The organism is Geotalea uraniireducens, from assembly GCF_027943965.1.
Taxonomy (GTDB): Bacteria; Desulfobacterota; Desulfuromonadia; order Geobacterales; family Geobacteraceae; genus Geobacter; species Geobacter uraniireducens.
On the sequence record NZ_AP027151.1, the window covers coordinates 3407471 to 3465141 of the forward strand.

Annotated in this window: 59 protein-coding genes (1 of these 59 cut by a window edge); 9 read left to right on the plus strand and 50 right to left on the minus strand. The window is 55.9% G+C overall.

The window, feature by feature from the left end:
* Window positions 1–774, minus strand: the 5' portion of a protein-coding gene (locus QMN23_RS15965; protein ID WP_282000324.1) for an NAD-binding protein. 699 nt of this gene lie to the left of the window's left edge; 774 of the gene's 1473 nt are visible here — the first part of the coding sequence; the start codon lies at window positions 772–774; its stop codon lies off the left edge, out of view.
* Window positions 775–1041: 267 nt separating this feature from the next.
* Here QMN23_RS15965 and QMN23_RS15970 point away from each other — a divergent pair, with 267 nt between their 5' ends.
* From QMN23_RS15970 to QMN23_RS15980, 3 genes are all read left to right on the plus strand, one after another.
* Window positions 1042–2508: a cytochrome c family protein gene (locus QMN23_RS15970; RefSeq protein ID WP_282000325.1), complete on the plus strand. Its 1467-nt coding sequence runs from the start codon at window positions 1042–1044 to the stop codon at window positions 2506–2508.
* 285 nt (window positions 2509–2793) lie between these two features.
* A complete protein-coding gene (locus tag QMN23_RS15975; RefSeq protein WP_282000326.1) occupies window positions 2794–7497 on the plus strand; it encodes a PAS domain S-box protein in 4704 nt (1567 codons plus the stop codon).
* A 14-nt stretch (window positions 7498–7511) separates the two neighbouring features.
* Window positions 7512–8417: a diguanylate cyclase domain-containing protein gene (locus tag QMN23_RS15980; protein WP_282000327.1), complete on the plus strand. Its 906-nt coding sequence runs from the start codon at window positions 7512–7514 to the stop codon at window positions 8415–8417.
* 14 nt (window positions 8418–8431) lie between these two features.
* On the opposite strand, the gene QMN23_RS15985 is transcribed toward QMN23_RS15980, so the two are convergent.
* From QMN23_RS15985 to QMN23_RS16005, 5 genes are all read right to left on the minus strand, one after another.
* Window positions 8432–9226 carry an NAD(+)--dinitrogen-reductase ADP-D-ribosyltransferase gene (locus tag QMN23_RS15985; protein ID WP_282000328.1) on the minus strand — a complete coding sequence of 265 codons (795 nt, stop codon included), beginning with the start codon at window positions 9224–9226 and terminating at the stop codon, window positions 8432–8434.
* 63 nt (window positions 9227–9289) lie between these two features.
* Window positions 9290–9619 (minus strand): NifB/NifX family molybdenum-iron cluster-binding protein, encoded by a 330-nt coding sequence (locus QMN23_RS15990; RefSeq protein ID WP_282000329.1) that lies wholly within the window; start codon window positions 9617–9619, stop codon window positions 9290–9292.
* Window positions 9620–9703: 84 nt separating this feature from the next.
* Window positions 9704–9967: a ferredoxin III, nif-specific gene (fdxB, locus tag QMN23_RS15995; RefSeq protein WP_282000330.1), complete on the minus strand. Its 264-nt coding sequence runs from the start codon at window positions 9965–9967 to the stop codon at window positions 9704–9706.
* Between the two features lie 60 nt (window positions 9968–10027).
* A complete protein-coding gene (gene nifX, locus QMN23_RS16000) occupies window positions 10028–10414 on the minus strand; it encodes a nitrogen fixation protein NifX (protein ID WP_282000331.1) in 387 nt (128 codons plus the stop codon).
* A gap of 149 nt (window positions 10415–10563) precedes the next feature.
* A complete protein-coding gene (locus QMN23_RS16005) occupies window positions 10564–13323 on the minus strand; it encodes a bifunctional nitrogenase iron-molybdenum cofactor biosynthesis protein NifEN (RefSeq protein WP_282000332.1) in 2760 nt (919 codons plus the stop codon).
* 350 nt (window positions 13324–13673) lie between these two features.
* Here QMN23_RS16005 and QMN23_RS16010 point away from each other — a divergent pair, with 350 nt between their 5' ends.
* Window positions 13674–15899 carry a PAS domain-containing sensor histidine kinase gene (locus tag QMN23_RS16010; RefSeq protein WP_282000333.1) on the plus strand — a complete coding sequence of 742 codons (2226 nt, stop codon included), beginning with the start codon at window positions 13674–13676 and terminating at the stop codon, window positions 15897–15899.
* 35 nt (window positions 15900–15934) lie between these two features.
* On the opposite strand, the gene QMN23_RS16015 is transcribed toward QMN23_RS16010, so the two are convergent.
* The 5 genes from QMN23_RS16015 to QMN23_RS16035 form a co-directional block, all read right to left on the minus strand.
* Window positions 15935–16852 carry a rhomboid family intramembrane serine protease gene (locus QMN23_RS16015; protein ID WP_282000334.1) on the minus strand — a complete coding sequence of 306 codons (918 nt, stop codon included), beginning with the start codon at window positions 16850–16852 and terminating at the stop codon, window positions 15935–15937.
* 156 nt (window positions 16853–17008) lie between these two features.
* Complete coding sequence (gene nifK, locus QMN23_RS16020) at window positions 17009–18478, minus strand: nitrogenase molybdenum-iron protein subunit beta (RefSeq protein WP_282000335.1); 1470 nt, start codon at window positions 18476–18478, stop codon at window positions 17009–17011.
* Window positions 18479–18556: 78 nt separating this feature from the next.
* Window positions 18557–20002, minus strand: coding sequence for a nitrogenase molybdenum-iron protein alpha chain (nifD, locus tag QMN23_RS16025; RefSeq protein ID WP_282000336.1), 1446 nt, complete (start codon window positions 20000–20002; stop codon window positions 18557–18559).
* A 315-nt stretch (window positions 20003–20317) separates the two neighbouring features.
* On the minus strand, window positions 20318–21187 hold the full coding sequence (gene nifH, locus QMN23_RS16030; protein WP_282000337.1) for a nitrogenase iron protein: 870 nt from the start codon (window positions 21185–21187) through the stop codon (window positions 20318–20320).
* 339 nt (window positions 21188–21526) lie between these two features.
* Window positions 21527–22129 (minus strand): ANTAR domain-containing response regulator, encoded by a 603-nt coding sequence (locus QMN23_RS16035; RefSeq protein WP_282000338.1) that lies wholly within the window; start codon window positions 22127–22129, stop codon window positions 21527–21529.
* Window positions 22130–22314: 185 nt separating this feature from the next.
* On the opposite strand from QMN23_RS16035, the gene QMN23_RS16040 reads away from it, so the two are divergent.
* The 5 genes from QMN23_RS16040 to QMN23_RS16060 are packed head-to-tail and all read left to right on the plus strand — an operon-like array spanning window position 22315 to window position 27528.
* Window positions 22315–23304: an efflux RND transporter periplasmic adaptor subunit gene (locus QMN23_RS16040; protein ID WP_282000339.1), complete on the plus strand. Its 990-nt coding sequence runs from the start codon at window positions 22315–22317 to the stop codon at window positions 23302–23304.
* Between the two features lie 45 nt (window positions 23305–23349).
* The gene (locus tag QMN23_RS16045; RefSeq protein WP_282000340.1) at window positions 23350–24279 is read left to right on the plus strand and encodes an ABC transporter ATP-binding protein; all 930 of its coding nucleotides are present in this window, start codon (window positions 23350–23352) and stop codon (window positions 24277–24279) included.
* Complete coding sequence (locus tag QMN23_RS16050) at window positions 24276–25253, plus strand: ABC transporter ATP-binding protein (protein ID WP_282000341.1); 978 nt, start codon at window positions 24276–24278, stop codon at window positions 25251–25253. Before QMN23_RS16045 ends, QMN23_RS16050 begins: the two co-directional genes overlap by 4 nt.
* Before the next feature lie 2 nt (window positions 25254–25255).
* Window positions 25256–26389: an ABC transporter permease gene (locus QMN23_RS16055; RefSeq protein ID WP_282000342.1), complete on the plus strand. Its 1134-nt coding sequence runs from the start codon at window positions 25256–25258 to the stop codon at window positions 26387–26389.
* An 8-nt stretch (window positions 26390–26397) separates the two neighbouring features.
* A complete protein-coding gene (locus tag QMN23_RS16060; RefSeq protein ID WP_282000343.1) occupies window positions 26398–27528 on the plus strand; it encodes an ABC transporter permease in 1131 nt (376 codons plus the stop codon).
* Window positions 27529–27611: 83 nt separating this feature from the next.
* Here QMN23_RS16060 and QMN23_RS16065 read toward each other — a convergent pair whose 3' ends face one another.
* The 39 genes from QMN23_RS16065 to rpoB form a co-directional block, all read right to left on the minus strand.
* Window positions 27612–27944, minus strand: coding sequence for a ferritin family protein (locus QMN23_RS16065; protein WP_282000344.1), 333 nt, complete (start codon window positions 27942–27944; stop codon window positions 27612–27614).
* A gap of 117 nt (window positions 27945–28061) precedes the next feature.
* A complete protein-coding gene (locus tag QMN23_RS16070; RefSeq protein WP_282000345.1) occupies window positions 28062–29003 on the minus strand; it encodes a GGDEF domain-containing protein in 942 nt (313 codons plus the stop codon).
* A 248-nt stretch (window positions 29004–29251) separates the two neighbouring features.
* Complete coding sequence (locus QMN23_RS16075) at window positions 29252–29755, minus strand: hypothetical protein (RefSeq protein ID WP_282000346.1); 504 nt, start codon at window positions 29753–29755, stop codon at window positions 29252–29254.
* A 212-nt stretch (window positions 29756–29967) separates the two neighbouring features.
* Window positions 29968–30477, minus strand: a complete 510-nt coding sequence (gene rplQ, locus QMN23_RS16080) for a 50S ribosomal protein L17 (protein WP_282000347.1) — start codon at window positions 30475–30477, stop codon at window positions 29968–29970.
* Window positions 30478–30509: 32 nt separating this feature from the next.
* Window positions 30510–31532 (minus strand): DNA-directed RNA polymerase subunit alpha, encoded by a 1023-nt coding sequence (locus QMN23_RS16085; RefSeq protein WP_282000348.1) that lies wholly within the window; start codon window positions 31530–31532, stop codon window positions 30510–30512.
* A gap of 32 nt (window positions 31533–31564) precedes the next feature.
* A complete protein-coding gene (rpsD, locus tag QMN23_RS16090) occupies window positions 31565–32191 on the minus strand; it encodes a 30S ribosomal protein S4 (protein ID WP_282000349.1) in 627 nt (208 codons plus the stop codon).
* Between the two features lie 32 nt (window positions 32192–32223).
* A complete protein-coding gene (rpsK, locus tag QMN23_RS16095; RefSeq protein WP_282000350.1) occupies window positions 32224–32619 on the minus strand; it encodes a 30S ribosomal protein S11 in 396 nt (131 codons plus the stop codon).
* Window positions 32620–32637: 18 nt separating this feature from the next.
* On the minus strand, window positions 32638–33006 hold the full coding sequence (rpsM, locus tag QMN23_RS16100) for a 30S ribosomal protein S13 (protein ID WP_282000351.1): 369 nt from the start codon (window positions 33004–33006) through the stop codon (window positions 32638–32640).
* A 24-nt stretch (window positions 33007–33030) separates the two neighbouring features.
* Window positions 33031–33144: a 50S ribosomal protein L36 gene (gene rpmJ, locus QMN23_RS16105; RefSeq protein ID WP_282000352.1), complete on the minus strand. Its 114-nt coding sequence runs from the start codon at window positions 33142–33144 to the stop codon at window positions 33031–33033.
* A 35-nt stretch (window positions 33145–33179) separates the two neighbouring features.
* Window positions 33180–33926, minus strand: a complete 747-nt coding sequence (gene map / locus QMN23_RS16110; RefSeq protein ID WP_282000353.1) for a type I methionyl aminopeptidase — start codon at window positions 33924–33926, stop codon at window positions 33180–33182.
* 2 nt (window positions 33927–33928) lie between these two features.
* A complete protein-coding gene (locus QMN23_RS16115) occupies window positions 33929–34576 on the minus strand; it encodes an adenylate kinase (protein ID WP_282003930.1) in 648 nt (215 codons plus the stop codon).
* A gap of 19 nt (window positions 34577–34595) precedes the next feature.
* Window positions 34596–35903: a preprotein translocase subunit SecY gene (gene secY / locus QMN23_RS16120; protein WP_282000354.1), complete on the minus strand. Its 1308-nt coding sequence runs from the start codon at window positions 35901–35903 to the stop codon at window positions 34596–34598.
* Window positions 35900–36346: a 50S ribosomal protein L15 gene (gene rplO, locus QMN23_RS16125; protein WP_282000355.1), complete on the minus strand. Its 447-nt coding sequence runs from the start codon at window positions 36344–36346 to the stop codon at window positions 35900–35902. Before rplO ends, secY begins: the two co-directional genes overlap by 4 nt.
* Window positions 36347–36364: 18 nt before the next feature.
* A complete protein-coding gene (rpmD, locus tag QMN23_RS16130) occupies window positions 36365–36544 on the minus strand; it encodes a 50S ribosomal protein L30 (RefSeq protein WP_282000356.1) in 180 nt (59 codons plus the stop codon).
* Between the two features lie 12 nt (window positions 36545–36556).
* Window positions 36557–37045: a 30S ribosomal protein S5 gene (rpsE, locus tag QMN23_RS16135; protein WP_282000357.1), complete on the minus strand. Its 489-nt coding sequence runs from the start codon at window positions 37043–37045 to the stop codon at window positions 36557–36559.
* A 23-nt stretch (window positions 37046–37068) separates the two neighbouring features.
* Window positions 37069–37437 carry a 50S ribosomal protein L18 gene (gene rplR, locus QMN23_RS16140; protein ID WP_282000358.1) on the minus strand — a complete coding sequence of 123 codons (369 nt, stop codon included), beginning with the start codon at window positions 37435–37437 and terminating at the stop codon, window positions 37069–37071.
* An 18-nt stretch (window positions 37438–37455) separates the two neighbouring features.
* Window positions 37456–37995: a 50S ribosomal protein L6 gene (gene rplF, locus QMN23_RS16145; protein ID WP_282000359.1), complete on the minus strand. Its 540-nt coding sequence runs from the start codon at window positions 37993–37995 to the stop codon at window positions 37456–37458.
* A gap of 28 nt (window positions 37996–38023) precedes the next feature.
* Window positions 38024–38422: a 30S ribosomal protein S8 gene (rpsH, locus tag QMN23_RS16150; RefSeq protein WP_282000360.1), complete on the minus strand. Its 399-nt coding sequence runs from the start codon at window positions 38420–38422 to the stop codon at window positions 38024–38026.
* Between the two features lie 36 nt (window positions 38423–38458).
* Window positions 38459–38644 carry a type Z 30S ribosomal protein S14 gene (locus tag QMN23_RS16155; protein WP_282000361.1) on the minus strand — a complete coding sequence of 62 codons (186 nt, stop codon included), beginning with the start codon at window positions 38642–38644 and terminating at the stop codon, window positions 38459–38461.
* Between the two features lie 17 nt (window positions 38645–38661).
* On the minus strand, window positions 38662–39201 hold the full coding sequence (rplE, locus tag QMN23_RS16160) for a 50S ribosomal protein L5 (protein WP_282000362.1): 540 nt from the start codon (window positions 39199–39201) through the stop codon (window positions 38662–38664).
* A 14-nt stretch (window positions 39202–39215) separates the two neighbouring features.
* Complete coding sequence (gene rplX / locus QMN23_RS16165; RefSeq protein WP_282000363.1) at window positions 39216–39542, minus strand: 50S ribosomal protein L24; 327 nt, start codon at window positions 39540–39542, stop codon at window positions 39216–39218.
* A gap of 22 nt (window positions 39543–39564) precedes the next feature.
* Window positions 39565–39933, minus strand: coding sequence for a 50S ribosomal protein L14 (rplN, locus tag QMN23_RS16170; RefSeq protein WP_282000364.1), 369 nt, complete (start codon window positions 39931–39933; stop codon window positions 39565–39567).
* A 13-nt stretch (window positions 39934–39946) separates the two neighbouring features.
* Window positions 39947–40204, minus strand: coding sequence for a 30S ribosomal protein S17 (gene rpsQ, locus QMN23_RS16175; RefSeq protein WP_282000365.1), 258 nt, complete (start codon window positions 40202–40204; stop codon window positions 39947–39949).
* A 10-nt stretch (window positions 40205–40214) separates the two neighbouring features.
* A complete protein-coding gene (rpmC, locus tag QMN23_RS16180) occupies window positions 40215–40403 on the minus strand; it encodes a 50S ribosomal protein L29 (RefSeq protein WP_282000366.1) in 189 nt (62 codons plus the stop codon).
* Window positions 40393–40815, minus strand: a complete 423-nt coding sequence (gene rplP, locus QMN23_RS16185; protein WP_282000367.1) for a 50S ribosomal protein L16 — start codon at window positions 40813–40815, stop codon at window positions 40393–40395. The genes rpmC and rplP overlap by 11 nt, the downstream gene beginning before the upstream one ends.
* An 18-nt stretch (window positions 40816–40833) precedes the next feature.
* The gene (gene rpsC / locus QMN23_RS16190; protein WP_282000368.1) at window positions 40834–41469 is read right to left on the minus strand and encodes a 30S ribosomal protein S3; all 636 of its coding nucleotides are present in this window, start codon (window positions 41467–41469) and stop codon (window positions 40834–40836) included.
* Between the two features lie 18 nt (window positions 41470–41487).
* Window positions 41488–41820: a 50S ribosomal protein L22 gene (gene rplV, locus QMN23_RS16195; RefSeq protein ID WP_282000369.1), complete on the minus strand. Its 333-nt coding sequence runs from the start codon at window positions 41818–41820 to the stop codon at window positions 41488–41490.
* A gap of 22 nt (window positions 41821–41842) precedes the next feature.
* Window positions 41843–42124 (minus strand): 30S ribosomal protein S19, encoded by a 282-nt coding sequence (gene rpsS, locus QMN23_RS16200; RefSeq protein WP_282000370.1) that lies wholly within the window; start codon window positions 42122–42124, stop codon window positions 41843–41845.
* 26 nt (window positions 42125–42150) lie between these two features.
* On the minus strand, window positions 42151–42975 hold the full coding sequence (rplB, locus tag QMN23_RS16205; RefSeq protein WP_282000371.1) for a 50S ribosomal protein L2: 825 nt from the start codon (window positions 42973–42975) through the stop codon (window positions 42151–42153).
* Between the two features lie 25 nt (window positions 42976–43000).
* Complete coding sequence (locus QMN23_RS16210; protein ID WP_282000372.1) at window positions 43001–43285, minus strand: 50S ribosomal protein L23; 285 nt, start codon at window positions 43283–43285, stop codon at window positions 43001–43003.
* Complete coding sequence (gene rplD, locus QMN23_RS16215; RefSeq protein ID WP_282000373.1) at window positions 43282–43905, minus strand: 50S ribosomal protein L4; 624 nt, start codon at window positions 43903–43905, stop codon at window positions 43282–43284. Before rplD ends, QMN23_RS16210 begins: the two co-directional genes overlap by 4 nt.
* A gap of 26 nt (window positions 43906–43931) precedes the next feature.
* Window positions 43932–44561: a 50S ribosomal protein L3 gene (rplC, locus tag QMN23_RS16220; protein ID WP_282000374.1), complete on the minus strand. Its 630-nt coding sequence runs from the start codon at window positions 44559–44561 to the stop codon at window positions 43932–43934.
* A gap of 27 nt (window positions 44562–44588) precedes the next feature.
* The gene (gene rpsJ, locus QMN23_RS16225) at window positions 44589–44897 is read right to left on the minus strand and encodes a 30S ribosomal protein S10 (protein WP_004514236.1); all 309 of its coding nucleotides are present in this window, start codon (window positions 44895–44897) and stop codon (window positions 44589–44591) included.
* Window positions 44898–44915: 18 nt separating this feature from the next.
* Entirely contained in the window at window positions 44916–46106 is a 1191-nt protein-coding gene (gene tuf, locus QMN23_RS16230; protein WP_282000375.1) for an elongation factor Tu, read from the minus strand.
* Window positions 46107–46134: 28 nt separating this feature from the next.
* Window positions 46135–48213 carry an elongation factor G gene (fusA, locus tag QMN23_RS16235; RefSeq protein ID WP_282000376.1) on the minus strand — a complete coding sequence of 693 codons (2079 nt, stop codon included), beginning with the start codon at window positions 48211–48213 and terminating at the stop codon, window positions 46135–46137.
* Window positions 48214–48247: 34 nt separating this feature from the next.
* The gene (gene rpsG, locus QMN23_RS16240) at window positions 48248–48718 is read right to left on the minus strand and encodes a 30S ribosomal protein S7 (protein ID WP_282000377.1); all 471 of its coding nucleotides are present in this window, start codon (window positions 48716–48718) and stop codon (window positions 48248–48250) included.
* A gap of 23 nt (window positions 48719–48741) precedes the next feature.
* Window positions 48742–49113, minus strand: coding sequence for a 30S ribosomal protein S12 (rpsL, locus tag QMN23_RS16245; RefSeq protein WP_282000378.1), 372 nt, complete (start codon window positions 49111–49113; stop codon window positions 48742–48744).
* 131 nt (window positions 49114–49244) lie between these two features.
* Entirely contained in the window at window positions 49245–53396 is a 4152-nt protein-coding gene (gene rpoC / locus QMN23_RS16250) for a DNA-directed RNA polymerase subunit beta' (RefSeq protein WP_282000379.1), read from the minus strand.
* An 84-nt stretch (window positions 53397–53480) separates the two neighbouring features.
* Complete coding sequence (gene rpoB / locus QMN23_RS16255; RefSeq protein ID WP_282000380.1) at window positions 53481–57593, minus strand: DNA-directed RNA polymerase subunit beta; 4113 nt, start codon at window positions 57591–57593, stop codon at window positions 53481–53483.
* Window positions 57594–57671: the final 78 nt, after the last annotated feature.

The following is a 57671-nucleotide window of genomic DNA, read 5'->3' on the forward strand; positions in this document are numbered from 1 at the left end:
GCGGGCCAGGGGGAAGGCCTTCAGCAGATAGGCGGCCTCGTCGAGATAGGCCTGGTTTTCCCTCCCCTGGAGGAAGACGAAGAAGGTGTCGCCGTACTCCAGCGGGAACGCCTCGAAACGGAACGAGAGGATCTCGGCGATGGTCACCAGGGCCTGGGGGTCGCCGAGGATGATCACCCGGTCCCGGGGCTTGAGGGTCGTCTCGCCGGTGGGGACGATGATGTTTCCTTCGCGATAGATCAGCCCGACCCGCCAGCGGCGCGGCCGGAGATAGGCCAGGGGCTTGTTGGTCAGCCGCGAATAGGGATGGACCTCGACTTCGAGAATCTCGTTCTTGCCGACGCCGATCCCGTGAACCGTCTTGGTCTTGAGTTCGAGCCGGTTGCGCAGCCCGGTGGCGCTGACGGCGAAGATGCTCTCCACCTCGGCACCGTATTTTTCCAGCTCGGCGATCCCCTTCTGGGTGATGCCGAGGGCGATGACCCGCTGCACCCGGAAGTGGGCGGCAATCAGCCGGGCGACCTCGACATTGACCCGCTCGACGGTGGTCGAGATGACCACCGTATCGGCTTCGCCGATGGCCGCTTCCTCCAGGACGAGCCGGCTGGTGGCGTCGCCCCGGATCGTCACCGCACTACTCCCCCGCTGCTGCCGGACCAGCGCCAGGTTCTCCTCGTTCTGGTCGATGCAGACCAACAGGACATCCCGCGACAGCATCGACACCAGCGGCAACCCGACGTTCCCCACCCCGACCAGGACAAATCTCGGCTGCATCGTTTCCCCATTCGTCGCAACCAGGCTTCGGCCGCGGCACCTTGAATCCGTTCCCTGGCAATCATAGCAGGTTTGGGCCGAGGGGGAAACCCGCTTGACCGGTAAACGCCCTGCGCCGTTGCCGGCTTCGCCGCCGGCGCCGCGCCCGGACGGAGAAATTACCCGATTCTTTCCCTTGACTTCCGCCCCTCGCCTGCTAGTTTAGTAGCTATTAATCTTTCCCCCAAATGCATCCGCAACAGCCTGGATTCTGCCAAGGAGGTCACCATGAAACCAACGTTCCGCCTCTCCGCCGCCCTGCTGGCGGCCCTGCTTCTCGTCCTCGCCGGCGCGGCAATGGCGGCATCGCCCGTCTTCGACGTCGATCGCACTTTCTACCCCTACTACCCATCGCTCATCAAATGGGACAAATCGACCATCCCCTTCAACGCCCCGGAGGTCTGCGGCTCCTGCCACCCCCAGCAGTTCAAGGAATGGAACGGCTCGGTGCACAGCCTCGCCTTCAAGGACCCGGTCTACCAGGGCGAGCTGAACAAAGGGGTCAAGGCGGTCGGTCATGATATCGCCCGGCAGTGCGAAGGGTGCCACTCGCCGATCGGCGTGGTCACCGGGGCGGTCAAGGGACCGGGGCTCGCCAACCTGCCCGCCACCGCGCTGAACGGCGTCTCCTGCGACGTCTGCCACTCGGTCAGCGGCGTCACCCACTGGCAGACGCCGTCCCACGAACCGGAAAACGGCTCCTTCATCCTCTCCCCAGGCGTCGAAGACCCGAATAACGGCCAGACCCTGATCAAGCGCGGACCGTTCAAACCCTCGGAGGAGTGCGGCGGCGGCTTCCATGAATGCCGGGAATCGTCGCTCCACCTCCGGGCCGACCTCTGCGCCTCCTGCCACCAGGTTTACCACTACGAGGCCCACTTCCCGCTCGAAGCGACCTACCTCGAATGGAAACACGGCCCCTACGCCCAGCAGGCGATCCTCTGCCAGGACTGCCACATGGTCGACATCGCCACCTTCAAACGCTCTGCCGACACCTTCCGGAAACCGGAGCGGCAGGAGTACCGGCACGTCTTCAACGGGGCCAACTACCTGCTCTCCTACCTGGCCGCCGGCGCGGCGAAGAAAAACGGCGAGGAGGAACTGGCTGCCAACCTGATGAAACAGTACGAGATGGAGGTGGAACGGCTCAAAGCGGCGGCGGCGCTGGAACTGAGCCCGGTCTACCGGGGCGGCCGGCTGGTCGAGCTCAAGGTGCGGGTAAAGAACATCCGGGCCGGGCACAACCTCCCCACCTCGCTGACCAACGTGCGGCAGATGTGGCTCGAACTGACCGCCAAAGACGAAACCGGCACGGTGATCATGAGCAGCGGTACCATCAACCCCGACGGTTCGCTGCCGGAAAACAGCCGGCTGTTCAACTCCGACGGCATGGGTAACGATTTCCATTTTTCGGTGGACCCGTGGGTGATTACCGCCTTCTCCCGGCACGACACCATCCCGCCCCGCGGTTACAAGGACGTTTATTTCGGCGTCGCCGCCCCGGCGGCAGCAAAGAAGATTGTCGTTACCGCCAAGCTCCGTTTCCGCCAGGCCGAGCAGCACGTTGCCGAAGAACTGCTCAAGGCGGTGCCGAAAGATATCGATCTGGAGCAGCTTTACGGATTGCGAGCCGTGCCGCCGCTGCCGGTCGTCGATATGGCGGTCCAGGAGACGACGATTGCCACCTCCCTCTGATCTCCCGCGCAACAACGGGTGCCTCCGGCCGCTGGCAGCGGCGGGGCACCCGTCCCCCCACCATGATGAAAAATTATTTATTATTTGCCAATTTCGGCCGACATATTGCTATGATCCACGGTGATGTGGGCAACGGCGGCAATTTGTCAATTTCACGACATGACCCTTTGCCGACAACTGGCGACAAATAAAGGATTTCACTTTAATTTGCCAATTCCAATCCACCGCCGCACCGCCCACACCATGTCGAGATTATGACACTCCATATCGACCGGAGATCGTGACATGTTTCCATCGCACCCCTCCTGCCCCGGCCCCGAACAGCCGGCAGCCGCGGTAAATCCCCTCGACCGGCCCGCCGCCATCGCCCCGGCACAGCTCCACGAGACCCTGTTCGACGTTGCTCACGTAATACTGGTGGTCATTGGCGCCGACCAGCGGGTCGTCACGATCAACCGCACAGGCTGCACGGTCCTCGGCCGCCCGGCAACGGAGGTCATCGGCCGCAACTGGTTTGAAACGTTCATCCCCGCCGCCAGCCGCGAGACGGAACGTGAAGCATTCACGACCCTTGTGACAAGCGGGCACGGACATTATCCGGACCGCGAATATCCGGTCATCGTCGCCGACGGGACGGAACGGCACATTGCCTGGCGCCAGCAGCCCTTCCGCGGGCCAGCCGGGACCATCGAAGCCCTCTGCCTTTCCGGGGAAGACCTTACCGAGCGGCGCCGGGGCGCAGCGGCGCTGCAGCTGGCGGAAACGAAATACCGGATCATCGCCGACAACACCACCGACTGGGAATTCTGGCTCGCGCCGGATGGCCGTGTTATCTACAATTCGCCGTCCTGCCTGCAGCATACCGGCTATCCGGCAGCCGCCTTTGAAGAAGACCCCCAGCTTTTTGCAACCATCATCCACCCCGCCGACCGCCAACGATTTGCCGAACACCGTCATCACGCCGGCCAGGCCCTACCCGCCGAGGGGGTCGAATTCCGGATCGTCAGGGCCGACGGAGAACTTCGCTGGCTCAACCATTCCTGCCGGCCAGTGCACGACGACAGCGGCACCTTCCTCGGCAGCTGCGGCAGCAACCGCGATATCACCCACAGCAAGGAGGCAGAGGAAAGACTGCGACAACGGGCCGAGATGATGAACTCGCTGATGAACGCCATCACCGAATCGGTATTCCTCATTACCCCGGGCGGCACGATCCTGGAACTGAACGAGGCGGCGGCGAGCCGATTGCGGGGGACGCGGGAATCGCTGCGCGGCAAGATCATCTACGACCAGTTCCCGGCAACGCTGGCGGAAAGCCGCAAAGCGAAAATCGACCAGATCGTTGCCACCGGCAAGCCGCTCCGTTTCGAAGATGTCCGCAGGGGAAGAGGTTTCGACATCTCCGGTTTTCCGGTCTGCGACGAGCAGGGAACGGTGGTGGCAGTGGCCGTCTGCGCCTTCGACATCACCGAGCGCACCGAGGCGGCCAGTGCGGTCCGCGAGGCGGAGGAGCGGTACCGGACGCTGTTCGAGCAGTCGCCGGACGGCGTGCTGATCATTGATCCGGAAACGACCCTGCCGCTGGTTTTCAATGAAACCGCCCACCGGCAGCTCGGTTACTGTCGGACGGAGTTTGCCCGGCTGTCCATCGCCGACTACGATGTCTCCGCCGTCCCGGGCGACGGCCGGGAACGGCTCGACGCCATCACCCGTCACGGCCGCAACGACTACGAAACCCTGCATCGCACCAAAGAAGGAGAGCTGCGCAACGTCCTGGCCACCGCCCAACCGATCGAAATCGGCGGCGAAACCTATTTCCACTGCATCTTCCGCGACATCACCGAACTGCGCCGGGCACAGGAAGACATCTCGCTCAAGGCACGGCTCCTCGACGCGGTCAACGATTCGCTCTTCCTGGTCGACCAGCAGGGAAAGATTCTCTACGCCAACGAGGTCGCCTGCAAATCGCGCGGCTACCGCCGGGAAGAGCTGCTTGCCCTTCCCTTCGACCGGCTCGACACCCCCGAATACGCCTCCCGGGTTGCGGAGACGATCGCCCGGCTGCCTGATAGCAAACGGGCAATCTTCGAGAGCATCCATCTCAGCAAGGACCGCTCGGCCATCCCGGTCGAAGTCCATGCCAGCATCATCGAGATCGGCGGCCGGTCGCTGATTCTCAGCCTGGTACGCGACATCACCGAACGGAAGCGGACCGAAGACGCGCTCCTGGCCGCTCTGCAACTGAACCAGGACATGGGACGTTTCAGCCGTGACGAATTGACCGGCATCGCCTTGGAAGAGGGGATCCGACTCACCGGCAGCGCCATCGGCTTCCTCCATTTCATCGATCCGGGACAACAGACAATTTCCCTGCACGCCTGGTCCCGGGAGACCTCGGCGACCTGTACGGTCAGCGACGTGCAAGGCCACTGCCTGATCGAAGAGGCCGGCATCTGGGTCGACTGCATCCGCAAACGCCGGCCGGTAATGCACAACAGTTTTGCCAAACCGCTCCGGCTGCCCGAAGGGCACGTTCCGCTACGCCGCGACCTGGCGGTACCGGTCTTCGACGACCAGGAGCGGATCGTCGCAGTGATGGGGGTCGGCAACAAGGCTGAGCCCTACACCGAATTCGACATGACCCAGCTGTCACTGCTCGCCGAAACGATGTGGAACGTAATCAAGCTGAAGGACCTCTTGGAAGAGCTCAAGGTGGCCGAGGAAGAAGCCGTCTCCGCCAGCCGGGCCAAGAGCGACTTCCTGGCGAACGTCAGCCACGAGATCCGCACGCCGATGAACGCCATTATCGGCATGACCCACCTGGCGCTGCAGACCAAGCTGACCGACCGGCAGCGCGACTACCTGGAAAAGATTCACCTTTCCGCCGGCTCGCTGCTCGGCATCATCAACGACATCCTCGACATCTCCAAGATCGAGGCGGGCAAGATGGAGATGGAAGCGATCAGCTTCAACATCGAGGACGTGCTCGACAACCTGGCGACGATCATCGGCGTCAAGGCATACGAAAAGGGGATCGAACTTCTTTTCGCCACCGACGCCGACCTCCCGCTCACCATGGTCGGCGACCCCCTGCGGCTGGGCCAGGTGCTGATCAACCTGGCAAACAACGCCGTCAAGTTTACCGAACGGGGCGAAGTCGTCATCTCCTCGGAACTGGTGGCGCAGGATCAGCGGCGGAACGAGGTAACGGTCCGCTTCAGCGTCAAGGATACCGGGATCGGCATGACGCCGGAACAGATCGGCAAGCTGTTCCAGGCCTTCAGCCAGGCCGACAGCTCGTCGACCCGCAAATATGGCGGGACCGGCCTCGGTTTGAGCATCAGCCGCCAACTGGTGGAATTGATGGGCGGAGAAATCCTGGTGGAGAGCACCCCCGGCCAGGGGAGCACCTTCTCCTTCACCGTCCGCCTCGGCTGCCGCCGTGAGCCGGCCGGCCGGGCACCCCGGACACCGCTCAAGGGGTTGCGGGTGCTGGTGGTCGACGACAATGCCACTTCCCGCGACATTCTCCGGGCCAACCTGGAATCGTTCTCTTTCGGGGTCACCACCGTCGGCAGCGGCGTGGCGGCGCTGGGGGAACTGGAACGGGCTGCTGCCGCCGACGCCCCTCCTTACGACCTGGTGCTGGTCGACTGGAAGATGCCCGGTCTCGACGGCATCGAAACGGCCCGCCGGATCAAGGAGAACCGGCGGCTCACCAATATCCCGACGGTGATCATGGTGACCGCCTACGGCCGCGACGAAGTGCTCCGCAATGCCCGGGAAGCGGGGCTCGATGCCGCGCTGACCAAGCCGGTCAAGGCATCGGTGCTGCTCGACACCATTGCCAACCTTTACGAACGGGAGATGATCGGCGCGGCGCAGGCATTCCCCGCCAGCCGGCCAAACCGGCATGCCGGGCTGCGGCTGGCCGGCATCCGGGTGCTCTTGGCCGAGGACAATGCCATCAACCAGGAGGTCGCCCGGGAAATCCTCAAACAGGCCGGGGCGATCGTCGATATCGCCGCCAACGGCGTTGAGGCGGCCCAGATGGCGTTACAGGCATCGCCCCGTCACCATGCGGTGCTGATGGACCTGCAGATGCCGCTGATGGACGGTTACGAGGTAACGCGGCAAATCCGCGACACCTACAGCGCCACGGAGCTGCCGATCATCGCCCTGACCGCTCACGCCATGGCCGAAGAGCGGGAACGCTGCCTAGCGGCGGGGATGAATGACCATCTGTCGAAACCGATCGATCCGACACAGCTTCTCTCGACCTTGGAACGGTGGACACCGCAGGCGTCGCGCAAGAACGTCCGTCGCCTGCCCCCGGACAAGGGGGGAGCGACCGGCGGCAAAATTCCCCGCGATCTGCCGGGGCTCGGCATCGAGGCCGCGCTGGGTAAACTGGGCGGCAACGAGAAGCTGCTCCGCAAGCTGCTGCTCGATTTCCGAGATACTTACCAGGGGGTCGTCCACGAAATCAGGGGGGCACTGGCCAAACGGGACAGCGCCCTGGCGAGCCGGCTAACCCACACTGTGAAAGGGGTTGCGGGCAACATCTGCGCCACCGGCATCTACGAAGCGACCCAGAAACTGGAGCGGGCCATTGCCGGCGGCGATGAAGCCGCGTTTACCCGGCTGCTCGGCGAACTGGAGCAGGCACTGTTGCCGGTGCTGGTGTCGATCGGCCGACTCAAGAAAGAGCAGCGTAACGAACAGCTCCGCGGAGATACGGCGCCGGATGGCGGCGAGCAGGCCGACCCCGCCGGGCTGCGCCCCCTCTGCGTCACTTTCCGGCAGCTGCTCAGCAAGAACAACCTGAAGGCGCGGAAACAACTCGAACTGATCGTTGCCCATCCCGCAGCCGGGACATTCCGGGCGGAACTCAACGCCATCGAGGAGTGTCTGGGAAAACTGGACTTCAAGGGGGCGCTCCAGTCGTACGGCACCATCGCCCGGGTGCTGGACATACCGCTGGATTAACGGGAGAGAACACCATGGAACGGGGAAAGCAGACCATTCTGATTGTCGACGATACGCCGCAGAATATCGAGATCCTCAACGAAGTTCTCGGCGACGACTATGAAATACTCTGTGCGACCGATGGCAGGGAAGGACTGGAACTGGCGCAGGCGGAACAACCGGATTTGATCCTGCTCGACGTAATGATGCCGGAAATGGACGGTTACGAACTCTGCCGGCAGTTGAAGGAAGAGCCGCGAACCCGGGCCATTCCGGTGATCTTCATCACCGCCATGAGCCAGGAGGACGACGAGGCGAAGGGACTGGAAATCGGCGCCATCGACTATCTCACCAAACCGATCAGCCCGCCGATCGTCCGGGCCCGGATCAGGAACCATCTGGAGCTGAAACGCCACCGGGACATCCTGGAGAGTATCTCCCACATCGACGGCCTGACCGGGATCGCCAACCGGCGACAGTTCGACAAGATCCTCGACCAGGAATGGCGTCGGGCGGTCCGGACCCGAACGCCGATTTCGCTGGTGATGATGGATATCGACTGTTTCAAGGAGTTCAACGACTGCTACGGCCACCTGGCCGGCGATGACTGCCTGAAGAGTATTGCCGGCGCCTTCGGGACGGTCCTCAACCGGCCGGGCGACCTGGTCGCCCGCTATGGCGGCGAGGAGTTCGCCTGCATCCTCCCCGAAACCGATGCCTTCGGCGCCAGGCAGGTGGCCGAACGGCTCCAGGCGGCAGTCCTAGGCCTCTGCACTCCCCACCGCCGTTCGGCCGTGGCGGACCAGGTAACGATCAGCATCGGCGTCGCCACGATGATCCCGGCCGCCGCCAGCCAGCCCGACCAGTTGATCGCCGAGGCGGACCGCCATCTCTATCTGGCCAAGAAGGGGGGGCGGAACCGGATCTGCAGCCTCGCCTGAGGCCCGGAAGGAAACTAGATGGTGCACATCACCCGGCGGACGAGATACTCGCCGCCGATCACCAGGTACTCCCCCTCCCCCTTGAGGATACTGTTGGGGAGCAGGTCGTTGAAGAAGAAGATTTTGACCAGCGGCGCCCGAATCTCCCAGACAGTGGAGCCGAACTCCCAGGCCCGTTCCTCGACGGAAGTGAACGATACCAGATTGTTGAAGCGGATGATCTTCTCCCGCTTGCCGACAACCTCGACGACGGCATAATCGTCGGCATCGCAGGTGCCGCGATAGAGGGTCACCCACCGTTCGCCCGGGAAGCGGCGATCCAACTCGTACTGGCAGTATTCGTAGAGCAGGTCGAGCTGGGAGTTGATGGCATTAGTCCGCTCGCTCCCCTTCATCCGGTCGACCGCATAGCCAAAGTAGGCTTCCGACTGGACATCGCCGATCGGCGCCTTGTGGAAGGTCGGATGGATGCCGATCCGGCTTTCGACCCACCCCTTGAGTACTGCCCCCTCTACCGAGTTGGCATCCATCATCCAGCCGCGGAGAAAACGGAGATAGCTGTTTTTCAGGCTCTTGCGCGCCTTGTCGGTATGCTGGTCCTGCCAGTGGTGGAGCTGGAACTTGACGGACATGTAGTCGTTGAAGACGCACCCCCGCTCGTCCGCCGAATCGATAGTGTCGAGTTTGGCGAAGAGGAAGCGGTTGGCGCTGCGCACCCCCTGTAGTTCCAGCGGTTGGGGATTGTCGTTGAAATGGCGCGAGGCGATGATCCAGGGGGGGACATTGCAGTGATTGAAGGAACTCTGCATCGGCACATCACCTCGTTGTGAAGGGATCCTCCGGGCAGCGGGCGCCCGTGGTCGGCAGCGGGGCTAAAGGATTTTCGCCAGCTCCGCCAGCGTCGTCTTGATCGGGCCACCGGCAACAAAGGCATCGAGGCCGTGCCGTTCCAGTTCCTGCTGCGGCGTCTGGCCAATCTGGGCACAGACCACCGCCCGGCAGCCGGCCAGGGCGTCAATGATCGCCCGCAGCACATGGCTGCGGGTTGGATGATCCGGATCGTAGGAGCAGTAACGCTCCACCGTCTTTTCATCCACCAGTTTCACTTCGCCGGCATCGAGTTCGTAAATCAGAAACCGTTCCGCATGCCCGAAGTGCTGATTGATCTCTTTTCCATCCTTGGAAGCTACGGCGATGAGCATGGGTACCTCCTGACAGGGCACATCCTGGTGCCCGGAGAGGGGGCGGGCAGATGCCCCGCCCCCGTGCGGCCAACTACCACGCTGTTACAGCTCCACCGGGGCGAAGCTGAAGCATTTCTTCGAGCAGGTCCGGCCGCAGGCCTGACAGCCGATGCAATTGCCGGGATTGGCGACCTTCATGAACATCTTTGCCGAATCGTCCTCGTCCAGTTCCTCATAGGCGAGCACGTCATGAACGCAGACCTTGTAGCAACGGCCGCAACCGATGCAGGTCTCCTCGTCGATGGAAACGATGAACTGGGGGGTATACTCCGTCTTGTTTCTTCTTAGTCCGGTGATGTAAGCCATCTTTCTCTCCTCCGTCGTGTTGTTGGGCTGTCGGGACGGGCCGTCCCGACAAGCGGAATGCTATTCTTCGTCAAAAGGGGTTGCCGTCCCCTTGTTCATCGCCTTGCGGAGCCACGGCGGCGGATTCCCCTTCAGGACTTCCTGGAGCCGTTCCACCGTCTCCTTAAGGCTGACCTCGGTAGTGGTTTTCATCGGGTGAATCTTGTGAGCGACCAGTTTGGCCGCCGCCGGACCGCCGATCTGCATGGTATAGACGATGGCGCAGTCGGACAGGGCTTTGGCGCGGGCGGAGATCTTGTCTTCCTCGTCGAGGCCATGTTCGCCGACCTCCAGCGTTTCGAGGAAATGGGCCTCCTCGGGCCCCACTTCCCAGACCTGGAAACTTTTCGCCATCCCGAAATGCTGATCAATCATTTCGCCGGTCGAGCTGGTAAACGCTATCTTCATCTGAGCACTCCTTCTCGTTTTGTCTTTCCCGGGAGCGACGATTTTTCGTCCTGTCAGGGCTGTCGGGGAAATACGCGGCGGCAGAGCAGCGCTCCGGCACACACGCAATCCCGAAGACTTGCGCCGACAGGGCAGAAAAGCGGGCTCACCTAGTTATGCGCCAGTTTCTGCGCCTCCTTGGCATTCGCCTGGAAGATATTCGCCGTTTCGAACAGCAGGTTCATCGTTCCCCGGTAGCCAACCCACATCTTCTGATGGGAGCCGAGCCGGTCGAAAACCGGCAAGCCGGCCCGGAGGTGGGCGAGCCCCCCCAGTTTCGCCGCCGCCTGGCGACCGTTGGAATTGGCGACCAGCAGGTCGGAACCGACCGCCGCCGTCTCCAGGTCCTCCAGGTCGCCGACGAAGACTTCGTCCGCCGGCAGGGCGTCGAGCCCCCGCACCCGGGTCGCGGCGATCGCCGCCTGGATCCGACACCCCATCCCGGCGAGGAAATTGGTCAGCACCTTCAGGTTGTCCGCCTCCAGGGCAAGCGTGACCCGCTTGGTGCCGAACTGGTAATGGGAATCGACCATCGCATCCATCAACCGGCTCCGCCAGCGGCGGAATTTGTCGGGGACCGGCCGGCCGGCGATGGCAGCGAGGGTCTCCATGAACTGGTCAACTTCGGCCAGGCCGGTGATCGAGGTAAAGCCGTAACAGGGGATGCCGAACCGCTCGGTCAACGCCTGCCCCGCCTTGGCCAGCGAATCGCCCAGATAGAGGACCGCCTGGCTTCGCCCCGCCTGGCGGATGCGCGCCAGCGAGACCCCGCCGGTGGAGAGCGGCGATACCGTGTCGTCGATATGGCCGTCGAGGGCGTTGGCGATGTCGGGGACAATGATCGGGTCGAGGCCGAAGGCTTCGCAGATTTCCCGCACCTCTTCCACGTCGGCCGGCGTCAGGTGCGCACCGGGAAGAATCGCCACCTGGCCGGGGATCGTCTCCCCCCCCTCGGGGATCGTCCGGACGATCGCCTCCACCGCCGCCGCATACCCTTCCTGCATCGAACCGCAATAGTCGGGGGTCGAGGCCCAGATCACCGGCACCTGGCCGTACTCGGGATTTTCCAGGCGGAAGTGGACGATGGCGCTCCGCACATCATCGCCCATGGTTTCGGTCAGTCCGGAAGTCATCACCCCGACCACCTCGGGAGTGAACTTCTCGATCACCCGTTTGATCCCTTTTTTCAGGTTCTCCCACCCGCCGAAGATCGCCGTGTCCTCGCTCATGCTCGTCGAATTGAGGGCGATTGGCTCCTTGAAGTGGCGGGAGAGCTGCAGCCGGATGAAGGTCGAGCACCCCTGGGCACCGTGGAGGAGGCCGAGCATCTGGTCGATCCCCAGGTAAGCCAGGGTGGCGCCAAGCGCCGGCGAGTTTTTCTGCGGGTTGACCGTGGCATTCTTCGTCGGCACCTTGACCCGCGAATCCTTCAGCTCGGCAGTCAGGTACGTTTCGGCATGACGGGCCGCCCGGGCGACCGCATCGGCCAGTTCATCCTCACCCTTCTCCCACGGCGCCTTGCCGTTCAACACCGGCCAGATCGGGTTGTTCACCGTCAGGTCGAGCTGCTTGGCGAAGGTGACCATCCCCTCGTAACCGGCATAGGGATGGGATCGCCCGTGATTGATATCGAGGAATGGCGTCTTGGTCTTCAGGGCAAGGAACTTGGTCTTGCCGCCGGCGACGATCAGGTCGGGCATCTTCTCGTACATGATCTGCAGCAGACCGGCGCTGGAGGTATCCTCGATGATCCGGGCATCCTGATGCATCAGCGCCTTCATCCGGTAAAAATCTTCCAGGGTCGAATTCTGGGTGCCGGCGGCGAGGATTTCCACCCCCAGCTCCCGCAAGGCATTGACCATCGACCAGGTCTTCACCCCGCCGGTAAAGAGCACCGACCGCTTCCCTTCCAGCCGCGCCCGATAGGGCGCGATCCGTTCCCGGCACTTCGCCTCTTCCTCTTCGAGGAGCCTCTCCACCCGCTCCTGCATCGTCCGCTTCTCCAGGCCGCCCACCGCGTTATCCAGCTCCCGGGCGATATCGCGCAGCGCTTTGGCAGTATCGGTCATCCCGTAGAACGACTCCTCCAGGTAGGGCATCCCGTAGAGCTTCTGCATCTTTTTGGCGAGGTTGGTCAGACTCTTGGAACAGATGATGATGTTGAGCTTGGCCCGATGGGCATAGCGAAGCTCCTCGAATTTGGCGTCGCCGCTGAAACAGGAGAGGATCTGGATGCCCAGCCGTTTGAAGAGCGGCAGCATCCCCCACAGGTCGCCGGCAATGTTGTACTCGCCGATCAGATTGATCGGGTACTCGCCCAGTTCGGGCGGCTCGGCGGTACCGATGACCTGCTGCAGCAGCACTTCGCCGGCCAACCGGTTGCCGATATTCTTGTCGCCGATGAAGCCGGGGGTATTCACCGGGATCAGCGGGATCGCCACTTTCTCCTGGGCAGCCTTGCAGACCGCTTCTACGTCATCGCCGGTCATGGCGGTAACGCAGGTAGCGTAGACGAACATCGCCTTCGCCTGGCCCTTGTACCGCTCGGCCAGCTCGAGGATCGCCCGGTAGAGCTTTTTCTCGCCGCCGAAGACTACGTCGTTTTCCAGCATCTCGGTGGTGAAACCGCGACGATAGAGCTGGGAGCCGCTCGAACGGGCGCCGCGGTTGTCCCAGGAATTGCCGGCGCAGGCGATGGGGCCGTGCACCAGATGGATCACGTCGGTGATCGGCATCAACACCACCCGGGCGCCGTCGTAAGCGCAAGAACGCTCGGTCCCCTCCCCCGGTTCCGACTTCTTGCAGAATTTCGGCGCTCCCTTGTCGTGGGTTTCGCAATCGGTTGTATCGTACCAATCGGGCTTGGCCATGGCTGCCTCACCTTTCTCTGCGTAAATCATGCGCAGTGGCAAACAAAAAGGCGCCCCATTCCGTGAATGGTTGGCGCCTTTGCCAGAATCAGGAAATTTCTGCTATCTGGCCGACATTTTTGCACGGGACGTGCCAAGCTATAACATATTTATTTTTCAGGCATTTACACCGACAACGATGCATAACTTATGACCAACACAGCGCAACTGCCCACAAATTACGCATTTTCCTTATTGCACTGACAACCCGCCGACTGGCTGCCAAATAATTTAGGCACGAAATGTGCTGGAATTAATGCTATTATTACCCTGTCTCGCGCTGACCATTTCCAACACGACGAGTGCCGTTCATGGATAAACCCGCCACGGATAACGGTGACCACCGGCCGGACCAGCTTGTCGAACTCCTCGACAAGATACCCGCCGCCGCAATCGGTATTGCCGGTAATCGGCTCGTCCTCAACCGGCGAGCCGAACAGTTGACCGGGTATACCGATGGCGAGCTCTCCTCCATTGACGACCTGCTCGCGACACTCTTCGGCGACGCCGCCGGAGCAATCCGCCAGGTCTGCGAAAATTCCCGCTACGCCACGTCTCCCGTCGCCGGAGAATTTCCGATGACCACCAAGGCCGGCCAGCTCCGCTTCGTTGAATTATCGGCCGCCGGCACCGATCCGGTAATCTGCATCCTTCACGACGTCAGCCAACGGCGACAGGCCGAGGAACAGCTCAGGCAAAAGGTTGAACAATACCGGTGCCTCACCGACACCACGACGGATTGCTTCTGGGTGGTTGATCACCAGGGGAAGATCATCGAGGCCAACGACGAATGCGTCCGGATGTTGGGTTACCCGCGGGAGCAGCTGCTGACCATGTCCATCCAGGAGCTGGAGGCTATCGAAGACAAGCGGGTCGTTGACGACCATATCGCCCGGATCATTGCCAACGGCTACGACCGGTTCGAAACCCGACACCGCTGCAATGACGGGCGGAGCATCGCCGTCGAGGTCAGCACCTCCTTCATGCCGACGGCAGGGAGATTCCTCGCCTTCGTCCGCGATATCTCCGAACGGCGGCGCGACGACGAGACGCTACGGGAGAGCGAAGAGCGCTACCGCCGCTTCTCCGCCCTGACCACCGATTACGTCTATGCGTGCAACCGCCGGGGGACCGCACCGTTCCGGGTCCAGTGGATGGGGGGCGCAGTCGAGAAGATCACTGGCTATACCGAGGAGGAAATCTTTGCCAAAGGGTGCTGGCTGACGATCGTCCACCCGGCCGACCGGGAGCGGGTCGGCACCCAGCTCCTCCGTCTCGTCCCCGGCGATACCAATACCGAAGAATTCAGGATCTTCGCCAAAGACGGGACAATCCGCTGGATTCGCGAAGTCTGCCGCTGCGAAGCGGGCGCGCTCCCCGATGAACTACGCCTGTTCGGCACCGCCCAGAATATCACCGCCCGGAAGGAAGCGGAGGATTCCCTTCGGGAAATCGAGACGATCTTCAACCTGTTCATGGAACACAGTCCCATCTATGTCTTTTTCAAGGATCAAGATATCCGGACCGTCAGGCTGAGCAGGAACTTCGAACGGATGCTCGGCCGGCCGCTGCAGGAGCTGATCGGCACGACCATGGCCGAGCTGTTCCCGCCAGAGCTGGCCGCCAGCATGGAGGCTGACGACCAACGGATCCTCCGCGAAGAAAAGGTCTTCGAGATCGAGGAAGAGTATGGCGGCCACACCTACTACACCCTGAAGTTCCCGATCATCCAGGAGCACCGGCCGCCGATGCTGGCCGGCTTCACCATGGACATCACCGAGCGGAAGAAGACGGAAGAGACGCTGCGCCGGCTCAACGAAGAGCTCGATCAGCGGGTCGCCGAGCGGACAGCCCAGCTGGAAGAGGCGATCAGGGAAGCTGAGTCCTTCAGTTATTCGGTCTCCCACGATCTTCGGGCGCCGTTGCGCCACATCAACAGTTACTGCTCGATTATTCTCGAAGATTACCGGCAGGACCTCCCGCCCGAGGTCTGCGACTACCTCGGCCGGGTCCGCAAGGCAAGCAGCCGGCTGGGAGAACTGACCGACGACCTGCTGGAACTGTCGCGAGTCAGCCGGGCAGAGATACAGGTCGACGAGGTTAACCTGAGCACCCTGGCGACGACAATCGTCAGCCTGTTGCACGAAGCGGAGCCGAACCGGCAGGTGGAGTTTGTCATCGAGCAGGGGCTGGTCGCCCGGGGAGACCGGCTGTTACTCCGGCTGGTGATGGAGAACCTGCTGGGAAATGCCTGGGAATATACCGCCAGGACCGCGGCAGCGCGGATCGAGCTGGCGACGACGGCTATCGGCAGTGAGAAGGTTTTCCTGGTCAGGGACAACGGCGCCGGTTTCGACATGGCTTACCAGGACAAGCTCTTCCGGCCTTTCCAGCGGCTCCACGGCGATGAATTCCCCGGCACCGGCATCGGGCTGGCCACGGTCAAGCGGATCATCAACCGCCATGGCGGCCGGGTCTGGGCGGAAGCGACGACCGGTCGGGGAGCGACCTTTTATTTCACCCTGCCAGGGATCTGAACCAGGGTAGCTGCCTTCCCGGCCCCCAGCCCCGATTACCCGAAACGGAGCGCCGCCCACCAGGCACCGACCACCACCGCGGCACTCGCCAGCGCCAAAAGCGCGTTCAACAGGCGACTTGGCCGGCCGAACCGGTCAAGCAGATACTCCGTTCCCAGCCCCAGCGCCAGGCCGACGGCAAATCCGAACAGATGGGCAGCCAGATCGGTATTCTTCCCTTCCGTCCCCAAGAGCGCCAACAGCGCCAGGGCGGCGGCAACCGGCAGCAGCCAGCGCCGGCGCACCTGCTGCCGATAACGGACCACGGTCAGGGCGGCAAGGATACCGACCGCGCCGAATACCGCCGTCGAGGCGCCGAGCGAGCGGTGCGCCGGCGACTGGACCCAGGCATTGAGCAGATTGCCGATCGCTCCGGCACCGAGCAAAAGGCTCCAGGCAAGCCCCGAGCCGAGTTCGCCACAGAGCAGCACAATGAAGACCCCGCCGATTGCCAGATTGCTGCAGAGATGCAACAGGTCCGCGTGCAGGGTGAGGGCCGTGACCAGCCGCCACCATTCGCCGCTCATGATCCGGCCGGCGTCGGCATTGCCGAGTTCGGTCCAGGGAACGGGATGGTGGCCGGCCAGCGAAATATCCAGCAGGGTCAGGTTGTAGAAGGTGGCAAGGAGGATCAGCACCGACAGGGTCGGCAGGGTGTTTTCCACCAACGGTCGCGACGGTGGCTCCGCCGGCGGCCAGCCGCGGTTTTCCTCCTCGAACCGCCGCAATTCTTCCCCCGCCGTGTCCCATTGGCGGGGCGCCACCATCAATCGCCAGCCGCGCTCCGCCGGTTCGAAACGGCATGGGATTCCCCGGGCGGTCAGCACCAGCCCCAGGAGTTGCACCTGTTCCAACGACAACGGCTCACTCGCCGGTACGCCCGCCAACAGCCGCCATTCCTCATCGTCCGGCACTCTGCCCCCTCTTTCGCTCGCCATCCATCCACTATAACCATTGCGCCCCGGCGGCGCCAGGGAAACGACAAAAAAAGGGCACCCCCGATTCCGGGAGGTGCCCCTCTGTGTTGCCTTACTTCATGCCGACGCACCCTCCGCGCCGGCGCGCACGGCTTAGCGCATCATCTCGAACTGCCGCTCGTCGCAAGTTTCGTCGACGACTTCGATGAACTTGTTGCAGATCGTCGCCACCATGTTCATCACCCCCTGGTAACCGATCACCGGCACCCGGTGGAGGTTGACCCGGTCGAAAATCGGGAAACCGAAGCGGAACAGCGGGATGTTGGCGTCGCGGGCCAGAAACTTGCCGTGGGTATCGCCGATCACCGCATCGACCGGATCGGTCATCACCAGGCTGCGCAAGTGCCAGAGGTCTTTGTTGATGTAGATTTTCCCGTCCTTGCCATAGGGCGAGGTGTCGAGCAGCGCCTGCAGTTCCTTCTCCAGTTTCTTGGTCCCCTTGCTGCAGAGGATGTGGTACGGCTTGGCGCCCATTTCGAGCAGGAAGGAGACATACCCGAGGAGATAGTCGGGGTCGCCGTACACCGCGAATTTCTTGCCGTGGATGTACTGGTGGGCATCGGTCATCAGGTCGACGGCCCGGCCGCGCTCGGCCTTCAGCGATTCGGGAACCGGCTTGCCGAACAGCTCGGAGATCTTCATCAGGAACGCATCGGTCTTGGCAATGCCGAACGGCAGCGGCATCGTTACATGCTTGCCGGAATAATTATCCTTGACCCAGTTGAAGGTCTTGGCGGCCGAGTAGGTACCGAGGTTGAGGGTAACCTTGCCGTTGATCGAATCGGCGGCCTCATCAAGCTTGGTACCGCCCGGGTAAGGACGATAGGTGCCGTCGAGCGGCGAATCGAAGACGTCGGAGATGTCGCCCAGAATGGTGTAGGGGATGCCGAACGCTTCGAAGATCCGCTTGTACTCGCGGAAGTTACCGGTATTGGCGTCAAAGCCCGGAACCAGGTTCAGCTTGCCGGTGCAGCGCCCTTCCACCTGTTTGCCCGACGTCAGGGTCTGCAGGATGGAGAGCAGCATGGCGTCGTAGCCGTGGATATGGGAGCCGTTGAAACTCGGTGTATTGGCATAGGGGACCGGGAAATCCTGCGGGATGCACCCCTTCTGCCGGGCATTCTTGATGAAGGCGGTCAAGTCGTCGCCGATGATCTCCGGCATGCAGGACGTGAAGATCGCCATCATCTTCGGCTTGTAGAGGGCGTAAGCATTTTCCAGCCCCTCGTGGAGGTTGTTCTGGCCACCGAACACCGCACCGTCCTCGGTCATGGCGTCCGAGACGGCCGGCGCCGGCTCACGGAAGTGGCGGTTCAGGGTGGAGCGGTAGTAGGAGGCGCACCCCTGCGAACCGTGGACGAAGGGCAGGGTCCCTTCGAAGGCATGGGCCACCAGTTCGGCACCCAGCGGTTGGCAGGCGTGGGCCGGATTGATGACCAGCGACTGGCGGGCAAAGTTCTTTTCCTTGTATTCCTCGGTATTGATCCATTCGGCGACTCTTTTCACTTCCTCTTCAGGAATCTCGGTCACCGGCTTGACTGCTAGTCCAAGATTGTTAGCCATTGTATATCTCCTCTCCGGGGACTCATCCGTCCCACGGCAGACGTTGTTGGTTAAGCCTCCCTTCGAACAGGGAGAAAATCAGAAAGGAGCCTTCACCAAAGACCACGTGGGGCTATTAATCGCCATATCCACATCCCGGGCAAAGATCGGGAACCCTTTGTAGCCATGGTACGGCCCGGAATAATCCCAGCTGTGCATCTGGCGGAACGGAATCCCCATCTTCTGGAAGACGTACTTTTCCTTGATCCCGCTGCCGACCAGGTCAGGCTTCAGGACATGGGCGAACTGTTCCATCTCGAACTCGGAGGCGTCGTCGTAAACCACGGTGGCGTCAGGCATCTCCGACGCGGTCCGGTCATAGTCGTCACCGTGGGCAAACTCGTAGCCGGAACCGACGCAGATCATCCCGAGATCCTCGTAGGCATTGATAGTATGGCGGGGCCGGAGGCCGCCGACGTAAAGCATTACCTTCTTCCCTTCGAGGCGCGGCTTGTACTCGTCGATGATTGCCTGGCAGACCGGATCGTACTTGGCGATCACCGCCTCCACCTTCTCCTTGATGGTGTCGTCGAACAGTTCGGCGAGCTTCCGCAGGCTCTCCTTGATTTTGGTCGGGCCGAAGAAATTCAGTTCGATCCAGGGAATGCCGTACTTCTCTTCCATAACTTTGCACATGTAGTTCATCGAACGGTAACAGTGGATGACGTTCAGTTTCACCTGATGAGTGGCAGCGATCTTCTCCATTTCGCCGTCGCCGGTCCAGACCGCTTTGACGTTGAAGCCGCACTCTTCGAGGAGCGGCTTGGTCGACCAGGCATCGCCGCCGATGTTGTACTCGCCGATCAGGGCGATGTCGTACGGTCCGATCGGTTCGGGGAACTCCCGCGTTTCGATAATGTAGTCACGAATGGTGTCGTTGGAGATATGATGCCCCAGCGACTGGGAAACGCCGCGGAACCCCTCGCAGTTACAGGGGATGATCGGGATGTCCAGCTCCTTGGCGGACTGTTTGGCGACGGCGTTGATATCGTCGCCGATCAGGCCGACCGGGCACTCGGAGAGGACCGAGATCCCCTTGGCGAGCGGGAAGAGCTCTTTCGCTTCTTTCAAGAGGCCGGTCAGCTTCTTGTCGCCACCATAGACGATATCCTTCTCCTGGAAGTCGGAGGTGAACTGCATGGCGAAGTTGGTAACCCCGTTGATGCCACTCACCAGATTACGCCGGGTACCCCAGGAGTACCAGCCGCAACCGACCGGGCCGTGGGAGACGTGAACCATGTCGCGGATCGGCCCCCAGACCACCCCCTTGGCGCCGGCATAGGCGCAGCCGCGGGCGCTCATCACGCCGGGAACGGTCTTGCGGTTTGATTTGACACAGGCCGAACCGGAGGCCTGGTCGTTAGGGGCAAGGTGAGGTGCCCGTTTCTTTTTCCCCTTCTCCGGGTACACCTCAAGAACCTTGTCGATCATCTCCTGGGTCGATTCTTTAGTGATGCCGTCGACTTTCTTTATCGTATTAGACATATCTCTCTCCAGATCGAACGGCTTTGCCAAAAGTCCATCCGCTGCGTTCCGCTCCGGACCGGAACGTTCAACGTAGCGCTGCTACGCCTCGCATCCCGGTCCTCGTGCGCCTTACGGCTGGAGCTTTTTGCCGTACCGTATATGTTTTGAATTAAAAAGCCTTGTGGCGAACGATGCCGCAGTCAGGTCGGTGTCGGGCGAGAATCCCGGCGGAGCAACGCGAATCCGCAGGCCGGCGCCGAGATGGCCCACAATTCACCCAGCGAATCGGACAGCACAGGCTGCCCGCCGGGCGAGGACCAAAGCGTTCGGCATCTACTTCGCAGCCGCCTCCGCTACCCCGACCACGCTCTCGTCGTCCGCTTCCATGATCCCGAACTCCATCAGCAGCTCTTCCAGCTCATCCATGGAGAGCGGAGTCGGCACCACCAGCATCTTGTTCTCGGAGATCTTCCGGGCCAGCTCGCGATATTCGTTGGCCTGTTTGTGATCAGGAGAGTACTCGATGACCGTCATCCGCCGCAGCTCGGCCCGCTGAACCTGATTGTCGCGGGGAACGAAGTGGATCATCTGGGTGCCGAGTTTGGCCGCCAGCGCCTCGATCAGCTCATCCTCACGGTCGGTATTACGGGAGTTGCAGATCAGCCCGCCGAGCCGCACCTTGCCCGAGGAAGCATATTTGAGAATACCTTTGGCGATGTTGTTGGCAGCGTACATGGCCATCATCTCGCCGGAGCAGACGATATAAATCTCTTCCGCCTTGTTCTCCCGGATCGGCATGGCGAACCCGCCGCAGACGACGTCGCCAAGAACGTCGTAGAAGACGAAATCGAGATCAGGGGTATAGGCACCGTTCTCTTCGAGGAAGTTGATGGCGGTGATGACGCCGCGGCCGGCGCAGCCAACCCCCGGCTCCGGGCCACCGGATTCGACACACTTGACGTCACCAAAACCAACCTTCATGACATCACTCAGTTCCAGGTCCTCAACCGTGCCGAGTTCACGAACCATATCCATAACCGTCGCCTGCGCTTTGGCGTGGAGGATCAGCCGGGTGGAGTCGGCCTTCGGGTCGCAGCCGACGATCATCACTTTTTTGCCGATGGATGCCAGACCTGCCACCGTGTTCTGGGTTGTTGTCGATTTGCCGATGCCGCCTTTGCCGTAAATTGCGATCTGTCTCATGATACGTCTCCTTTCGTCCACCAATCCGTGGACTGCAAGTGAATGTTCGGGGCAAACAAAAAGGCGCCCCATGCTTTTAATGGTGGCGCCTTTGCCTATTTGTGATCGACGAATACTTCAGCGTATTCTTTATTCGGTTTGTTTTGTTTTTCCTTATAGCATCGATTGTGCCAATCAAAAAATCTCGTTATTTCAACGTATTTTCAACCAGCACCCAATCTCTTCAGCCTCATTCTCTTGCATCTGCCAACTTTTTAAGCAAAATTCGTAACCACCTTGCTTTGTCTCTGCCCTATCAACCAACAACCCAAAATCTGCCTAAAAAATAACAAGGGTTCCCTATGCCTCGGTCAGCAAGATCGCCTCGGCGATCTGGCGCATGCTTTTCCGTTTGTCCATTGCCAGCTTCTGCATCTTGCGGAACGCCTCGGGTTCTGACAGACCCTGGTTTTTCATGAGCACACCTTTCGCCTTCTCGATAATCTTCCGGCTTTCAAGCGTTTCTTTCAGATCGTCGATCTGCTCTTTCAGGATCTCAACCTCTTCGGCATGGGCGCAAGCCAACTCGATAGCCGGCCACAAGTCATGCTCGCGGAACGGTTTGGCCAGAAAGCCGCTGATCCCGCTCTCCTTGGCCCGCTGTACCGTGTCGGGATCGCAGCACGCCGTCAGCAGGATGATCGGAATCTTCAGCTTGCTCCTGATCTCCCGGGCAGCGGTCATCCCATCTTTCTTCGGCATCGAAACATCGAGGATTGCAATATCCGGGAGCCTGTCCAACGCCAGCTGGACCGCCTGTTCGCCATCACTGCATTCCACAATTTCAGCAAAACCGAGTTCGAGGAGCTTATTTTTTAAGCTCATCCGGATAATCGGCTCATCATCGCACACCAGAGCAATTCTCAATGAAATCACCACCTTGAATCGAATTTTAATCCGCACCGCAACAACTTACCATTGGATAGAGCATAAAGCGTTCCAAGAGTTCGGAATTCCACCGGACGGTGCTCTTTGTCCTTGACCGGCAGGACAGGAAATGTATAGTTGACCTTGCAGCCGGTCCGGGCTTCCCCGCCCACCACTGGCTGCCGGCATTGCCACTCATCACATCTGCCGGAGGGACGTTGATGAAAAAACCGTTGATCCTGGTCCCCGTGCTGCTGTTGGTAGCAACAGCCGGCTATTTCCTGACCCGGCACAACACTCCGGCCGCCGGCACGATCAAAGTCTCGGGCAATATCGAAGTGACCGAGGTGCAGGTGAGCTTCAAGATCCCCGGCCGGATACGGGAACGACTCGTGGATGAAGGGGAAGATGTCAAGGCCGGACAGACGGTGGCACTGCTCGACGACGAAGATTATCGGCTGGAGGTAGCGCAGCGGCAGCAGGAAGTGGCTGCCTTCGCCGCCCAGCTGCGGGAGCTGGCCACCGGTTACCGCAAAGAGGATATTGCCCGGGCCGATGCCGCCGTCAGAGGAGCGCAGGCGGAAGCGGAGCGCCGGCAACTCGATTTCACTCGCCAGCAAGAACTCTATCGCCGCGAAGTCATTCCCAAGCGCGATTTCGACACCGCCAAGGCCAGCTATGAAACGACCCAGGCTACCCTGCGCGAGGCGCTCGCCCAGCAACAGCTGCTGCACCGCGGCCCCCGCCAGGAGCAGATCGATGCCGCCAGAGCCCGGATGAAGCAGGCGGAAGAAGCGCTAGCCCTGGCCCGCACCAGGCTCGGCTATACGACGCTCACCGCGCCGCTCGCCGGCCTGGTCCTGGCAAAACACGCCGAAGCAGGCGAGCAGGTAGTGGCGGGCACGCCGGTCATTACTGTCGGCGACGTCCGTAACACCTGGATCAGGGCCTACATCAACGAAACCGATTTGGGGCGGGTCAAGGTAGGCCAGCATGCCCGGATCAGAACTGATACCTACCCGAACAAGGTCTATGACGGGACCGTTTCCTTCATCGCCCAGGACGCCGAATTCACCCCCAAGAACGTGCAAACCGAAAAGGAACGGGTCAAGCTCGTCTACCGGATCAAGATCACCGTACCTAACCCCAACCGGGAACTGAAGCCGGGAATGCCGGCCGATGCGGAAATCATCATCGGCGAGTCGAACTAGTCGGCCAAGCGGGGAAACTCCGCCCGCCGCCGGCAACATGCTGCCATGGACGCCATTCGCACCGACAACCTGACCAAACGGTTTGGCCAGCTTACCGCCGTCACCGGGCTCAACCTCACCATTGCCCAGGGTGAGTTGTTCGGGCTGGTCGGTTCTGACGGTGCCGGCAAGACCACCACCATGCGAATGCTCACCGGCATCATGGACCCAAGTGCCGGTGACGCCTGGGTGCTCGGCCGCCACACCGCCCGGGAGGCCGAAGCTCTCAAGGAAGAAATCGGTTACATGAGTCAACGGTTCGGGCTCTATCCCGACCTGACCGTCATGGAAAACATCAACTTTTACGCCGACATTTACGGCATCCCGCAAAAGAACCGCGGCGAAAGGATCGACCGGCTTCTCGCCTTCAGCAACCTGACCCCGTTCAAAAAGCGTCAGGCCGGCAACCTCTCCGGCGGCATGAAACAGAAGCTTGGCCTCGCCTGCGCCCTGATTCACACCCCGCGAATCCTTTTCCTCGACGAACCGACCAATGGCGTCGACCCGGTTTCCCGCCGCGATTTCTGGCGAATTCTCTACCAGCTGCTGCACGAGGGGGTGACAATCTTCGTTGCCACCGCCTATCTCGACGAAGCCGATCGCTGCAATCGGGTCGGGCTGATCCACAAGGGACAGCTGCTGGCCTGCGACGCCCCCGACCGGCTCCGCTCGCTGATGCACGGCAGTATCCTAGAGGTCCAGACGTCCGCCACCCGTCCGACAGCTATCCTGATACGACGCTCGCTGCCGGCCGTCTCGGTCAGCCTGTTCGGTGACCGCCTCCACGTCGTCACCGACGGTAGCAGAGAAATCGCGGCCACCATTGAGGCGCTGATGGCAAAGGAAGGATTGCCACTCGCCGGGATCAGGGCGATCGAACCGAGCCTGGAAGATGTCTTCGTTTCGGTACTGGGTGCTACGGAGCAGGATTCATGACCGGCGGCGCGAACAGCGACAATGCGGTCACCCTCCGCAATCTGGAAAAGCGGTTTGGCGACTTTATCGCCGTCAACCGGATCACCCTGGAAGTAAGGACGGGGGAAATCTTCGGGTTTCTCGGCCCCAACGGCGCTGGCAAATCGACGACCATCCGGATGCTCTGCGGCATTCTCCGCCCATCCGCCGGCAACGGCACTGTCGCAGGGTTCGACATCCTCCGCGAGGCCGAAGAGATCAAGAAAAATATCGGCTACATGAGCCAGAAGTTCTCGCTCTACGAAGATCTGACCGTTGAAGAGAATATCGATTTTTATGCCGGGATTTACAAGATTCCCGGCGAGCGGCGGCGCAGACGCAAAGAATGGGTAATCGAAATGGCCGGACTCACCGACCACCGGCGGGCCAGAACCGCCACCCTCTCCGGCGGCTGGAAGCAGCGGCTGGCCCTGGGCTGCGCCATCCTCCACGAACCGCCGATCATTTTCCTCGACGAACCGACGTCAGGAGTCGACCCGATCAGCCGGCGCAACTTTTGGGATTTGATCTACCAATTGGCCGGTCAGGGAGTCACGATCTTCGTCACCACCCACTACATGGACGAAGCCGAATACTGTGACCGGCTCGCCCTGATCTACCGGGGCGAGCTGATCGCACTCGGGACCCCGGGCGAACTCAAGACGGAGCAGATGCGGGAAGAAATCGTCGAGATCGCCTGTGCCCGGCCCCAGGAACTGATTGCGCCGATCGAAAAGGTCAGCGGTGTCCGACACGCCGCTCTCTACGGGAGGGGGCTGCACGTAGTGACCGAAAATGCTGCAGCAACCATCCCCGCCATCGAGGCGCTATTGAGCGAACGGAACGTTGGAGTGGAGCGCATCGACAAAACGGCGCCATCCCTGGAAGATGTCTTTGTGTCGCTGATCGAAGCCCGCGACCGTCAGGAAGCGCCGCAGCAGGAGTTTGCGAAATAGCCATGAAAATGCAACGTATCCGCGCGGTGGCCCGCAAAGAATTCACCCACGTTTTCCGTGACTTGCGCAGCCTCATCCTGGGAATAGCCTTGCCGATGCTGCTCCTTTTCCTCTTCGGCTACGCGCTCACGCTCGACGTCGACAATGTCCCGCTCATCGTCTGGGACCAGAGCAACACCGTTACCAGCCGCGACCTGACCAGCCAGTTCAGCGGCTCACGCTATTTCTCCCTGCAGGGCCATGCCATCAATTACCAGGAGATCGAACGAGCCATCGACCGGCGCGATGCGCTGATGGCACTCATCATCCCCCGGAATTTCGCGGAGGTCCTACAGGCGCGACAGCCGGCGGCAATCCAGGTAATCGTCGACGGCAGTGATTCGAATACCGCGACCATCGCCCTCGGCTATGCCGAATTCATCGTCAGCGGCTATTCGCAGGGAATCACCCTTCGCCAGCTCGTCCGGACGACTGGAGCCGTCCCGCAGCCGCCGCTGGCCATCGAGCCGCGTGTCTGGTTCAACGCCGACATGGTTTCCCGAAATGCCATCGTCCCGGGGCTGATCGCGGTAATCATGATGGTCATCGCCGCACTTCTGACCTCCCTGACCATCGCCCGCGAGTGGGAAACCGGCACCATGGAGCAGCTGATCTCCACACCCCTGACCGGAGCGGAGCTGATTATCGGCAAACTGGTTCCCTATTTCTGCATCGGCATCTTCGACCTGATCATGTCGCTGCTCGCCGGCCGATTCATCTTTCAGGTGCCGATGCGCGGCGAGCGGCTGCTCCTACTGGGGATGTCGATCCTTTTCCTGGTCGTTGCCCTGACACTCGGCATGCTGATCAGCATCGTCGGCCGGAGCCAGTTTGCCGCCAGCCAATTTGCGATGGTCGCCACGCTCCTCCCGGCGTTCCTCCTTTCGGGCTTCGTTTTCCCGATCGCCAACATGCCGCTCTTTCTCCGAATCATGACCCATGTCATCCCGGCCCGTTATTTTGTAACAATCCTGCGCGGAATCTATCTCAAGGGGGTGGGGATGACCGTCCTCGCCGGTGATGCCTTATTGCTCGTGGCGTTCGGCATTGCGGTCTTCTCGGCCGCGATCAGGAAATTTCGCAAAAAAATCTCTTAGGAATCGGCATGTTCGACCGTCTAAAAACCATGTTGATCAAGGAAACGATCCAGATCCTCCGCGACCCGAAAATGCGCTTCGTGATTTTCGCCGTTCCGGTGGTTCAGATCATTCTGTTCGGTTATGCGGTCAATACCGACGTCAGGCACATTGCCACCGCTGTTTACGATCAGGACAACAGCGCCACCAGCCGCGACCTGGTGGCCAGATTGGAGCATTCGGGGTACTTCGATATTGTCCAGAGGATCGGAAATGAGCGGGGAATCCGCGACCTACTGGACCGGGGAACGATCCGGGCGGTTGTCCGGATCAACCATGGTTTCGAAGAGCTGATCGGCGCTGGCCGCACCGCACCGTTGCAGGTAATCGTCGATGGCACGGATCCGAATACTGCCCGAATTGTCCTCAGCTATTCGGTCAAGATTGCCGAGCAATTCAGCAACAGTATCCTGGCTGAACAGCTTGTCCGACGCAATGGCACCTACTTGCCGGCCGGATCGGTCGAACTGGCAAGCCGGGCATGGTTCAACGACAACCTGGAGAGTCGGAATTATTATGTCCCAGGGGTCATGGCCATGATGGTGTTGATCACGACAATGATGCTTTCCAGCATGGCCGTCGTCCGCGAAAAGGAGATCGGAACGATGGAACAGATCATCGTCACCCCGATCAAACGGTGGGAATTTATTGTCGGCAAGACCGTTCCCTTCGCCGCTGTCGGCTTCCTTAACGTTACCATCGTCACGCTTTTCGCAGTATTCTGGTTCGATATCCCGGTCAGGGGGAGCATCTGGCTTATCTTTGGCGGCACCGCGTTGTACCTGATGAGCACCCTCGGCTTCGGCCTGTTCATCTCCACCGTCAGTAACACCCAGCAACAGGCGATGATGAGCTCGTTCATGTTCACCTTCCCGGCAATGCTCTTGTCGGGGTTTGCCTTCCCGATAGAAAACATGCCGCCCAGCATCCAATATGCCACGTTTGTCAATCCGCTGCGGTACTATCTGGTCATTGTCAGGGGAGTATTTCTCAAAGGGGTGGGATTCGGCACTTTGTGGCCCCAGTTGGGAGCGTTGGCCCTACTGGGAAGCACCGTGCTGGTTGTGGCAGTCCGGCGATTCAGGAAGACCGTTACCTAGCCGGCCGGATCGATTGTCGCTGAATCTGCAAAAAACCAGGCGGCCTTACGAAAACGCCGCCTGGCAATAATGATATCTGGGGGTCACGACTTTTTCTTTGTCTTGCGGCCTTTCTTCCCAAGCTCCGCCATCAGTTCTTCAACCTCTTCCGCACCTTCCGCATAATATTTTGCCTCATCGGGCGCCAAGCTGTGCAACAGCCGCAGGAATTCGCCGGCATGAACACGCTCCTCATCGGCAATATCTTTCAACACGGCTTGAGCGAGCGGCTCGTCGGTCGATTCGGCCAGCTGCATGTAGAGCTGAATCGCTTCATACTCTGCAGCAACCATAAAACGAATGGCGCGGATAAGCTCTTCATGAGTGAGTTTCCGGCCGCTGACCAGGCCGGCAAAGGGAGTTCCAAAATCTGGCATAGATTACCTCCTCCGTACATTTTGTGAAACGCGTGACCAACATGTTGTACGCCATACGGGTGAATAGCATCTGCACCAAGGGCCCCCCGGCGGAGAATTCATGCAAGCCCCCCCACTTTACCGGCTGTCACCGACAAATTCATGCTTCATAGCGCCATGCCCACGGCGGGAGGATGTTTGGGCAAGCTTTACCGCTGCCCGAACCATTTCATCAACCGCTTTTGGCGGCTCATTGTAAGTGATCGCCCCGATGCCGAAGTTTGCCTGCGGCTGCAGCGTCCTGATCAGTTCGGCAATCTCCTCCTGGAGTTTTTGCACAACCGACTTGGCGGCGTCTTTGTCTGCTTCGGGCAAAAGAACCACGATCGAAGCACGGCCAAATCGGGCGGCGATATCGGTTTCACGGAGATTCTCCCGGACAATTGAGGCTACCGAGGTTATCAACGTTTCCCCAGCTGCCTCTTGCACGGCAACATGTTCGCCAGTCGCCGCCGGGGAAAAATCAATGCAGGACAGCGTAAAGGGATGCAAATACCTTTTTGCCCGTTTAATTTCCGAGCCGGCAACCTCGGTGAAATAATCATAACTCATCATGCCAGTCAACGGATCCTGACGAGTCAGCATCTTCATATGACGACGACAATTTCTTACTTCGGCAACCAACCAACTGAAGACAAGGAGCATTCCAAGCTCAACGGTAACGTCCCACAACAGGCGGGCAACACTTTCACCGCCAAGCAGCAGGGGGCCATTTGCAACCAGCCAGGCACAAACGCTGGCAAGGGCAATAATAATTCCCGCCCTTCTCGTCCCGAACCAGACCACAATAAATACCGGGATCAGATACAGAGGCTCAAAGCGCATCTCCTCTGTCAAATGGTCAAGCAAGCCCAGAAGAATCAACAAAACATATCCCAGAATGACCAAGACAAACCGGGACTGTTTGTCGATATATTCGGTAAATTCACCCATATCATCACCGAGCGGAGGTAACGGAGGCAACAGCAACATCGACCGCGGGTTGTGATAGGAATTCGCTTGCATCACAGCACGAACCATCAACCCGCCCGATTGCTTATCCTATATTGATAAAACTGATATCAGACCCCACGCGAATTTTCAATCGGCGATCGTAATTAATGTCACTTCATGATTCCAGACAGTTGCCACTATCCAGCAAGGTTGTCAACAGGGTTTTTTGTTAATGGACGTCATTGAGGGAGGAGTGGAGCGAAACTGCGCAGAGCAGAGCAGACCGCGCTCTGGTGTGATAGCAGACACGGGGCAAGTGCCCAGGGCACAATAGGTCACCAATGATTATAGTGAACTTTTGTGCCGTTATAGCGACGTGACGAATACCCTTCATCATCGAGTGGATACCCAATAGGAATCAACGAAACTGGAATTATTGTCCTTGGCAGGCCCAGCAGACTCTGCATCCCATCAATACGCTCATCTACGGGATAGATGCTGAGCCGCAACGCACCCAAGCCATGGGCTTGGACAGCAATCAACAAGTGCTCGCTAATGGCCAGACACTCCCGGAACCATGCATCCTTACTCAATTCATCAGCATGTTCACCGCAAATCAGAATTGCAATCGGGGCATCGAGAACCATCTGCGCCGAAGAGTGGAAGGTAGGAATATCATCGAGAATACTCCGATCATCAATCACAACGAACTGGAACGCAACCGCATTCGCTCGATGGCTGCTGATCATCGCCGAACGAATGATCTCACGGACGACATTGGCAGGAATCACTCGCGAACTGAATCGCAACGTGCTTTTCAACGCATGCATCGTATCCATAGCCCCTCCAGCAATGCTTGCGCGTTCAGAACCACATTCACACATCCAGGATGATAGTGACTAATCGATTTGCCGCAGACCCCTAACGCATTATTAGTTTTTGTTAAGTATACCACAAAAGGTTATGGATGACGCAACGATCATGGCCAAGGCATAAAAAAAGAGCAAGGGGAATTACCCTTGCTCTTGTCAACTAAAGTAGCTGGACGGTGCTAATCAGCCTTCGCTTCGCACTCCTCAGCGGTATCAGCAACTGCAGTCACCACCTCAGATGTTTCGGTTGCCTCTTCAATTGCCGGTGCAGGCTTAGCAACAGCAGGGGCTGCTTTGGCGGCCGGTTTTTGTTTCTTGACCTTTTTTTCAACCTGCTCTTCAACAAGCTCAATAACCGACAACGGAGCGTTGTCGCCAGGCCGAATCCCAAGCTTCACTATTCTGGTATAGCCGCCAAATCGTTCCTGATACCGCGGAGCAATAGTCGTAAACAGCTTGGTCACAACCTTCTTATCACGGATAAAAGATGCTGCCTGACGCATTGCATGGAGATCTCCACGCTTGCCCAAGGTGATCATCTTTTCTACAACTGAACGCAGTTCCTTGGCTTTTGCATCGGTCGTCGTAATCCGCTCATGTTCAAAAAACGAAGTTACCATATTTCTGAACATCGCAACCCGATGGCTTGTAGTTCTGCCAAGTCTTCTGCCAGCCTTATTATGACGCATAACGTATAGTCCTTTCTACGAAACCGTACCGATTATTCTTCGTCTTTCCGCTCACCACGAATCCTGCGCATCACCTCAGGATCAGGGAACCCCTCCAGCTTCATGCCAAGGGTCAACCCCATTTCGGCCAAAATATCTTTGATTTCGTTCAACGACTTACGGCCAAAATTTTGTGTTTTGAGCATTTCAGCTTCAGAACGGGAAACCAATTCACCGATCAGCTTGATCCCGGCATTTTTCAAACAATTTGCCGAGCGAACCGACAATTCCAGCTCATCAACCGAACGGTACAGGTTCTCATTTACCTTTTCCCGTTCTTCTTCGCTTTCGGACTCAGCAACCGGCTCGGCATTTTCATCAAAATTAATAAAAATCGCCAACTGTTCCTTCAAAATCTTGGCCGCATAAGCAACAGCATCATCAGGAACAATGCTGCCGTTAGTCCAGACTTCGAGATTAAGCTTATCATAGTCGGTCATCTGACCAACCCGGGCATTGGTGACGGTAAAATTAACCTTCTTGATCGGCGAAAAGATAGCATCAATCGGCATGGTGCCAACAGGGGCCTTTTCGTCGCGGTTACGGTCTGCGGGGACATAGCCTTTCCCCATTTTCACAACCATCTCCATTTCCAGATTGGCTTCCTTGGAGCAGGTCGCAATATGATGCTCAGGGTTCAGCACTTCCACGTTAGCGTCGGAAACAATATCTCCAGCCTTCACCACGCCCTCACCCTTTTTGATGATCCGAATGGTCCGTGGTTCAAACCCATGCATCTTCAGACTTACGCCCTTAAGGTTGAGAATGACGTTTGTGACATCCTCAGTCACGCCCGGGATTGCAGAAAATTCGTGCAACACACCTTTGATTCGCACAGAGGTGATTGCCGCACCTTGCAGCGATGAAAGCAGCACTCTCCGAAGCGAATTGCCGAGCGTAGTTCCAAAACCACGCTCAAAAGGCTCGGCAAAAAACTTCCCATATGTATTAGTTAATGTCTCGCTCTCAACCTGAAGTTTTTTAGGACTTATCAGGTCGCGCCAGTTTCTGTACATGCATTTCCTCCCTACAGCGGGTCGTTCGTGCGTTACTTGGAATAAAGCTCGACGATAAGTTGCTCTTGTATCGGCATCGTAATATCTTCCCTCACAGGAACACTCTTAACCATGCCTTTAAACGCATCCTTTTCGAGTTCAAGCCACTGCGGGATCCCACGTCGCACAACCGCCTCGAGAGATTCATTAATACAAGCGACACTGCGGCTTTTTTCCTTAAGCTGAATGACATCGCCAGGTTTCAACTGGATGGAGGGAATGTTGGCTTTCCGGCCATTGACAGTGAAATGATTATGTCTAACGAGAATCCGCGCCTCAGTCCGCGAGGAAGCAAACCCGAGCCGGTAGACAACGTTATCCAGCCGTCGCTCGAGAAGCGACAGCAGGTTCTCGCCCGTTACACCCTTCAAGCGATCAGCTTCCTCAAAATACCCTCGGAACTGTTTCTCAAGTATCCCGTATATGCGCCGGACTTTCTGCTTTTCACGCAGCTGCACCCCATAGTTCGAAACTTTCGGGCGGCCTTGTCCATGCTGTCCAGGAGGGTAATTCCTGCGCTTTATTGCACACTTGTCAGTAAAGCACCGCTCCCCTTTGAGATAGAGTTCCATATTTTCCCTTCTGCAGAGTCTGCAGGAAGGACCTGTATATCTAGCCAACGCGAACCTCCTTAGAAATCGTTAAAAGCTTATTATACCCGTCTACGCTTGGGCGGACGGCAGCCGTTGTGCGGAATCGGCGTTACATCACGAATGAAGTTGACATGAAATCCTGCTGCCTGCAAGGCACGCAAGGCCGACTCACGACCAGCGCCAGGCCCCTTCACGTACACTTCAATGCTTCTCATGCCGTGTTCTTGAGCTTTCTTCGCACAATCCTCAGCTGCAATCTGCGCGGCAAACGGGGTGCTTTTGCGTGACCCCTTGAACCCTTTGCAGCCGGCAGTAGACCATGCAACCACATTTCCAACAGGATCAGTAATCGTGATGATCGTATTATTAAAGGTAGCTTGAATATGGGCTACGCCGTTCGGTATATTTTTCTTTTCTTTTTTCTTCTTGACAACACGTTTAGCTGGGCTTGCCATTGTCCCTCCGGCTCCTATTTATTTCTTTTTGCCCGCCACTGTTCTGGCAGGACCTTTTCGTGTCCGGGCATTGGTCTTGGTTCTTTGTCCACGAACCGGCAGCCCTTTTCTGTGACGAAGCCCGCGATAGCAACCAAGGTCCATAAGCCGCTTGATACTCATTGAGATATCCCGACGCAGGTCGCCCTCTACCTTGAGGCTCTTGTCAATATATTCTCTGATCTTAGCTACTTCGCTCTCGGTAAGGTTATCCGTACGGGTATCCGGGCCAACGCCTGTCTCGGCCAAGATCTTCTGTGAGGTTGTGCGACCTATACCGTAAATATAAGTCAACGCTATCTCAATTCGCTTATTCCTTGGTAGGTCAATGCCTGCAATGCGTGCCAATGGCCAATCCTCCTCTTGATTCTCTTATCCTTGTCTCTGGGAATGCTTAGGGACTTCACAAATTACACGTACAATCCCTTTGCGTTTAATAACTTTACATTTGTCACATATCTTTTTCACTGACGCCCTAACTTTCATATCTCCATCCTTTCAATAACCGGACTGCCATTAATCTATAACTTTGTCAGAATTTCCGGCCCATTATCAGTAATCGCCACAGTATGCTCGAAATGCGCCGACAAGCCATCGTCACACGTGACAGCTGTCCAGCCATCATCGAGAATTTTCACCCTGTGCCCCTTCTCGTTTACCATTGGCTCAATCGCCAAAACCATCCCGGCCTTTAATTTAACACCTCGACCCGGTTCGCCAAAATTAGGCACCTGAGGGCTCTCATGCAAGTTTTTCCCGATGCCATGGCCAACAAATTCGCGAACCACGGAAAAACCATGCTTTTCCACATGAGATTGCACAGCATGAGATATATCTGACAATCTGTTACCAACTACGGCAGCTTCAATCCCTTTTTGCAGCGACTCTTCAGTTACCTTAACCAACCGCGTCGCAACGTCACTTACAGGGAGCACAGGAACGGTTATTGCGGAATCACCATAAAAGTTCCCATACACAACGCCGAAATCGAGACTTAGAATATCACCCTCAACCAGCTCTCGGCTTGTTGGCATACCGTGTACCACCTGCTGATTCAACGAACAACAAAGTGAGTACGGATATCCACTGTACCCCTTAAATGCAGGGAGCGACTTCCGTTTTATGGCTTCATTTTCAGCTAGGGCATCAAGCATCCGAGTTGTAACACCCGGCTTTATGGCACTGCGCACAATCTCTAGAATTTCCGCCACAATCCTGCCGGCGGAGCGCATCAACTCAATCTCACGGAAAGACTTGAGTATTATCACCCTCAATCTCGCCCGACAATCTTTTGAATCTCACCATAGACGTCCTGTATTGCTCCCAATGCATCGACAGACCGAAGAAGCCCCCCGGTTGAGTAATACGCCTTAAGAGGTGCGGTCTGCGCCTCATAAACCTCAAGACGCTTCCGCATCGTCGACTCTTGGTCATCTTCACGCTGATACAACTCACCACCACACTCGTCACATTTACCAGCTTCAAGCGGCGGATCAAAGCACACATGATAACCCCGGCCGCATTTGCGGCACATGCGTCGCCCGACAATTCGTTCAAGCAACACTGAGGTATCCACATCAAACAGAATCACATGTTCTATTTCTTTTCCCGATTTGCGCAACATCACCGACAAGGCATCAGCCTGGGCAACAGTACGGGGAAACCCATCAAGAATGAAACCATTTACACAATCAGCAGCAGCAAGGCGCTCTTCAACTATCCCCACGACCACTTCGTCAGGAACAAGCGCTCCGCTATCCATATGCCGCTTAGCTTCCAGCCCCATTGGCGTCTGCTGCTGTACGGCAGACCGAAGCATCTCTCCAGTGGATATCTGCGGCACCCCATACTGCTTAGTCAAAAGGGCTGCCTGAGTACCCTTCCCAGCCCCTGGCGGACCTAAAAAAACCAGATTCATCATATTATCCCAATAACAATTATCGGCGTCCACGCACGCGCACACCCTTCATAAAACCATCATAGCTGCGGGTTATCAAATGCGACTCCACCTGCGCAGCAGTATCCATCCCGACGCCAACTGCAATCAACAAAGCTGTTCCGCCGAAGTAAAACGGCAAATTGAACTTGCCAATCAAAACTGAGGGAAGAACACAAACGACCGAAATATATATCGCCCCGGCAAATGTAAGCTTCGTCAGCACCTTATCCAGGTACTCCGAAGTCTCTTTACCAGGCCTAATTCCAGGGATATATCCACCATGCTTCTTCACGTTTTCGGCGACATCGACTGGATTAAAAGAAACAGCCGTATAGAAGTAGCAAAAAAAGATTATAAAGGCAACATAAAAAAAGTTGTAAATCCAGTTGCCGGGGGTCAGACTTTTCGCTGCCCGCTGAACCCAAGGAACATTTATAAAATTGGCAACGGTTGCCGGGAACATGATGATTGAAGATGCAAAAATTGGTGGAATAACCCCCGCCATATTTACTTTCAACGGTAAGTGCGACGTCTGTCCACCATAGGTTTTTAGCCCTACGACGCGCTTGGCATAATGGATCGGCAATCGACGCTGGCCACGCTCAACATATACAATTGCAGCAACAACAATAAACATTAACACAAGAATAAACAGGATAATAAAAAGCGACATCTGGCCTGTTTTCAGCAAACGTACCGTATTGATTAGCGCGGTGGGAATTCGTGCCACAATACCGGCAAAAATGATCAGCGAGATTCCATTGCCGACACCCTTCTCGGACATTTGCTCACCCAACCACATGATAAAGGCCGTCCCCGCGGTCAAGGTGATTACCGTCATCAACCTGAACCCCCAGCCAGGATTGGGAACTACTAACTCACCTGCAGGGCCGCGCATACTTTCCAAGCCGATGCTGATACCCAACGCCTGAACCACGCTAAGCACAATAGTCCCATAGCGTGTATATTGGATAATTTTCTTCCGACCTGATTCTCCTTCTTTAGACAACTTCTCAATTGAAGGTACTACCACGGTCAAAAGCTGGAATATAATCGACGATGAGATATAGGGCATGATCCCAAGCGCAAAGACAGTCAACTTCTCTAACGCACCACCCGAAAACATGTCGAAAAGCCCGAGGAGAGTACCACGGGCTTGGGCAAAGAAATGTGCAAGTGCCTTGCTGTCAATGCCTGGAGTCGGTATATGGCATCCAATACGATACACCGCCAACATCATTAAAGAGTAAGTAACCCGCTTCTTCAACTCAGGGATTCTGAAGATATTCTGAAACGTCTCGATCAAAGCTCGAGCTCCTCGACCGAACCACCAGCCGCTTCGATTTTTTCTTTTGCCTTCACACTAAACTTGTGCGCAATAACCTTTAAGGGCTTTGTCAGCTCACCGTCCGCAAGAACCTTGACGCCGTCCTTGACTGACCCTATCAAGCCAGCAGACTGAAGCGCGGCAACGTCAACCATACTTCCGGCTTCAAAAGCATCCAGCAGGCCGACATTAACAACGGCATACTCGCGCCGAGTCAGTGGTGTAAAGCCACGTTTCGGCAACCGGCGCTGCATCGGCATCTGGCCACCTTCAAAACCAGCCTTTACGCTGCCACCGCTGCGCGCTTTCTGACCTTTATGACCTTTAGTCGCAGTCTTACCATGCCCAGAACCGGGGCCACGGCCGATCCGCTTCCTATTTTTAACTGCGCCAATTGCAGGTTTAAGTTCATTCAATTCCATCATTCACCTCAAAGAAAATTACTCGTTTACCTTAACCATGTGCGACACTTTGCTGATCATACCCCTTATTTCAGGGGTGTCCTGCAATGTCACAGTTTTATTCCGTTTATCAAGACCCATCCCCAGCAACACGGCACGTTGCTTGGCAGGAAGCCCAATATGACTTTTCACCAGTGTTATGCTCAGTTCATTCGACATGAATCCCTCCACCTATTCAGTAACACCACGTCTTGCCATAACCTCTTCCGGACTGCGCAGCTGAGCCAAACCAGCAAATGCAGCCTTCACCACGTTATGAGGATTGTTCGACCCCAGACATTTCGACAAAACATTATGCAACCCAGCAGACTCAAACACGGCGCGTGCTGCACCACCGGCAATGACTCCCGTACCAGCAGAAGCAGGTTTAACAAGTACTTTCCCTGCGCCAAATTGACCCAAAACTTCATAAGGAATCGTCTGGCCACTGACAATCGGCACCTTAATAAGATTTTTCTTGGCTTGCTCAACACCTTTCCTGATTGCCTCAGGAACTTCATTGGCCTTACCAAGTCCATATCCGACAAAACCATTCCCATCGCCAACAACAACTAGAGCAGAGAAGCTAAACCGACGGCCGCCTTTTACAACTTTCGCAACACGACTAATATGGACTACCCGATCCGTAAGGTTGAGTTCGTTAGGATTGATCTTCTGCAAGTTCATGCCTCCTTATGACCGCGCTAAAAAGCGAGGCCGTTTTCACGCGCAGCATCTGCAAGCGCCTTAACCCTGCCATGATAGAGGAAGCCATTGCGATCAAAAACAACTGAAGTAATGTTGTTCTCCAGCGCTTTTTTTGCGACCAACGCCCCTACCTGCTTTGCAGCCTGGACATTACCAGTATACTCAAGGGCACTCGCCACATCTCCCTGGCTGGTCGAGACAGCAACTAACGTGGTTCCAGTCGAATCATCAATGATCTGGGCATAAATATGCCGAGCGCTTTTAAATACATTCAACCGGGGACGCTCAGCAGTCCCGCGAATCTTCTTCCTCACCCGAGTTTTACGCTTGAGGTGGGCAACTTTTTTTTGAGCGAGAGAACTCAATTTGCTTCTCCTTAACAGCTATTTTTTACCGGTCTTTCCGGCTTTGCGCAGAATCTTTTCATCCGAATATTTAATACCCTTACCTTTATAGGGTTCAGGGCTCCGGAATGAGCGAATCTTAGCTGCAGTCTGGCCAACAAGCTCCTTGTCAATCCCTTTAACGAGAATCTTGGTCATTTTGTCAACTTCGACTTCAATCCCTGTAGGCAAAGCGAAATTTACCGGATGCGAATACCCTAGACTAAGGTTCAAAACATCCCCTTTTGCTTCAGCACGGTAACCGACGCCACTGATCTCCAGCGATTTTTCAAATCCTTTAGTAACGCCAAGCATCATGTTATTAATAAGCGTTCTTGTCAAACCGTGAGCAGAGCGTGCCTTAAGACCGTTATCCAAGCGCTCAACGACAATCGCGTTATCACTAATTTCAAGCGCGACCCCATCCATCACTTTACGAGAAAGCGCACCCTTGGGGCCATTCACCTTCAAAATAGAATCGCTGAATGCAACCTTGACTCCGCTTGGTATTTCAATAGGACGTTTGCCGATCCTGGACATGACTCATATACTCCTTGCTTCGTGATAATTACCAAACCGTGCAGATGACTTCGCCACCAATGCCGGCCTCTCGAGCAGCCTTATCAGTGATAAGGCCCTTGGACGTTGAGATAACCGCTATACCTAAACCGTTCTTCACTGTCGGAATTTCGTCGCTGCCAACATACACCCGGCTGCCCGGCTTGCTCGTACGCTTAATTTCATTAATGATAGACTCTTTATCATCAATATATTTAAGATAGACACGAAGCACGCCTTGTTTACTATCGGCTATCACTTTGTAATTCTTAATAAACCCTTCAGCCTTAAGCACACTCGCTATGTTGACCTTCACATTGGACGAAGGGATATCAACCTTCTGAAGCTTAGCCATATTGGCATTGCGAATTCTTGTAAGCATGTCGGCAATTGGATCTGTCATCGACATTGAACGTACTCCTCTTTCTAATATCTGCTAGTTATATTACCAGCTTGATTTTATTACGCCTGGGATTTGGCCAGTTGAGGCAAGTTTCCTCAGACAGATTCTGCACATATCAAACTTACGGTAATATGCACGGGGTCTCCCACAAAGAGGGCAACGGTTGTACTCGCGTACCTTAAACTTGTTTCCTCTTTGTGCTTTTATGATCATCGATGTCTTGGCCACTGGTTCCTCCAAACAAATTAATTCCTAAAAGGCATCCCAAGTTGCTTGAGCAGTGCCTTACTTTCCGCGTCTGTCGCCGCCGAGGTTACAATTGTGATATTCAAGCCTTTGATTTTATCAATTTTATCGTAATCAATTTCAGGGAAAATCAGCTGTTCCTTAATGCCGAGCGAATAATTACCGCGGCCATCAAACCCCTTCCCCGAAATCCCCTTAAAATCCCTAACACGCGGAAGCGCCACGTTGATCAGACGATCCAGGAATTCATACATCTTCTCCCTACGCAGCGTCACCATACAGCCGATCGGCATACCTTGACGGAGCTTGAATCCGGCGATCGATTTCTTTGCTTTGGTGATTACCGGTTTTTGCCCGGCAATTGAGGTAAGCTCCTCTACTGCTGAATCAAGTATTTTTACGTTCTGTATCGCTTCGCCAAGTCCCATGTTAATTACGACTTTCTCAATCTTCGGAACTTGCATTACATTCTTGTAGCTGAATTCCTTCGTCAGCTGTGCGGCTATTTCTTTATCATAAAGCTCTTTAAGCCTGGGCATCTGATCCTCCGATCCTATTTATCAAAAGGCTCGCCACATTTGACGCAAACCCGAACCTTCTTGCCATCCTCAAGCAGGTTACGCTTCGTTCTAACCGGCTTCTTGCATTTCTCGCAATAGAGCATCACATTGGAAACATGAAGAGGGGCTTCTTTTTCCACAATACCACCCGGTTCATTACCACGTGCCCGAGTATGGCGCTTTACGACATTGAGCCCTTCTACAAGAACGCTATCTTTCTTAGCCAGAACAGCCAGGACCTTCCCCGACTTGTTTTTGTCCTTACCGGTTATGACGGATACCGTATCGCCTTTTTTTACGTGAAACTTTTTGTCAAACATGAAAACCACCCCTCAGAATAAATTACAGAACCTCAGGTGCGAGAGAAATAATCTTCATAAATTTCTTCGCCCGGAGCTCCCTGGCGACCGGCCCAAAAATACGCGTCCCGACGGGTTCACGCTGGTTGTTAATAACTACCCCGGAGTTATCGTCGAAACGGATGTAGGAGCCGTCGGGGCGGCCGATTTCCTTAGCAGTCCTGACAACTACAACTTTTACGACATCCCCTTTTTTAACCTTCGAATTGGGAATAGCTTCTTTTACCGACGCAACAATTATGTCGCCTATGCTTGCATACTTCCGCTTGGATCCACCTAGAACCTTTATGCAGAAGAGCTTCTTTGCACCGGAATTGTCAGCTACATCGAGTATGGTCTGCATCTGTATCATTGATATTCTCCTGCTATTCGATCCTATCGATAATCTGCCGAACTTTCCAGCGCTTGTCTTTACTTAACGGCCGCGATTCAACGATCAGAACCCTATCGCCGATCTTACAGCTATTATCGCCATCATGGGCTTTGTACTTGACGCTTCTCTTAATGTACTTATTGTACACCGGGTGTTTCACAAGATGAGAAACGCGGACAACTATAGTCTTATCCATCTTGTCGCTAACAACAACACCCACTTGAGTTTTTCTGCTCCCACGCTCACTCATAGGTCCCTCTCTAGCCTTTTCTCTCACGGAGGACAGTCTTTATTCTCGCGATATCCTTTTTTGCAGCGGAAATCTTCGCTGTATTCTCCAGTCTACCCGTGTGCAGCTGAAACCGCAGGTTAAATATCTCCTGCGTAAGATTTGTCACTTTATTTGTCAGTTCGTCCACCGACAGACTTTGCAGCTCACTAGCTTTCATGACTGTCCTTCCTTGAAATGAATTTCGTCCCCAGCGGAAGTTTATGTGCGGCCAGCCGGAAAGCCTCGCGCGCAACCTCCTCCGTGACACCTTCCATTTCGTAAAGCACTCGACCCGGCTTGATTACGCAAACCCACGAATCGGGCGACCCCTTACCTTTACCCATCCGAGTCTCAGCGGGCTTTGATGTAAGAGGTTTGTCCGGAAAAATCCTTATCCAGATTTTTCCACCCCTTTTTATATAACGAGTCATTGCAATACGAGCAGCTTCGATCTGCCGCGAATCAAGCCACCCACACTCGGTCGCCTGCAAGCCGAACTCACCAAAATCAAGGTTAGTTCCCCGCAGAGGCGCACCTTTCATGCGACCCTTCATCTGCTTTCTATGTTTAACTCTCTTGGGCATCAACATCGTGAAAAGCTCCTGTTTCTATTTTTGGCCAGGGAGGACTTCGCCCTTAAAGATAAGCACCTTGACGCCAATAATACCGTACGTAGTTTTCGCTTCAGCAAAACCATAATCAATATCGGCCCGAAGTGTGTGCAAAGGCACGCGCCCCTCGCGATACCACTCAGTACGAGACATTTCCGCACCGCCCAAACGCCCCGAGCAGGTTATCCTAATCCCCTTGGCTCCGAACTTCAGTGCGGACGTAACGCTTTTCTTCATTGCCCGACGGAAAGCAACACGCCTTTCCAACTGCAATGCAACGTTCTCTGCGACCAGCTGAGCATCGAGTTCAGGCTTTCGTACTTCCTGGATATTCAGATACACTTCTTTATCAGTCAGGCGAGCCAGCTCCTTTTTAAGAGTCTCGACTTCAGCCCCTTTTTTACCAATAATGAGCCCAGGCCGCGCAGTATAAATATTGATCTTCGCTTTATTGGCAGCACGCTCAATCTCGATTTTCGAGACACCCGAATTATAAAGGCGCTTTTTGAGAAACCCTTTAAGCTTGAGATCTTCATGAAGAAGCTTCGAGTAGTCCGCTTCCGCATACCATTTAGAGTCCCAAGTTCTTATAACGCCAAGCCTGAATCCAACCGGATTTACTTTCTGACCCAAGACACCACCTCCACCAAATTACTTATCCGCCAAAACCACCATGATGTGGCTGGTCGGCTTTCTTATCTTACTGGCTCTTCCCATCGCTCTGGGAGTGAAACGCTTCAGTACAGGTCCACCGTCTACGGCAATCGACTTAACAAAGAGCCGATCTACATCTGATGTCCCCTTTTGCTCGGCGTTGGCAACTGCTGACTTAAGCAGTTTCGAAACCAGCTTTGCAGATGGTTGCGGCGAAAAACGCAGAATAGTGAGAGCATCCTGTATATTCTTTCCCCTCACCATATCGACCAGCAACCGTGTCTTACGGGGCGAGAGGCGGGCAAATGACAATTTTGCGCTTGCTTCCATTTGGTAATTACTCCTTTACAGGTTACTTCTTCTTCAGCTTGCTTTTCTTATCAGCCGCATGCCCGTAGAAAGTCCGCGTGGGTGCAAACTCTCCGAGTTTGTGCCCAACCATATTTTCCGTCACAAAAACAGGAATGAATTTTTTCCCATTGTGCACAGCAAACGTCAAGCCGATAAAGTCTGGCGTAATGGTTGAACGACGAGACCACGTCTTAATTACTTTCTTTGATCCGGGGCCTTCAGCTGCTACCTTGTCGGCCAAATGCGTATCAACAAACGGACCCTTCTTGATTGAACGTGCCATAGAGCTAATCCTTTATAAATCGGCGATTATTTCGAGCGCGGTTTAACGATGAAGCGCGACGAGGTCTTGTTGGTCCTGGTCTTGTAACCCTTAGTCGGAATGCCCCACGGCGTGACCGGATGACGCCCACCAGAAGTGCGCCCCTCGCCACCACCATGCGGATGATCTACCGGGTTCATCGCAACACCACGAACCTTGGGACGAATACCCAGCCAACGGGATCTACCGGCCTTCCCCAAAGATACGTTCTCATGGTCAATATTCCCGACCTGCCCGATAGTCGCCACACAGTCCTGAAGAACCATCCGCACTTCGCCGGATGGCAATTTAACCTGCGCATACTTGCCTTCTTTAGCCATTAACTGAGCAAACGTACCCGCACTCCGTGCAAGCTGACCGCCTTTACCAATCTTCAGCTCAATATTGTGGATAATGGTACCAAGCGGAATAGCTCGCAAGGGGAGTGAATTACCAGGCTTGATATCAGCATTCGGGCTGGCGACAATCGTGTCACCAACATTAAGCCCAAGCGGCGCCAAAATATACCGCTTCTCACCGTCCACATAATAAAGGAGGGCAATGCGAGCGCTACGGTTCGGGTCATATTCAATCGACGCAACCTTTGCCGGGATCTCCAGCTTGTTGCGCCGAAAATCAATAATCCGATACTTTTGCCGGTGTCCACCGCCAATATGTCTTGACGTTACGCGACCGAAGTTATTTCGTCCACCAGTTTTCTTCACTTTCGCCAGAAGGGATTTCTCGGGCTTGCTGGAAGTCACTTCCGTAAAAGCGGAGCAGGTCTGATGTCTTCGGCCTGCCGATGTTGGTTTGTATGTCTTGATTGCCATTGTAAATCACTCCACGACGCAGGTGTTATATTTCAAAGAAATCGACGTTATTACCTTCCTTCAAGGTAACATACGCTTTTTTCCAGTTTGACCGTTTCCCGTAATGGCGGCCAACGCGCTTTAGCTTACCGGCAATATTGGCCGTGTTTACCTCGACCACTTCAACCTTAAACAGCTGCTCAACAGCTGACTTGATTTCGATTTTGTTCGCATTACGATCTACGACAAAAGAAATCACGTTCCCAGCATCTTTTTGCAAAGTAGTTTTCTCTGTAATCAAAGGCTTTTTGATGACGTCATAGATATTCATGACTGCAACACTCCTTCAACCGTACGGACAGCAGCCTCGGTAAGAATGATATTATTGTAGCGAACGATATCATAAACACTTAGCTGGTCGGCTTTGACCACCTTCACATGTTTTACGTTTCGCGCCGAGAGCTCAAGATTCGCATTCGGCGAATCCAAAACAACCAACGTCTTATCTACCTCAAACGCTTTCATAACACCGACAAACGATTTGGTGGATATACTGGGGAGATCAAAAGCATTAACAACAGAAAGCTTGTTCCCCTTATACAGCATCGAAAGGGCAGATCTTACAGCAGCCTTTCTGGCTTTCTTATTCATTGACAGATTGTAAACTTTTGGCTGAGGGCCAAAAGCCACTCCACCACCGACATAATGGGGAGCCCGGATACAACCTTGACGCGCCTGCCCGGTACCTTTTTGACGATAGGGCTTTTTCCCGCCGCCGGATACTGCTGAACGGTTCTTCACTGCCACTGTTCCAGCACGCCGGTTAGCAAGTTGAACCTTGATTGCCTCATGAATCAGGTATTCCTTCACTTCACCATTGAAGACGGCGTCGTCAAGGCTCATTTCAGCTACTTTATTTTTTTTCAGGTCGAATACATCGATCGTTGCCATAAGAATCTCCAGAGCCAACTATTCTCTCACGCCTTGACGCTATCCTTAACAAGCAAAATGCCATTCTGTGCACCAGGGACAGCCCCCTTGATAAAAAGCAGATTACTATCGGAATCAACTCTCACGATCTGCAACCGCTGCACAGTTACCTTTTCATTGCCAAGCTGTCCGGGCATCTTCTTATTTTTAAATACGCGGGACGGGTAAGCAGAACTCCCGATCGAACCCGGTGCCCTGTGGAAACACGAGCCGTGCGACGAGCGGCCGCCTCTAAACCCCCAACGCTTGACGACCCCTTGGAAGCCTTTACCAATGCTTGTTCCGGTTACATCTACGAACTCGCCCTCGGCAAAAACATCAGCAGAGACAACATCACCTACATTATAGGAATCCACCGAGTCAAATCTAAACTCACGGAGAAAGGAAAAAACTCCTTGTTTCGCAGAGCGGCAATGGCCGATAAGCGCCTGATTGGCTTTGCTCGCCTCTTTAGCTGCAAAACCTACCTGGATGGCGTTGTACCCATCAGACTCAACCGTCTTCTTCTGCACAACCACACACGGACCTGCCTCAACGACCGTAACAGGTATCCGCTTGCCATCTTCCGCGAAGATCTGAGTCATTCCCAGTTTTCTAGCTATTAAACCCTTCTTCATGGTTCCAATCCTATCTGTGAATTCTCGTTAAAGCTTAATTTCCACATCCACACCAGCCGACAGGTCTAGCTTCATCAAGGCATCAACCGTCTGCTGGGTCGGATCCAGAATATCGATCAATCGCTTGTGTGTCCGAATCTCAAACTGTTCACGCGATTTCTTGTCAACGTGAGGTCCACGCAACACACAATATTTGTTGATAATCGTCGGCAGAGGGATCGGTCCAGCCACGCGAGCACCTGTCCGCTTGGCCGTATCAACAATCTCACCTACAGATTGATCAAGAAGTTTATGATCGAACGCTTTGAGCCGGATTCTAATCTTTTGACTTGGCATTTCTTCCTCGTAACAACGTTATTCAATAATGGAGCTAACGACGCCGGCGCCAACGGTACGGCCACCTTCACGGATCGCGAACCGCAGACCTTCGTCCATCGCGATCGGCGTGATCAGGTTGATCGTCATCGCCACGTTGTCACCAGGCATTACCATCTCAGTCCCCGCTGGCAGGTCCACAACACCCGTCACGTCCGTCGTCCGGAAGTAGAACTGCGGACGATAGCCGTTGAAGAACGGCGTATGACGACCACCTTCTTCCTTGGTCAGGATGTATGCTTCCGCCTTGAACTTGGTGTGCGGAGTGATCGAACCCGGCTTGGCCAATACCTGCCCACGCTCGATGTCTTCACGCTTGATTCCGCGCAGCAGGGCGCCGATGTTGTCACCAGCGCGACCTTCGTCGAGCAGCTTCCGGAACATCTCGACCCCGGTTACCGTCGTCTTGCTCGTCGCACGCATCCCGACGATCTCGACTTCTTCACCGACCTTGACAATCCCGCGCTCAACGCGCCCCGTCGCCACGGTACCGCGACCCGAAATCGAGAATACGTCTTCCACCGGCATCAGGAACGGCTTGTCGATGGCCCGCTCCGGCTCCGGAATATAGCTGTCGACCGCTTCCATCAGCTTGAAGATCGCCTGCTCGCCCAGCTCGCCCTTGTCGCCTTCCAGCGCCTTCAGCGCCGAACCTTTGATGATCGGAATATCATCGCCAGGGAAGTCATAGGACGACAGCAGCTCGCGGATCTCCAGCTCGACCAGCTCCAGCAGCTCGGCATCGTCAACCACGTCCGCCTTGTTCAGGAACACGACGATGTACGGAACCCCAACCTGACGCGCAAGCAGGATGTGCTCACGGGTCTGCGGCATCGGCCCGTCGGCGGCCGAGACAACCAGAATGGCGCCGTCCATCTGCGCCGCACCGGTGATCATGTTCTTAACATAGTCGGCATGACCCGGGCAGTCTACGTGTGCATAGTGTCGCTTGTCCGTCTCGTATTCCACGTGGGCGGTCGCAATGGTGATACCACGCTCACGCTCTTCGGGAGCATTGTCAATCTGATCAAACGCACGAAACTCTGCCTTCCCCTGTTCCGCAAGAACCTTCGTGATCGCAGCAGTCAGCGTCGTCTTCCCGTGGTCTACGTGACCGATCGTGCCAATATTGACGTGCGGTTTTGTCCTCTCGAATTTAGCCTTTGCCATTTAGGATTCCCTCCCTCGACGGAAAATATTATCCTTTAACTTTCGCAATAATCTCTTCGGACACCGACTTCGGCACCTGCTCGTAATGATCAAAAGTCATCGTGTAGGTTGCACGGCCCTGCGTTGCAGAACGTAAGTCGGTTGCATACCCGAACATTTGAGCCAGCGGCACCATCGAACTTACGACCTGTGCGCCAGCCCTGCTTTCCATTCCCATAATCCGGCCACGGCGCGAGTTAAGATCGCCAATCACGTCGCCCATATACTCTTCCGGGACAACGACCTCAACAGACATGATCGGCTCAAGAAGAACCGGGGACGCTTTAGCTGCCGCTTCCTTGAATGCCATGGAGCCAGCGATCTTGAACGCCATTTCGGAAGAGTCGACTTCATGGTAGGAACCATCGACCAGAGTGATCTTGAAGTCAACTGTCGGGAAGCCGGCGAGAACCCCAGTATCCATAGACTCCTGGATACCTTTGTCTACAGCCGGAATATATTCACGCGGAACAACACCGCCCTTGATTGCATCAACAAATTCATAGCCTTTGCCCGGCTCTTGCGGCTCAATCTCAACCCAGACATGGCCATACTGACCACGACCACCCGATTGCCGAACAAACTTGCCTTCAACCTTAACCTTTTTCGTAACTGTCTCACGATAAGCAACCTGCGGCTTACCAACGTTCGCCTCGACCTTGAACTCGCGCATCAACCGGTCAACAATAATTTCAAGATGCAATTCGCCCATCCCGGAAATAATCGTCTGCCCAGTCTCCTCGTCGGTCTTTACCCGGAAAGACGGATCCTCACTGGCAAGCTTCTGCAGGCTGATCCCTAATTTTTCCTGATCCGCCTTAGTCTTGGGTTCAATGGCGATCGCAATGACAGGTTCAGGGAATTCAATCGACTCAAGGATTACCGGGGCATCCTCTGGGCAGAGCGTGTCGCCGGTGGTCGTGTATTTCAAACCAACCGCAGCAGCAATATCGCCGGCATACACTTCTTTAATTTCTTCACGCTTGTTCGCGTGCATTTTCAGCAAACGACCGATGCGCTCTTTCTTTTCCTTGGTGGAATTATAAACATAGGAACCCGAATTAAGAACACCCGAGTAGACACGGAAAAAGCATAACTGCCCAACAAACGGGTCTGTCATTATCTTGAAGGCCAGGGCTGCAAACGGCTCATCATCAGCGGCTTTCCGCTCGATCTGATCCCCAGTCTTGGAATCAACCCCTTTAATGGCAGGGATATCGACGGGCGAAGGCAGAAAATCAACGACTGCATTCAAAAGGTTTTGCACACCTTTGTTCTTGAACGCCGAACCGCAAAGCACCGGGCAAATATGAATATTGATCGTGGCATAGCGTATCGCAGCGCGAACCTCTTCGACTGAAAGCTCTTCACCCGACAGGTACTTCTCCATCAACGCCTCATCGTGCGTTGCAACCTCCTCGATCATCTTTTCACGATATTCGTGAGCAAGCTCGGCAAGATCAGCGGGGATCTCCTCTTCGTGGTACCTAGCACCAAGAGATTCCTCATCCCAGACGATCGCCTTCATTTCTACAAGGTCGACCACACCGCGGTACGTATCTTCCGCACCGATCGGCAGCTGAACAGGGACCGGGTTAGCCTTCAACCGATCACGAATCATCCCAACCCCACGGAAGAAGTCAGCACCAACGCGGTCCATCTTATTGATAAAGGCAATGCGGGGGACGCCATACTTATCAGCCTGCCGCCACACCGTCTCGGACTGAGGCTCAACACCACCAACCGAGCAAAAGACGGCCACCGCGCCATCCAACACGCGCAATGAACGCTCAACCTCAATCGTGAAGTCAACATGACCAGGCGTATCAATAATATTCACACGATGATCATTCCAGAAACAGGTCGTCGCCGCGGAAGTAATTGTAATTCCACGCTCTTGCTCCTGCTCCATCCAGTCCATCGTGGCAGTCCCTTCATGGACTTCGCCGATTTTATGGGATACCCCCGTGTAATACAGGATACGCTCGGTAGTCGTCGTCTTACCTGCATCAATATGGGCCATAATCCCGATATTTCTTGTTTTTTCCAACGGCACAAGTCTAGCCACACAATCCTCCAAAAAACCTAAACACTATATTAAACTACCAGCGGTAGTGAGCAAACGCCCTGTTCGCCTCTGCCATCCGATGCGTATCTTCACGCTTCTTCACGGCAGCGCCGCGACCATTATAGGCATCAAGTATTTCCCCAGCCAATTTGTCGGTCACCGTCTTCTCAGACCGCTCGTTCGCATAACGCACAAGCCAGCGCATCGCCAGAGAAACCCGCCGCTCTGCCCGAACCTCAACCGGCACCTGATAAGTAGAGCCACCAACGCGGCGTGACTTAACCTCCAAGGTCGGCTTGATATTATCAAGACATTTTTTAAGAACCTTGACCGCTTCCTCGCCAACCTTTTGGGCCACGATATCAAGCGCACCATACAGCGCACGCTCCGCAGTACTCTTCTTACCGTCAGACATTATTACATTAACAAGCTTCGCCACGACCCTATCGTTAAACTTAGGATCAGGAAGGATCACCCTTTTAGCTACTTCTCTTCTTCTCGGCATAACACCCTCTCATCCAAAGACTTTTACTTAGGCCGCTTCGCGCCGTACTTGGAGCGACTCTTCTTCCGATCTTTAACGCCGACGGAATCCAACGTACCACGAACGATATGGTACCGCACCCCAGGAAGGTCTTTTACCCTGCCGCCACGGATCAGCACCACCGAGTGTTCCTGCAGGTTATGCCCGACCCCCGGAATATAGGAAGTAACCTCTATCCCATTGGTCAACCGCACCCTGGCAACCTTGCGCAACGCAGAGTTCGGCTTTTTCGGCGTAGTGGTATAAACCCTCGTACAGACCCCCCGCTTCTGCGGGCAACACTTCAAAGCCGGTGCAGTCGACTTTTCCTTTTTGCTTTCGCGACCAAGGCGAATCAGCTGGTTAATTGTAGGCATCCTTACTCTCCCAGTAGCAACTTCTCATCGAGGGTCTACCCCCTGCGGAAGCGATGAAAATATCAGGCAACAATCTACTTGTCAAGCTTTTTTTGCACACCTAGACAGACAGCCATACAAGGGCGCGACCATTATTCGGCCTCGTCAAACTCCCCTTCCACCTCAGGTTCTTCCACAACTTCCTGGAGTTCCTGCAAATGATCCGCAACCACTTTGAGATTGCGATACCGTGAAAGGCCCGTACCTGCCGGGATTAGACGCCCCATGATCACGTTTTCCTTGAGGCCACGAAGGCTGTCAACCTTACCTTCAATGGCAGCTTGTGTCAACACTTTTGTAGTTTCCTGGAAAGACGCCGCGGAGATGAACGATTCAGTTGACAGAGACGCTTTCGTGATGCCGAGGAGAAGCGGTTCGGCGATGGCCGGCCGGCCACCTTTGGCAAGCACTCGTTCGTTCTCTTCTTCAAAGACCCAACGCTCAAGTTGGTCATCAATCAAGAGGCTGGTATCGCCGACCTCTTTAATCCGCACCCGGCGCAGCATCTGTCGAACGATGGTTTCGATGTGCTTATCATTAATCTTTACCCCTTGTAAGCGATAAACCTCTTGGACTTCGTCGACGAGATACTTGGCCAGCTCTTTAAGGCCAAGGACCCTGAGAATGTCATGCGGGTTCGAGGACCCGTCCATCAACGGCTCGCCTGCACGGACATAGTCATTCTCATGGACGCTGATATGCTTGCCTTTCGGAATCAGATATTCCTTGGGCTCGCCAACCTCCGGGGTCACAATAACCTTACGCTTTCCTTTCGCATCCTTGCCGAACGAAACGATACCATCAATTTCGGAGATGACCGCAAAGTCCTTGGGCTTTCTGGCTTCGAACAGCTCAGCGACCCGGGGAAGACCACCGGTAATATCCTTTGTCTTCGTGGTTTCGCGCGGAATCTTCGCGATAACGTCACCGGCGTTGACGAACGAATCCTCCTGTACTGAGATATTAGCCCCTACCGGCAGGAAGTACCGGCCCATAGCAACCTCGCCGATCTTGACGGTCTTGCCGGCCTCGTCTTTGATCGTGATACGGGGACGCTTGTCCGGATCGCGAGATTCGATGATGACTTTACGGGAAAGACCAGTAACGTCATCGAGCTGCTCCTCCATCGTCGCCCCTTCGACAATATCGCCGAACTTGACCCGCCCGGAGACTTCAGTAAGGATCGGCATTGTATAGGGGTCCCACTCGGCAAGGGTTTCGCCAGGTTTGACCTGTTCATCAGGCTTAACCTTGATCTTCGCCCCATAAACGATAGCGTATTTTTCCCGCTCACGGCCGGTTTCATCGATAATCGCCAGCTCACCATTCCGGTTCATGACGATATGGTGGCCATCGATATTAACAACACTGTTGATGTTGATGAATTTTACCCGGCCTTCGGTACGGGCTTCCAAGGAAGTCTGCTCGGCATGACGGGAAGCGGTACCACCGATATGGAACGTCCGCATCGTCAGCTGCGTCCCCGGCTCGCCGATGGATTGGGCGGCAATGACGCCGACCGCTTCGCCAAGGTTGACCAGATGCCCGCGGGCCAGGTCGCGGCCATAGCATTTGGCACAGATACCGCGACGGCTTTGGCAGGTCAAGACGGAGCGGATCTTCACTTTTTCCAGACCGGCATCCTCGATTTTCTTAACCAGATGCTCATCGATTTCATCATTGGCCGGGACGAGAATATCGCCGGTAACCGGATCAAGGATATCGTCGAGAGCTACCCGGCCAAGAATCCGATCGCCGATATGCTCGATGATCTCTCCGCCTTCAGTGAGTGCCGATACAGTCAATCCGTCGAGCGTGCCACAGTCATTTTCGGTAATGATCGCATCCTGTGCAACGTCGACAAGCCGCCGGGTCAGATACCCTGAGTTTGCCGTCTTGAGCGCCGTATCAGCAAGACCTTTCCGTGCGCCGTGGGTCGAGATGAAGTATTGGAGAACATTCAACCCTTCGCGGAAATTTGCGGTGATCGGCGTTTCGATAATTTCACCGGACGGCTTGGCCATCAAACCACGCATCCCGGCCAGCTGCCGGATCTGCTGCGCGGAACCCCTTGCGCCGGAATCAGCCATCATATGGATCGAGTTGAACGACGGTACCTTCACTTCTTCGCCTTCAGGCGAAACCATGATGTCTTTCGAAAGGTTGTCGAGCATCTCCTTGGCAATCTCTTCCGTCGATTTCGCCCAGATGTCGATAACCTTGTTATACCGCTCCCCGTCGGTAATGAGACCCTCGGTGTACTGGTTCTGGATCTCCTTGACCTCTTCGGTGGCCCGGTCGATGATTGCGTATTTGCCTTCCGGGATCACCATGTCGTTCATGCAGATGGATATCCCCGCCAGCGTCGAATAACGGAAACCCGTTTCCTTCAGTTTGTCCGCCAGGATTACCGTCTCCTTGTTCCCGGCGACGCGATAACAAATATCAATAAGATTGGTCAGTTCCTTCTTGCTCATGACCTTATTAATTGCCGAGAACGGTACGGCATCGGGGAGGATTTCCCGCAGGATAACCCGGCCGACTGTCGTGTCGACAATTTCAGGTGTTTCGTCGGTCAGCAGGTTCGTCATCCTGACCTTCACCCGGGCCTGGATATCGGCTTCACCGGCATCGAAAGCAATCCGGACTTCTTCCGGTGACGAGAAAACTTTCCCGTCACCTTTGGCAAAAGGCCGCTCCCGAGTCATATAGTAGATACCCAGAACCATGTCCTGAGACGGGACGATGATCGGTTTGCCGTGGGCGGGAGACAGAATGTTATTGGTACTCATCATGAGTACCCGGGCCTCGACTTGGCTTTCGATCGAGAGCGGCAGATGGACCGCCATCTGGTCGCCGTCAAAGTCGGCGTTGAATGCCGTACAGACCAAGGGATGCAGCTGAATCGCCTTGCCTTCGATCAGCACCGGCTCAAATGCCTGGATACCGAGGCGGTGCAGCGTCGGTGCGCGGTTCAGCATCACCGGATGCTCCTTGATCACCTCTTCCAGAACGTCCCAGACTTCCGGCCGCTCTTTCTCGACCATTTTCTTGGCACTCTTGATGGTCGTTACATAACCCTTCTCTTCGAGCTTGTTGTAAATAAACGGTTTGAAGAGTTCGAGCGCCATCTTCTTGGGCAGACCACACTGGTGAAGTCTGAGTTCGGGGCCGACGACGATAACTGAACGGCCGGAATAGTCGACGCGCTTTCCGAGCAGGTTCTGGCGGAAGCGGCCCGATTTCCCTTTGAGCATATCTGACAAGGATTTGAGCGGCCGCTTGTTGGGCCCGGCAATCGCCCTCCCGCGCCGACCGTTGTCGAACAGTGCGTCGACAGCCTCCTGCAGCATCCTCTTTTCATTCCGGATGATTACCTCTGGCGCCTGCAGTTCCATCAACCGCTTCAACCGGTTATTCCGGTTAATGACGCGGCGGTACAGGTCGTTCAGGTCTGAAGTGGCAAAGCGGCCACCATCGAGGGGTACCAACGGCCGGAGTTCGGGCGGCAGCACCGGAATACACTCAAGAATCATCCATTCAGGACGATTGCCTGATTCTTTGAACGCCTCAACCACTTTGAGCCGTTTTGCAGTCTTTTTCCGTTTCGCCTCACTGGTGGCTTCGAGCATTTCCTGGCGAAGCTGCTCCGCCAAACTGTCAAGATCAAGCGACCTCAGGCAGTCGCGGATAGCGGCCGCACCCATACCAGCCTCGAACTGACCGTTGTATTCTTCCATCGCCTTGAGATAACGGTCTTCAGTCAGGACTTCGGCCACTGACATCCCGGTATCCTTGGGGTCCGTAACGGCAAACGCTTCAAAATAAAGAACTTTTTCAAGGTCCTTAAGCGTAATGTCGAGCAGGTTGCCAATCCGTGAAGGAAGCGACTTGAGAAACCAGATATGGGCAACCGGCGTCGCCAGGTCGATATGACCGAGCCGCTCGCGCCGGACTTTCGACGGGATGACTTCGACGCCGCACTTTTCGCAGACGATGCCGCGATGCTTCATCCGCTTGTACTTGCCGCAGTTGCACTCGTAGTCCTTGGTTGGACCGAAAATCTTGGCGCAGAAGAGACCGTCCCGTTCTGGCTTGAAGGTGCGGTAATTGATGGTCTCCGGCTTTTTCACTTCGCCGAAGGAACGCTCACGGATCTTCTCCGGCGACGATATGGAAATCCGAATGGATGAAAAATGCAGGGGGTCCTTCGGTTTATCGAAGAAGCTAAAAAAATCTTCCAAGGTTATGTCCTCCTCTGCTTAGGAGTGGTTACTGTCCACTTATCAGGTTCGTACGTCTTGAGCGTGTGTCGTGACTGTTCAGGATCAATCGTCATCGCCTTCAAGGAGCTCGACGTCCAGACAGAGCGACTGCAACTCCTTGATAAGAACATTGAAGGATTCCGGCAGACCCGGCTCAAGGGTATGCTTGCCTTTGACGATGGCTTCGTACATCCGGGTCCTGCCCGCCACATCGTCGGACTTGACGGTCAGGAACTCCTGCAAGGCGTACGACGCGCCGTATGCTTCCATTGCCCAGACTTCCATCTCGCCGAGCCGCTGCCCGCCGAACTGCGCCTTGCCGCCAAGCGGCTGCTGCGTAACCAGGCTGTAGGGCCCAATCGAGCGGGCATGAATCTTGTCATCAACCAAGTGATGGAGTTTCAGGACGTACATCACGCCAACCGTAACCTTATGCTTGAACGGCTCGCCAGTCTTACCGTCAAAGAGCGATACTTGTGCCGTGGCGTCGAAGCCGGCCTTGCCGAGCATGCTGCGAATCTGCTCTTCCGACGCCCCTTCAAAAACCGGCGACGCCATTGGAATGCCCCGCTCGAGTCTCCGGGCCACGTTAAGCAGTTCCTCTTCGTCAAGCGTATCCAGGAAATGGTCCATATCGCTGTTGCCATAGACCTCGGCAAGATAGCCCTTGACAGCCGGGGCAGACGAATGCTTCTCAAGCATATCCTGGATTTTCCAGCCGATCCCTTTGGCCGCCCAACCGAGATGGGTTTCCAGAATCTGGCCGACGTTCATACGCGATGGAACACCGAGCGGATTGAGGACAATCTCGACGGGCCGACCGTCTTCCATGTACGGCATATCCTCTTCTGGCAGAATCCGGGAAACAACACCCTTGTTGCCGTGCCGACCGGCCATCTTGTCGCCGACTTGCAGTTTCCGTTTGATGGCGATGTAAACCTTGACCATCTTGATGACCCCCGGCGGGAGATCATCGCCGCGCTTCAGCTTCTGCACTTTATCGTCAAAGACATACTTGATGATATCGATCTGCTGCTGCAAGGTGGTCAAAACCAGCGACACCTTCGCATCAACGCCATCGTCGCCGGCAACCGAAATCTCATCCCAACGGTCGAGCGGAATCGTTGCCAGGGCTTCCTCGGCAATGACCGAGCCTTTATCGATGACAACCTTACCGTTCCGGTCTTCAACTTTGACTGCCGCCTTTTTACCAACGAGCAGCCTTTTCAGCTTGCCAATCGCCGAATCACGAATGATCCGGATTTCATCCTGCTCGTCCTTGCGCAGCTTTTCTTCCTCGGCACGTTCGATGATCTCGGTCCGAGCATCCTTATCGGTGCCTTTCCGCGAGAAAATCTTGGCGCCGATGACGGTCCCTTCGACTCCGGGGGGGACGCGTAAGGAGGTATCGCGCACGTCACCGGCTTTCTCTCCGAAAATCGCCCGCAGGAGCTTTTCCTCGGGAGAAAGCTGCGTTTCACCCTTCGGCGTGATCTTACCGACGAGAATGTCGCCTGGCTTGACCTCGGCACCGATGCGAATGATCCCCGACTCGTCAAGGTCTTTAAGCGCCTCTTCGCCGAGATTCGGGATATCGGAGGTAATTTCCTCCTTGCCGAGTTTGGTATCACGCGCCACGCATTCGAACTCTTCGATGTGGATCGAAGTGTAGCGATCGTCTTTGACCAGCTTTTCGGAAACGAGGATCGAGTCCTCGAAGTTGTAGCCACCCCAGGGCATGAAGGCTACCACGACGTTCTGGCCAAGAGCCAGCTCGCCCATGTCGGTCGACGGGCCGTCAGCAATGACGTCCCTTTTCTTGACATGGTCACCAACCTTGACCACAGGGCGCTGGTTGATACAGGTATTCTGGTTTGACCGGGCAAACTTGATCAGATTATAGATGTCAACGCCGGTACCCGTTTCATCGTATTCGTCTTCGTCAATCTTGACGACGATCCGCGAGGCATCGACCGATTCGACGATCCCGTTATGCCGGGCAACGACCGACACCCCGGAATCCTTAGCAACGACCCGCTCCATCCCGGTGCCGATCAGTGGCGAATCGGCCCTGAGCAGAGGTACCGCCTGACGTTGCATGTTTGAGCCCATGAGTGCCCGGTTGGCGTCATCATTCTCCAGGAAGGGGATCAACGAAGCGGCAACCGAGACCAGCTGCATCGGCGCCACGTCCATCAATTCGATCTCATCCCGATGAACGAGGACGAATTCGCCCGATTTCCGGGCGGAGACATACTCATTGACAAACCGGCCTTCCTCGTCGACCAGGGCGTTTGCCTGGGCAATGGCATGCCCTTCCTCTTCCAGAGCCGAGAAGAACTTCACCTCGGCGGTAACCTTGCCGTCGACCACCAAACGATAGGGGGTCTCGACAAAGCCATGCTCGTTGATCCGGGCATAGGTAGAGAGAGAAGCGATCAGACCGATATTGGGACCTTCAGGGGTTTCAATCGGACAAACGCGACCATAGTGGGTCGGATGAACGTCGCGCACCTCAAAGCCAGCCCGTTCCCGAGTCAAACCGCCAGGACCGAGGGCCGAAAGGCGGCGTTTGTGGGTAACCTCGGACAAGGGGTTCGTCTGATCCATGAACTGGGACAGCTGGGAGGAGCCGAAGAATTCCTTTACCACCGCCGAAACCGGCTTCGAGTTGATCAGGTCGTGCGGCATCAGGTTTTCGACTTCCTGAAGGCTCATCCGCTCCTTGATCGCCCGTTCCATCCGCACCAGACCGATCCGGTACTGGTTTTCCAAAAGTTCGCCGACCGCCCGCACCCGGCGATTGCCCAAATGGTCGATGTCATCGATATTGCCGCGACCGTTTTTGAGATCGATCAGATAGCGGACAACCTCAAGCACATCCTCTCTGGTCAGGGTATGGCAATCGAGGGGGATGTCGAGGCCCAGCTTGAAATTGAGCTTCAACCGGCCGACCGCCGAGAGGTCATAGCGCTCGGGGTTGAAGAACAGGTTGTCGAAAAGTGCCTGGGCACTCTTCAGCGTCGGCGGATCGCCAGGGCGCAACCGACGGTAAATCTCAATGAGCGCATCGTCGGTCGTGGAGATCTTGTCGACCAGCAGGGTATCCCGCAACGACGACGTTACATGCAGATTATCGATGAAAAGCACCTTGATCGAGGATATCCCCCGATTCTTGATTTCATCGAAGCGGCTCTGGGTGATCTCGTCATTGCATTCGACAAGAACCTCACCGGTCGCCGGATCAACGATATCCGTCGAGGCAAATTTACCAATCACCTCTTCTGCGGTGATCGGAATGAAGGTAATGCCATGCTCGCCCATCTTCCGGATGGCAGCCTTGGTGAACTTCCGGTTCGCCTTGACAATGATTTCACCGGATTTCGGATCGACGATATCAACCGAGGCTTTCTGGCTGGCGAGAAGATCGGGGTCAGCCTTCTTCGACATGCCTTCATTGCCGAAGATGATTTCCTCGCTCCGGTAATAATAGTTGAGCAACTTCTCGGCGGAATAGCCAAGCGCCTTCAGAAGCACCGTCGCCGGCATTTTCCGCCGACGGTCAATCCGGACGAACAGGATATCCTTGTGATCGAACTCGAAATCGAGCCACGACCCACGGTACGGGATGACCCGTGCCGAGTAGAGCACTTTGCCGCTCGAATGCGTCTTCCCTTTGTCGTGATCATAAAAGACGCCGGGGGAGCGATGGAGCTGACTGACAATAACCCGTTCCGTACCGTTTATGATAAACGTACCGTTCTCGGTCATCAGAGGAATTTCGCCGAAGTAGACCTCCTGCTCCTTGATGTCCCGAATGGAACGGACGGCTGTGTCCTTGTTGACATCCCAGACGATCAGGCGAACCTTGACTTTCATCGGTGCCGCGAACGTCATCCCGCGCTGATGACATTCCTCGACATCGTATTTTGGTGCACCGAGCGTATAGGAAACATATTCGAGCGAAGCCGTCTCACTGAAATCTTTGATCGGGAAGACGCTTTTAAAGACTGCTTCGAGCCCGCTGTATTTTCGTGCTTCGGGAGGTACATCTAACTGAAGGAAGCGTTTATAGGAATTTTTCTGGATGTCGATCAGGTTGGGAATATCGATGATCTTGGTAATTTTGGCGAAATTCTTGCGCAGAAGCTGGTTATTCGCAATTGAATAAGCCATATTTTCTCCTTTGGAGAGGCCGTGAGGACCTTTAACACCCTGGATTTTGGACGATTTTCAAACAGCCTATTACAGGTT

Excerpts from the sequence above, each read along its gene's own strand:
- rpsG (WP_282000377.1), bottom strand. The coding sequence starts at position 48,718 with ATGCCGAGAAGAAGAGAAGTAGCTAAAAGGGTGATCCTTCCTGATCCT.
- rplF (WP_282000359.1), bottom strand. The coding sequence starts at position 37,995 with ATGTCCAGGATCGGCAAACGTCCTATTGAAATACCAAGCGGAGTCAAG.
- QMN23_RS16040 (WP_282000339.1), top strand. The coding sequence starts at position 22,315 with ATGAAAAAACCGTTGATCCTGGTCCCCGTGCTGCTGTTGGTAGCAACA.
- rpsQ (WP_282000365.1), bottom strand. The coding sequence starts at position 40,204 with ATGAGTGAGCGTGGGAGCAGAAAAACTCAAGTGGGTGTTGTTGTTAGC.
- QMN23_RS16065 (WP_282000344.1), bottom strand. The coding sequence starts at position 27,944 with ATGCCAGATTTTGGAACTCCCTTTGCCGGCCTGGTCAGCGGCCGGAAA.
- rpsJ (WP_004514236.1), bottom strand. The coding sequence starts at position 44,897 with ATGCCAAGTCAAAAGATTAGAATCCGGCTCAAAGCGTTCGATCATAAA.
- QMN23_RS16055 (WP_282000342.1), top strand. The coding sequence starts at position 25,256 with ATGAAAATGCAACGTATCCGCGCGGTGGCCCGCAAAGAATTCACCCAC.
- rplQ (WP_282000347.1), bottom strand. The coding sequence starts at position 30,477 with ATGCGTCATAATAAGGCTGGCAGAAGACTTGGCAGAACTACAAGCCAT.
- QMN23_RS15975 (WP_282000326.1), top strand. The coding sequence starts at position 2,794 with ATGTTTCCATCGCACCCCTCCTGCCCCGGCCCCGAACAGCCGGCAGCC.
- rpsS (WP_282000370.1), bottom strand. The coding sequence starts at position 42,124 with ATGGCACGTTCAATCAAGAAGGGTCCGTTTGTTGATACGCATTTGGCC.
- QMN23_RS16060 (WP_282000343.1), top strand. The coding sequence starts at position 26,398 with ATGTTCGACCGTCTAAAAACCATGTTGATCAAGGAAACGATCCAGATC.
- rpmD (WP_282000356.1), bottom strand. The coding sequence starts at position 36,544 with ATGTCGAATGAACTGAGCATAACACTGGTGAAAAGTCATATTGGGCTT.
- QMN23_RS15990 (WP_282000329.1), bottom strand. The coding sequence starts at position 9,619 with ATGCTCATCGCCGTAGCTTCCAAGGATGGAAAAGAGATCAATCAGCAC.
- rpmJ (WP_282000352.1), bottom strand. The coding sequence starts at position 33,144 with ATGAAAGTTAGGGCGTCAGTGAAAAAGATATGTGACAAATGTAAAGTT.
- rpmC (WP_282000366.1), bottom strand. The coding sequence starts at position 40,403 with ATGAAAGCTAGTGAGCTGCAAAGTCTGTCGGTGGACGAACTGACAAAT.
- QMN23_RS15980 (WP_282000327.1), top strand. The coding sequence starts at position 7,512 with ATGGAACGGGGAAAGCAGACCATTCTGATTGTCGACGATACGCCGCAG.
- rpoB (WP_282000380.1), bottom strand. The coding sequence starts at position 57,593 with ATGGCTTATTCAATTGCGAATAACCAGCTTCTGCGCAAGAATTTCGCC.
- QMN23_RS16210 (WP_282000372.1), bottom strand. The coding sequence starts at position 43,285 with ATGAATATCTATGACGTCATCAAAAAGCCTTTGATTACAGAGAAAACT.
- nifH (WP_282000337.1), bottom strand. The coding sequence starts at position 21,187 with ATGAGACAGATCGCAATTTACGGCAAAGGCGGCATCGGCAAATCGACA.
- rpsL (WP_282000378.1), bottom strand. The coding sequence starts at position 49,113 with ATGCCTACAATTAACCAGCTGATTCGCCTTGGTCGCGAAAGCAAAAAG.
- QMN23_RS16010 (WP_282000333.1), top strand. The coding sequence starts at position 13,674 with ATGGATAAACCCGCCACGGATAACGGTGACCACCGGCCGGACCAGCTT.
- rplE (WP_282000362.1), bottom strand. The coding sequence starts at position 39,201 with ATGCCCAGGCTTAAAGAGCTTTATGATAAAGAAATAGCCGCACAGCTG.
- QMN23_RS16045 (WP_282000340.1), top strand. The coding sequence starts at position 23,350 with ATGGACGCCATTCGCACCGACAACCTGACCAAACGGTTTGGCCAGCTT.
- QMN23_RS15970 (WP_282000325.1), top strand. The coding sequence starts at position 1,042 with ATGAAACCAACGTTCCGCCTCTCCGCCGCCCTGCTGGCGGCCCTGCTT.
- rplB (WP_282000371.1), bottom strand. The coding sequence starts at position 42,975 with ATGGCAATCAAGACATACAAACCAACATCGGCAGGCCGAAGACATCAG.
- rplC (WP_282000374.1), bottom strand. The coding sequence starts at position 44,561 with ATGAAGAAGGGTTTAATAGCTAGAAAACTGGGAATGACTCAGATCTTC.
- rpsH (WP_282000360.1), bottom strand. The coding sequence starts at position 38,422 with ATGTCGATGACAGATCCAATTGCCGACATGCTTACAAGAATTCGCAAT.
- QMN23_RS16070 (WP_282000345.1), bottom strand. The coding sequence starts at position 29,003 with ATGGTTCGTGCTGTGATGCAAGCGAATTCCTATCACAACCCGCGGTCG.
- QMN23_RS16005 (WP_282000332.1), bottom strand. The coding sequence starts at position 13,323 with ATGGCCAAGCCCGATTGGTACGATACAACCGATTGCGAAACCCACGAC.
- rplO (WP_282000355.1), bottom strand. The coding sequence starts at position 36,346 with ATGGAATTGAATGAACTTAAACCTGCAATTGGCGCAGTTAAAAATAGG.
- nifK (WP_282000335.1), bottom strand. The coding sequence starts at position 18,478 with ATGGCTAACAATCTTGGACTAGCAGTCAAGCCGGTGACCGAGATTCCT.
- fdxB (WP_282000330.1), bottom strand. The coding sequence starts at position 9,967 with ATGGCTTACATCACCGGACTAAGAAGAAACAAGACGGAGTATACCCCC.
- rplD (WP_282000373.1), bottom strand. The coding sequence starts at position 43,905 with ATGGCAACGATCGATGTATTCGACCTGAAAAAAAATAAAGTAGCTGAA.
- rplN (WP_282000364.1), bottom strand. The coding sequence starts at position 39,933 with ATGATACAGATGCAGACCATACTCGATGTAGCTGACAATTCCGGTGCA.
- rplV (WP_282000369.1), bottom strand. The coding sequence starts at position 41,820 with ATGGAAGCAAGCGCAAAATTGTCATTTGCCCGCCTCTCGCCCCGTAAG.
- tuf (WP_282000375.1), bottom strand. The coding sequence starts at position 46,106 with ATGGCAAAGGCTAAATTCGAGAGGACAAAACCGCACGTCAATATTGGC.
- QMN23_RS15985 (WP_282000328.1), bottom strand. The coding sequence starts at position 9,226 with ATGCAGAGTTCCTTCAATCACTGCAATGTCCCCCCCTGGATCATCGCC.
- rplX (WP_282000363.1), bottom strand. The coding sequence starts at position 39,542 with ATGTTTGACAAAAAGTTTCACGTAAAAAAAGGCGATACGGTATCCGTC.
- QMN23_RS16085 (WP_282000348.1), bottom strand. The coding sequence starts at position 31,532 with ATGTACAGAAACTGGCGCGACCTGATAAGTCCTAAAAAACTTCAGGTT.
- rplP (WP_282000367.1), bottom strand. The coding sequence starts at position 40,815 with ATGTTGATGCCCAAGAGAGTTAAACATAGAAAGCAGATGAAGGGTCGC.
- QMN23_RS16050 (WP_282000341.1), top strand. The coding sequence starts at position 24,276 with ATGACCGGCGGCGCGAACAGCGACAATGCGGTCACCCTCCGCAATCTG.
- nifD (WP_282000336.1), bottom strand. The coding sequence starts at position 20,002 with ATGTCTAATACGATAAAGAAAGTCGACGGCATCACTAAAGAATCGACC.
- QMN23_RS16115 (WP_282003930.1), bottom strand. The coding sequence starts at position 34,576 with ATGAATCTGGTTTTTTTAGGTCCGCCAGGGGCTGGGAAGGGTACTCAG.
- rpsK (WP_282000350.1), bottom strand. The coding sequence starts at position 32,619 with ATGGCAAGCCCAGCTAAACGTGTTGTCAAGAAGAAAAAAGAAAAGAAA.
- QMN23_RS16075 (WP_282000346.1), bottom strand. The coding sequence starts at position 29,755 with ATGGATACGATGCATGCGTTGAAAAGCACGTTGCGATTCAGTTCGCGA.
- nifX (WP_282000331.1), bottom strand. The coding sequence starts at position 10,414 with ATGAAGATAGCGTTTACCAGCTCGACCGGCGAAATGATTGATCAGCAT.